The 57671-nt window shown below is 40.3% G+C and carries 60 protein-coding genes, 12 tRNA genes and 1 pseudogene (1 of these 73 running past the window's edge); 10 read left to right on the forward strand and 63 right to left on the reverse strand.

Translation table 11 applies throughout. From position 1 onward, the window contains the following. Positions 1–208: 208 nt before the first annotated feature. From FBF83_RS18825 to FBF83_RS18885, 13 genes are all read right to left on the reverse strand, one after another. Positions 209–285, reverse strand: a tRNA-Ile gene (locus tag FBF83_RS18825). 8 nt (positions 286–293) lie between these two features. Further along, positions 294–367, reverse strand: a tRNA-Gly gene (locus FBF83_RS18830). Positions 368–375: 8 nt separating this feature from the next. Beyond that, positions 376–452, reverse strand: a tRNA-Pro gene (locus FBF83_RS18835). Between the two features lie 21 nt (positions 453–473). Continuing rightward, a tRNA-Arg gene (locus FBF83_RS18840) sits at positions 474–550 on the reverse strand. Positions 551–560: 10 nt separating this feature from the next. Further along, positions 561–646 (reverse strand) — tRNA-Leu (locus tag FBF83_RS18845). Positions 647–681: 35 nt separating this feature from the next. Next, positions 682–766, reverse strand: a tRNA-Leu gene (locus tag FBF83_RS18850). A 7-nt stretch (positions 767–773) separates the two neighbouring features. After that, positions 774–849 (reverse strand) — tRNA-Lys (locus FBF83_RS18855). 4 nt (positions 850–853) lie between these two features. Beyond that, a tRNA-Gln gene (locus tag FBF83_RS18860) sits at positions 854–928 on the reverse strand. A gap of 37 nt (positions 929–965) precedes the next feature. Beyond that, positions 966–1041, reverse strand: a tRNA-Asp gene (locus FBF83_RS18865). A gap of 50 nt (positions 1042–1091) precedes the next feature. Continuing rightward, positions 1092–1166: transfer RNA gene (locus FBF83_RS18870), tRNA-Glu, on the reverse strand. A gap of 7 nt (positions 1167–1173) precedes the next feature. Continuing rightward, positions 1174–1264 (reverse strand) — tRNA-Ser (locus FBF83_RS18875). Between the two features lie 3 nt (positions 1265–1267). Further along, positions 1268–1342 (reverse strand) — tRNA-Asn (locus tag FBF83_RS18880). Between the two features lie 177 nt (positions 1343–1519). Next, positions 1520–1972, reverse strand: a complete 453-nt coding sequence (locus FBF83_RS18885; protein WP_136948696.1) for a SprT family protein — start codon at positions 1970–1972, stop codon at positions 1520–1522. A gap of 100 nt (positions 1973–2072) precedes the next feature. On the opposite strand from FBF83_RS18885, the gene cmpA reads away from it, so the two are divergent. Continuing rightward, on the forward strand, positions 2073–2186 hold the full coding sequence (cmpA, locus tag FBF83_RS18890; RefSeq protein WP_136948697.1) for a cortex morphogenetic protein CmpA: 114 nt from the start codon (positions 2073–2075) through the stop codon (positions 2184–2186). A 9-nt stretch (positions 2187–2195) separates the two neighbouring features. Here cmpA and FBF83_RS18895 read toward each other — a convergent pair whose 3' ends face one another. From FBF83_RS18895 to acpS, 15 genes are all read right to left on the reverse strand, one after another. Next, positions 2196–4370, reverse strand: coding sequence for a Tex family protein (locus FBF83_RS18895; protein WP_420875147.1), 2175 nt, complete (start codon positions 4368–4370; stop codon positions 2196–2198). Positions 4371–4704: 334 nt separating this feature from the next. Continuing rightward, positions 4705–5307, reverse strand: a complete 603-nt coding sequence (locus FBF83_RS18900; protein ID WP_136948699.1) for a SpoIIE family protein phosphatase — start codon at positions 5305–5307, stop codon at positions 4705–4707. A gap of 2 nt (positions 5308–5309) precedes the next feature. Continuing rightward, the gene (sigB, locus tag FBF83_RS18905) at positions 5310–6101 is read right to left on the reverse strand and encodes an RNA polymerase sigma factor SigB (protein ID WP_048312986.1); all 792 of its coding nucleotides are present in this window, start codon (positions 6099–6101) and stop codon (positions 5310–5312) included. Then, positions 6070–6525 carry an anti-sigma B factor RsbW gene (gene rsbW / locus FBF83_RS18910; protein WP_048313049.1) on the reverse strand — a complete coding sequence of 152 codons (456 nt, stop codon included), beginning with the start codon at positions 6523–6525 and terminating at the stop codon, positions 6070–6072. Before rsbW ends, sigB begins: the two co-directional genes overlap by 32 nt. Before the next feature lie 23 nt (positions 6526–6548). Next, the gene (locus FBF83_RS18915) at positions 6549–6878 is read right to left on the reverse strand and encodes an STAS domain-containing protein (RefSeq protein ID WP_048312987.1); all 330 of its coding nucleotides are present in this window, start codon (positions 6876–6878) and stop codon (positions 6549–6551) included. Positions 6879–6950: 72 nt separating this feature from the next. Then, entirely contained in the window at positions 6951–7961 is a 1011-nt protein-coding gene (locus FBF83_RS18920) for a PP2C family protein-serine/threonine phosphatase (RefSeq protein WP_136948700.1), read from the reverse strand. Between the two features lie 15 nt (positions 7962–7976). Further along, positions 7977–8378 carry an anti-sigma regulatory factor gene (locus FBF83_RS18925; RefSeq protein WP_136948701.1) on the reverse strand — a complete coding sequence of 134 codons (402 nt, stop codon included), beginning with the start codon at positions 8376–8378 and terminating at the stop codon, positions 7977–7979. Between the two features lie 3 nt (positions 8379–8381). Further along, positions 8382–8738, reverse strand: a complete 357-nt coding sequence (locus FBF83_RS18930; RefSeq protein WP_048312990.1) for an STAS domain-containing protein — start codon at positions 8736–8738, stop codon at positions 8382–8384. Between the two features lie 12 nt (positions 8739–8750). Then, the gene (locus FBF83_RS18935; protein ID WP_136948702.1) at positions 8751–9572 is read right to left on the reverse strand and encodes an STAS domain-containing protein; all 822 of its coding nucleotides are present in this window, start codon (positions 9570–9572) and stop codon (positions 8751–8753) included. A gap of 236 nt (positions 9573–9808) precedes the next feature. Beyond that, the gene (gene ndoA, locus FBF83_RS18940; RefSeq protein ID WP_048312992.1) at positions 9809–10159 is read right to left on the reverse strand and encodes a type II toxin-antitoxin system endoribonuclease NdoA; all 351 of its coding nucleotides are present in this window, start codon (positions 10157–10159) and stop codon (positions 9809–9811) included. A gap of 4 nt (positions 10160–10163) precedes the next feature. Next, positions 10164–10448: a CopG family ribbon-helix-helix protein gene (locus tag FBF83_RS18945; protein WP_048312993.1), complete on the reverse strand. Its 285-nt coding sequence runs from the start codon at positions 10446–10448 to the stop codon at positions 10164–10166. A gap of 128 nt (positions 10449–10576) precedes the next feature. Then, positions 10577–11743 carry an alanine racemase gene (alr, locus tag FBF83_RS18950; protein WP_136948703.1) on the reverse strand — a complete coding sequence of 389 codons (1167 nt, stop codon included), beginning with the start codon at positions 11741–11743 and terminating at the stop codon, positions 10577–10579. Positions 11744–11910: 167 nt separating this feature from the next. Beyond that, positions 11911–12915 (reverse strand): LolA family protein, encoded by a 1005-nt coding sequence (locus FBF83_RS18955; RefSeq protein ID WP_240688153.1) that lies wholly within the window; start codon positions 12913–12915, stop codon positions 11911–11913. 60 nt (positions 12916–12975) lie between these two features. After that, positions 12976–14508, reverse strand: coding sequence for an NAD(P)H-hydrate dehydratase (locus FBF83_RS18960; protein ID WP_136948704.1), 1533 nt, complete (start codon positions 14506–14508; stop codon positions 12976–12978). A gap of 57 nt (positions 14509–14565) precedes the next feature. Further along, entirely contained in the window at positions 14566–14925 is a 360-nt protein-coding gene (gene acpS / locus FBF83_RS18965) for a holo-ACP synthase (protein ID WP_136948705.1), read from the reverse strand. 165 nt (positions 14926–15090) lie between these two features. Between acpS and FBF83_RS18970 the strand changes: the two genes are divergently transcribed. Beyond that, positions 15091–15855 (forward strand): rhomboid family intramembrane serine protease, encoded by a 765-nt coding sequence (locus FBF83_RS18970; RefSeq protein ID WP_136948706.1) that lies wholly within the window; start codon positions 15091–15093, stop codon positions 15853–15855. A 69-nt stretch (positions 15856–15924) separates the two neighbouring features. Here FBF83_RS18970 and FBF83_RS18975 read toward each other — a convergent pair whose 3' ends face one another. The 5 genes from FBF83_RS18975 to FBF83_RS18995 form a co-directional block, all read right to left on the reverse strand. Next, positions 15925–16695 (reverse strand): STAS domain-containing protein, encoded by a 771-nt coding sequence (locus FBF83_RS18975; RefSeq protein WP_136948707.1) that lies wholly within the window; start codon positions 16693–16695, stop codon positions 15925–15927. Further along, complete coding sequence (locus FBF83_RS18980; protein WP_136948708.1) at positions 16688–17341, reverse strand: cobalamin B12-binding domain-containing protein; 654 nt, start codon at positions 17339–17341, stop codon at positions 16688–16690. Before FBF83_RS18980 ends, FBF83_RS18975 begins: the two co-directional genes overlap by 8 nt. 55 nt (positions 17342–17396) lie before the next feature. Beyond that, positions 17397–18839: a PH domain-containing protein gene (locus tag FBF83_RS18985; RefSeq protein WP_136948709.1), complete on the reverse strand. Its 1443-nt coding sequence runs from the start codon at positions 18837–18839 to the stop codon at positions 17397–17399. Next, a complete protein-coding gene (locus tag FBF83_RS18990) occupies positions 18829–19311 on the reverse strand; it encodes a PH domain-containing protein (protein WP_136948710.1) in 483 nt (160 codons plus the stop codon). The genes FBF83_RS18985 and FBF83_RS18990 overlap by 11 nt, the downstream gene beginning before the upstream one ends. 197 nt (positions 19312–19508) lie before the next feature. After that, positions 19509–20429, reverse strand: a complete 921-nt coding sequence (locus tag FBF83_RS18995; protein WP_136948711.1) for a hypothetical protein — start codon at positions 20427–20429, stop codon at positions 19509–19511. Between the two features lie 375 nt (positions 20430–20804). Between FBF83_RS18995 and FBF83_RS19000 the strand changes: the two genes are divergently transcribed. Then, positions 20805–21443, forward strand: a complete 639-nt coding sequence (locus FBF83_RS19000) for an O-methyltransferase (RefSeq protein ID WP_240688154.1) — start codon at positions 20805–20807, stop codon at positions 21441–21443. Positions 21444–21510: 67 nt separating this feature from the next. Here the strand turns inward: FBF83_RS19000 and FBF83_RS19005 are convergent, their stop codons facing one another. Then, positions 21511–22500, reverse strand: coding sequence for an NADPH:quinone oxidoreductase family protein (locus tag FBF83_RS19005; protein WP_136948712.1), 990 nt, complete (start codon positions 22498–22500; stop codon positions 21511–21513). Between the two features lie 130 nt (positions 22501–22630). On the opposite strand from FBF83_RS19005, the gene FBF83_RS19010 reads away from it, so the two are divergent. Further along, complete coding sequence (locus tag FBF83_RS19010; protein WP_136948713.1) at positions 22631–23218, forward strand: TetR/AcrR family transcriptional regulator; 588 nt, start codon at positions 22631–22633, stop codon at positions 23216–23218. A gap of 227 nt (positions 23219–23445) precedes the next feature. Here FBF83_RS19010 and uvsE read toward each other — a convergent pair whose 3' ends face one another. After that, positions 23446–24411 (reverse strand): UV DNA damage repair endonuclease UvsE, encoded by a 966-nt coding sequence (gene uvsE, locus FBF83_RS19015; RefSeq protein WP_136948714.1) that lies wholly within the window; start codon positions 24409–24411, stop codon positions 23446–23448. A 145-nt stretch (positions 24412–24556) separates the two neighbouring features. On the opposite strand from uvsE, the gene FBF83_RS19020 reads away from it, so the two are divergent. Together FBF83_RS19020 and FBF83_RS19025 are read left to right on the forward strand one after the other, a co-directional pair. Then, positions 24557–25414 (forward strand): DegV family protein, encoded by an 858-nt coding sequence (locus FBF83_RS19020; RefSeq protein ID WP_136948715.1) that lies wholly within the window; start codon positions 24557–24559, stop codon positions 25412–25414. A gap of 292 nt (positions 25415–25706) precedes the next feature. Further along, positions 25707–27662 (forward strand): NADPH-dependent 2,4-dienoyl-CoA reductase, encoded by a 1956-nt coding sequence (locus FBF83_RS19025; protein ID WP_338109135.1) that lies wholly within the window; start codon positions 25707–25709, stop codon positions 27660–27662. 82 nt (positions 27663–27744) lie between these two features. Here FBF83_RS19025 and FBF83_RS19030 read toward each other — a convergent pair whose 3' ends face one another. From FBF83_RS19030 to mscL, 5 genes are all read right to left on the reverse strand, one after another. After that, positions 27745–28494: a nucleotidyltransferase domain-containing protein gene (locus FBF83_RS19030; protein ID WP_136948716.1), complete on the reverse strand. Its 750-nt coding sequence runs from the start codon at positions 28492–28494 to the stop codon at positions 27745–27747. Between the two features lie 92 nt (positions 28495–28586). Further along, positions 28587–28916 carry a tRNA-binding protein gene (locus FBF83_RS19035; protein WP_136948717.1) on the reverse strand — a complete coding sequence of 110 codons (330 nt, stop codon included), beginning with the start codon at positions 28914–28916 and terminating at the stop codon, positions 28587–28589. A gap of 74 nt (positions 28917–28990) precedes the next feature. After that, positions 28991–29626, reverse strand: coding sequence for a nucleotidyltransferase domain-containing protein (locus FBF83_RS19040; RefSeq protein WP_136948718.1), 636 nt, complete (start codon positions 29624–29626; stop codon positions 28991–28993). Between the two features lie 85 nt (positions 29627–29711). Then, entirely contained in the window at positions 29712–30398 is a 687-nt protein-coding gene (locus FBF83_RS19045) for an alpha/beta hydrolase (RefSeq protein ID WP_136948719.1), read from the reverse strand. Between the two features lie 108 nt (positions 30399–30506). After that, positions 30507–31022: a large conductance mechanosensitive channel protein MscL gene (mscL, locus tag FBF83_RS19050; RefSeq protein ID WP_136948720.1), complete on the reverse strand. Its 516-nt coding sequence runs from the start codon at positions 31020–31022 to the stop codon at positions 30507–30509. A gap of 169 nt (positions 31023–31191) precedes the next feature. Here mscL and FBF83_RS19055 point away from each other — a divergent pair, with 169 nt between their 5' ends. Continuing rightward, a complete protein-coding gene (locus FBF83_RS19055) occupies positions 31192–32406 on the forward strand; it encodes a DUF819 domain-containing protein (RefSeq protein WP_136948721.1) in 1215 nt (404 codons plus the stop codon). A gap of 55 nt (positions 32407–32461) precedes the next feature. On the opposite strand, the gene FBF83_RS19060 is transcribed toward FBF83_RS19055, so the two are convergent. The 5 genes from FBF83_RS19060 to FBF83_RS21015 form a co-directional block, all read right to left on the reverse strand. Continuing rightward, positions 32462–33211: an SDR family oxidoreductase gene (locus FBF83_RS19060; RefSeq protein ID WP_136948722.1), complete on the reverse strand. Its 750-nt coding sequence runs from the start codon at positions 33209–33211 to the stop codon at positions 32462–32464. Positions 33212–33324: 113 nt separating this feature from the next. Beyond that, entirely contained in the window at positions 33325–33789 is a 465-nt protein-coding gene (locus FBF83_RS19065; protein WP_136948723.1) for a thioredoxin family protein, read from the reverse strand. Beyond that, a complete protein-coding gene (locus tag FBF83_RS19070) occupies positions 33786–34223 on the reverse strand; it encodes a disulfide oxidoreductase (protein ID WP_136948724.1) in 438 nt (145 codons plus the stop codon). The genes FBF83_RS19065 and FBF83_RS19070 overlap by 4 nt, the downstream gene beginning before the upstream one ends. A 423-nt stretch (positions 34224–34646) precedes the next feature. Then, positions 34647–35747, reverse strand: a complete 1101-nt coding sequence (locus FBF83_RS19075) for a M24 family metallopeptidase (protein WP_136948725.1) — start codon at positions 35745–35747, stop codon at positions 34647–34649. Positions 35748–36041: 294 nt separating this feature from the next. After that, entirely contained in the window at positions 36042–36209 is a 168-nt protein-coding gene (locus FBF83_RS21015) for a hypothetical protein (RefSeq protein ID WP_169525644.1), read from the reverse strand. A 171-nt stretch (positions 36210–36380) separates the two neighbouring features. Here FBF83_RS21015 and FBF83_RS19080 point away from each other — a divergent pair, with 171 nt between their 5' ends. Beyond that, positions 36381–37283 carry an aldo/keto reductase gene (locus FBF83_RS19080; RefSeq protein WP_136948726.1) on the forward strand — a complete coding sequence of 301 codons (903 nt, stop codon included), beginning with the start codon at positions 36381–36383 and terminating at the stop codon, positions 37281–37283. A 370-nt stretch (positions 37284–37653) separates the two neighbouring features. Here FBF83_RS19080 and FBF83_RS19085 read toward each other — a convergent pair whose 3' ends face one another. From FBF83_RS19085 to FBF83_RS19095, 3 genes are all read right to left on the reverse strand, one after another. Further along, entirely contained in the window at positions 37654–38058 is a 405-nt protein-coding gene (locus FBF83_RS19085; RefSeq protein WP_136948727.1) for a DoxX family protein, read from the reverse strand. A 59-nt stretch (positions 38059–38117) separates the two neighbouring features. Then, positions 38118–38687, reverse strand: coding sequence for a biotin transporter BioY (locus tag FBF83_RS19090; protein ID WP_136948728.1), 570 nt, complete (start codon positions 38685–38687; stop codon positions 38118–38120). A gap of 72 nt (positions 38688–38759) precedes the next feature. Continuing rightward, the gene (locus tag FBF83_RS19095) at positions 38760–39533 is read right to left on the reverse strand and encodes a divergent polysaccharide deacetylase family protein (RefSeq protein ID WP_136948729.1); all 774 of its coding nucleotides are present in this window, start codon (positions 39531–39533) and stop codon (positions 38760–38762) included. 217 nt (positions 39534–39750) lie between these two features. Here FBF83_RS19095 and FBF83_RS19100 point away from each other — a divergent pair, with 217 nt between their 5' ends. Continuing rightward, entirely contained in the window at positions 39751–40263 is a 513-nt protein-coding gene (locus FBF83_RS19100) for an acyl-CoA thioesterase (protein ID WP_136948730.1), read from the forward strand. A 546-nt stretch (positions 40264–40809) separates the two neighbouring features. Here the strand turns inward: FBF83_RS19100 and FBF83_RS19105 are convergent. The 12 genes and pseudogenes from FBF83_RS19105 to FBF83_RS19155 all read right to left on the reverse strand — a co-directional run bounded on the left by FBF83_RS19105 (position 40810) and on the right by FBF83_RS19155 (position 54505). Continuing rightward, a complete protein-coding gene (locus FBF83_RS19105; RefSeq protein WP_136948731.1) occupies positions 40810–41139 on the reverse strand; it encodes a DUF1516 family protein in 330 nt (109 codons plus the stop codon). A 428-nt stretch (positions 41140–41567) separates the two neighbouring features. Further along, positions 41568–42713, reverse strand: a complete 1146-nt coding sequence (locus FBF83_RS19110; protein WP_136948732.1) for a mannitol-1-phosphate 5-dehydrogenase — start codon at positions 42711–42713, stop codon at positions 41568–41570. Position 42714: 1 nt separating this feature from the next. Next, positions 42715–43152, reverse strand: coding sequence for a PTS sugar transporter subunit IIA (locus FBF83_RS19115; protein ID WP_136948733.1), 438 nt, complete (start codon positions 43150–43152; stop codon positions 42715–42717). Then, positions 43145–45274, reverse strand: coding sequence for a BglG family transcription antiterminator (locus FBF83_RS19120; protein WP_205665336.1), 2130 nt, complete (start codon positions 45272–45274; stop codon positions 43145–43147). The genes FBF83_RS19115 and FBF83_RS19120 overlap by 8 nt, the downstream gene beginning before the upstream one ends. Before the next feature lie 27 nt (positions 45275–45301). Beyond that, complete coding sequence (locus FBF83_RS21465) at positions 45302–45613, reverse strand: hypothetical protein (protein WP_420875148.1); 312 nt, start codon at positions 45611–45613, stop codon at positions 45302–45304. Between the two features lie 30 nt (positions 45614–45643). Next, a pseudogene (locus FBF83_RS19125) lies at positions 45644–47068 on the reverse strand (PTS mannitol transporter subunit IICB); the annotation flags it as partial. Between the two features lie 285 nt (positions 47069–47353). After that, complete coding sequence (locus FBF83_RS19130) at positions 47354–49474, reverse strand: heavy metal translocating P-type ATPase (protein ID WP_136948736.1); 2121 nt, start codon at positions 49472–49474, stop codon at positions 47354–47356. 103 nt (positions 49475–49577) lie between these two features. Further along, positions 49578–50297, reverse strand: coding sequence for a ZIP family metal transporter (locus tag FBF83_RS19135; RefSeq protein ID WP_136948737.1), 720 nt, complete (start codon positions 50295–50297; stop codon positions 49578–49580). 145 nt (positions 50298–50442) lie between these two features. Further along, complete coding sequence (gene copZ, locus FBF83_RS19140; RefSeq protein ID WP_136948738.1) at positions 50443–50649, reverse strand: copper chaperone CopZ; 207 nt, start codon at positions 50647–50649, stop codon at positions 50443–50445. Positions 50650–50673: 24 nt separating this feature from the next. Next, the gene (locus tag FBF83_RS19145) at positions 50674–53079 is read right to left on the reverse strand and encodes a heavy metal translocating P-type ATPase (RefSeq protein WP_136948739.1); all 2406 of its coding nucleotides are present in this window, start codon (positions 53077–53079) and stop codon (positions 50674–50676) included. A 13-nt stretch (positions 53080–53092) separates the two neighbouring features. Next, positions 53093–53413 (reverse strand): metal-sensing transcriptional repressor, encoded by a 321-nt coding sequence (locus FBF83_RS19150; protein WP_276528448.1) that lies wholly within the window; start codon positions 53411–53413, stop codon positions 53093–53095. Positions 53414–53560: 147 nt separating this feature from the next. After that, complete coding sequence (locus FBF83_RS19155; RefSeq protein WP_136948740.1) at positions 53561–54505, reverse strand: arginine deiminase family protein; 945 nt, start codon at positions 54503–54505, stop codon at positions 53561–53563. Between the two features lie 128 nt (positions 54506–54633). Between FBF83_RS19155 and FBF83_RS19160 the strand changes: the two genes are divergently transcribed. Continuing rightward, positions 54634–55941 (forward strand): amino acid permease, encoded by a 1308-nt coding sequence (locus tag FBF83_RS19160; protein ID WP_136948741.1) that lies wholly within the window; start codon positions 54634–54636, stop codon positions 55939–55941. Here FBF83_RS19160 and FBF83_RS19165 read toward each other — a convergent pair. The 3 genes from FBF83_RS19165 to FBF83_RS19175 form a co-directional block, all read right to left on the reverse strand. Beyond that, complete coding sequence (locus FBF83_RS19165) at positions 55938–56696, reverse strand: YqcI/YcgG family protein (RefSeq protein WP_136948742.1); 759 nt, start codon at positions 56694–56696, stop codon at positions 55938–55940. The genes FBF83_RS19160 and FBF83_RS19165 overlap by 4 nt on opposite strands. Before the next feature lie 63 nt (positions 56697–56759). Then, the gene (locus tag FBF83_RS19170; protein WP_136948743.1) at positions 56760–57389 is read right to left on the reverse strand and encodes a LysE family translocator; all 630 of its coding nucleotides are present in this window, start codon (positions 57387–57389) and stop codon (positions 56760–56762) included. A 117-nt stretch (positions 57390–57506) separates the two neighbouring features. Next, positions 57507–57671, reverse strand: the 3' end of a protein-coding gene (locus FBF83_RS19175; RefSeq protein ID WP_136948744.1) for a spore coat protein. 459 nt of this gene lie beyond the right edge of the window; only the last 165 of its 624 coding nucleotides appear in the window; its start codon lies beyond the right edge, outside the window — the gene reads right to left on this strand; the stop codon is at positions 57507–57509.

The following is a 57671-nucleotide window of genomic DNA, read 5'->3' on the forward strand; positions in this document are numbered from 1 at the left end:
CCAGCGTTCGTCCTGAGCCAGGATCAAACTCTCCGATAGAAAGCTTAATCTAGCTTTTAAAACAATGTTTTGTTTCCGTAGAAACAACTACTTACATGGCGTTTCGTTCAGTTTTCAAAGATCGATTTCTCTTTCGTTGCTGTTTTCAGCGACCAAATCATCATATCATGTAAGATTTATGCTTGTCAACAACTTTTTTTAGGAAAGATGGTGGGCCTGAGTGGACTCGAACCACCGACCTCACGCTTATCAGGCGTGCGCTCTAACCAGCTGAGCTACAGGCCCATCTTAATTGGAGCGGGTGATGGGGATCGAACCCACGACATCAGCTTGGAAGGCTGAGGTTTTACCACTAAACTACACCCGCGAAATCAATGGTCGGGAAGACAGGATTTGAACCTGCGACCCCTTGGTCCCAAACCAAGTGCTCTACCAAGCTGAGCTACTTCCCGACATTTATTTAAGTAAGAAAATGGTGCGCCCGAGAGAAGTCGAATCCCTAACCTTCTGATCCGTAGTCAGACGCTCTATCCAATTGAGCTACGGGCGCATATTATATTTGGTGCGGTTGAGAGGACTCGAACCTCCACGGGGTTTCCCCCACTAGCCCCTCAAGCTAGCGCGTCTGCCATTCCGCCACAACCGCACATCGTTACTTGATTTAAACTATTATAAAAGAATTGGTGCGGGTGAAGGGACTTGAACCCCCACGTCGTAAGACACTAGATCCTAAGTCTAGCGCGTCTGCCAATTCCGCCACACCCGCAAATAAGTGGTGAGCCATGAAGGACTCGAACCTTCGACCCTCTGATTAAAAGTCAGATGCTCTACCAACTGAGCTAATGGCTCAACATGGCTGGGCTAGCTGGATTCGAACCAGCGCATGACGGAATCAAAATCCGTTGCCTTACCGCTTGGCTATAGCCCAACAATTTATATAATCAGGATTGCTTTTTTAAAGTTAATGGCGGTCTCGACGGGAATCGAACCCGCGATCTCCTGCGTGACAGGCAGGCATGTTAACCGCTACACCACGAGACCTCTATAACTGATTACATATCATGTTGATGAAACAAGTATTAAAAATAAGTTGGTGACCCGTACGGGATTCGAACCCGTGATACCGCCGTGAAAGGGCGGTGTCTTAACCACTTGACCAACGGGCCATAAAAATGGCGGAGAAGGAGGGATTTGAACCCTCGCGCCGCTTGCGCGACCTACACCCTTAGCAGGGGCGCCCCTTCAGCCACTTGGGTACTTCTCCGTTTGGCTCCACAGGTAGGATTCGAACCTACGACCGATCGGTTAACAGCCGATAGCTCTACCACTGAGCTACTGTGGAATAATATGTGTTTTGTCGTCTCCGTTATCGGCGACATTTAATATAATATCGCATCCAGCAATCAAAGTCAACAGTTTTTAATAAATTTCTTAATCTGTTATGTAAGTGATTTGGACACGCTCTCCGAAGAGACTTTATTAATTTACCACATACCTTAAGGAGCGTCAATGACAAGTTTCAAGAAATTTTGCGTAACCTGCCTCTGCACCTGCCGCATACGTATTTCGATGTATCCATTCTTCTCTTTCTCTTATACCTTGTCTTACAGTTTCGACATTCATATAGGTGTTTCCATTTCTCTATTCGCTTTTGACCAGGGACTACCTGACAGTAGCGCGAGCCCCCAACTTGCTTTAGTAATTTTTTAAAGTCCTGATCCTGATGCTTATATCCTTTATGTTGAAGATGTAAATGATAGTGGCAGAGCTCATGCTTAATGATCCCAATAAGTTCTTCCATACCAAATTGATCAAAGTGCTTTTTATTAAACTCAAGATTATGAGAACGCAGTAAGTAACGTCCGCCTGTTGTTCTTAACCTTGAATTGAAAGTTGCAGTGTGATTAAAAGACAGCCCAAACCATTCTTGTGAGATTGATTCGACTAGTTTTTGCAAATCCTCATCCTTCACATTCTCACCTCTTAACTTATTGAACACATACAAGCAGCGTCTCATAAACTAATTTACAACATCATTAAGAAAGTGTCATCTACTAAAGGAGGAGATTCTGATGCCTGTCTGGTTTAAAAGACAGCTAAAGCAAGCATATCTCGATAAAGACCGTCGTCAAATCAAACTATTAAACCAATGCTGGTTTTTTTATAAAAGAAAACACCGCCCCTGAGGGCAGCGCTTATGAAGGATTGAGCATCGTAAGGGCGATTCGCTCTCTTTTTAAATCAACGCTATCTACCCAAACCGTTACAACTTGTCCTACATGGACGACCTCCATTGGGTTTTTCACAAATTTATTCGTTAGTTTCGATATGTGAACAAGCCCATCTTGTTTTACACCTATATCTACAAAGGCTCCAAAGTCCACCACATTACGTACTGTCCCTTCAAGCTCCATCCCCTGCTCAAGGTCTTCCATCTTAAGAACATCCGTTTTTAAAATAGGCTGGGACAGTTCATCCCGTGGATCTCTTCCTGGTTTACGAAGGGAAGCTACAATATCTTCAAGCGTCAATTCCCCAATATCAAGCTGTGCTGCAGTGTCTTTAATTCTGAGAGAGGCAAGTGACTCCACGAGTTTTTCAGAGCCAATATCCTCAGGCTTACAATTCAATTGTGCTAGAAGTGCTTTGGTCACATCATAACTTTCAGGGTGTATTTCTGTTTGATCAAGAGGTTGCTTTCCTCCCATAATCCTAAGAAATCCAATACATTGTTCATATGTTTTAGCGCCAAGTCTCGGCACCTTCTTCAACTGGACACGACTTGTAAACTTTCCTTCTTCATCTCGTTTTTTAACAATATTCGTTGCCACCGCTCGCGACAGACCAGCTACATATTGAAGAAGCGATACCGATGCCGTGTTTACATTAACTCCAACCTGGTTAACTGCCGTCTCAACTACAAAAGTAAGCTGATCATTTAACTTCTTCTGAGATACATCATGTTGATATTGTCCTACCCCAACTGATTTTGGATCAATCTTCACGAGTTCGGCGAGTGGATCCTGAATTCTTCTTGCAATTGAAACCGCAGAACGTTCTTCAACCTGTAGAGATGGAAATTCCTCTCTTGCTAGGTCTGATGCAGAATAAACGCTTGCTCCAGCTTCGTTTACGATTAAATAAGCTAATTCCAAATCCACTTCTTTAATAACGTTAGCAATAAATTGCTCAGTTTCACGAGAAGCCGTTCCATTCCCAATCGCAATCATTTCGATATCATAGTCATTAATCATCTTCTTTACGATTGCCGTCGATTTATCCACCTCTGATCTTGGAGGTGTAGGATAGATGACTGCAACGGTCAACATTTTCCCAGTATCATCTACCACAGCTAACTTACACCCTGTACGATAGGCAGGATCTACACCGAGTACTCGCTTACCTTTGAGTGGAGGCTGCAATAAAAGGTGCTTTAAATTCTCTGAAAAAATATGAATAGCCTGATCTTCAGCTTTTTCTGTTAACTCTTTACGTATTTCTCTTTCAACAGATGGCTGAATGAGACGCTTATAGCTGTCTACCAATGCTTCCTCTAGAAGATCAACACAAGTCTTGTGATGAATATGAATCGTTTTTCTCCTTAGATAATCATGGATTGAATCTATAGGCGGTGTAACGGAAGCACGTATAATTCCTTCTTTTTCACCTCTATTGATTGCTAGAATACGGTGAGGAACGATTTTCGAAATCCCTTCCTCGTACGCATAATACATTTCAAAGATTTGCTTCGGATCATCTTCCTCTGATTTCACAGCCGTTTGGAGAAGACCATATTGAAAGGTCTTTGAACGAATCCACTTTCTAGCTTCAGCATCATCTGAAATCCATTCTGCAATAACGTCTCTCGCTCCCTGAAGAGCGTCTTCAATGGATGTAACATCATTCTCTTCTGATAGAAAGTTAACTGCTTCTTCAGATGGTTCCTGATCTCCCACAGTCATAATCCATTTAGCTAGGGGTTCTAACCCCTTTTCTTTTGCAATCGTCGCTTTTGTCCGCTTTTTTTGCTTATAAGGACGATAAAGATCTTCTACCTCTTGGAGCTTTGTTGCTTTCACAAGTTGTGCCTTCAATTCATCTGTTAATTTATCTTGTTCTTGAATAAGGCGAATCACTTCTTCTTTACGGTTCTCAAGGTTTTGCAAGTAAGTCCATGCTTCCTGGATATCTCTAAGCTGCACTTCATCTAGACCACCAGTAAGTTCCTTACGATACCGCGCTATAAAAGGGACCGTATTACCACCATCTAAAAGAGTGATCACTTCTCGCACACTGCGCTCCGCAATATTCAAGTTTTGTGCTACTTTATGAAAATGTTCCGCCTGTTGTTTGTCTGCCGTAATTCCCAAAACCATTCCTCCTTAGGAGCATTTCAATAATAGTATAAGTTTACCGAATAAAAGGTCTCGTTAAAAGTCCTCCTTAATAAAATGGTTCTTTTTGTAAACATTGTTGCTATAAGAATGGATGTGATTTCCGCTTCAGCTAAGTTTGGTTCTTTACACAATCTTTTTCAAAAGCAACAATCTTTGAGAAAAGAACCATTATAATAGAGATAACATCCATTCTCGGCTCACAGAAACATATTGATACCACGTACAATGAGTCTAAATCACGCAATGAATTAAGTCCCGCCTATGATCAAAACAAAAAAGCTCTTCCCTATAGATGAGGAAGAGCTTTTTAAACGGTTTTCCCTACAAGCAGGGTAATGTCGTCATTTGTTGACGGAAGTGAATCTGTTAAATGTTGAAAGGACTCTTGTACTGAATCAAAACGAGCAACCATTGCATAGTTTTTTGAACTGATTTGGACGCCGTCAGAATATGTGACGAATGAAGATCCTGATGGATAATCAATTGTTTGTACCTTTACTTTCTGAAGCTTTCCAGATAAATATCCAGAGTATGAAATCGGGCGATTAATGCGTCCGTCGGGTAGATAGATGATTAAGTTAATATTGCCGATGCCGCTAAATTCCATCTGTCTAGTTTCCAGATCAAGCTTAAAAACAGACAGAACGCAACCTCGCTTCCCTCTCATCTCTTCGTTTGCACGTTTCATTAAAGATTCAACATCTTCATCTTGATGCTCTTTTACTACATTAATAGCTGCGAGAGATGAATCTTTAGCCATATCTCCACTTCCAAGACCATCAGCAACTGCACAAATAAAATATTCAGAGGTCTCCGCTACATAATAGCTATCTCCACACATCTGATTGCCAGCTTTTGGTTTCTGATAAGCTGCTACAGTGAGCTGTTTAAAATCATGATGGTGAATCATAGCTAGAAGGCCTCCGTAGGTTCTATCCGAATGGCTTGTCTAAGTTTCTCAAGTGCTCTACGCTGCAAACGGGATACGTGCATCTGTGAAATACCTAGTTTCTCTCCAGTTTCTTTCTGGCTCATGTTCTCGAAATAAGTACAATTGAGAATTTCCTGTTCTCGCTCCGTTAGAACAGCGAAGGCTTTCTTAAGAAGCATTTGCTGATCAACTAAATCAAAACCTTGCTCTTGATCACCAACAAGATCCAAGAGAGTTACTGTACTACCTTCCTGGTCAGCTTCAATTGAACTATCTACTGACAGCGCCTGGTAGCTCTTGCCCATTTCCATCGTCTCAAGGACTTCTTCTTCAGAAACGTTCAAGTACTCAGCAAGCTCATCAACCTTAGGAGAACGTTGCAATTCATTTGTTAGTTCTTCAACGGCCTTCTTAATACGTGGACCGAGCTCTTTAATTCTTCTTGGTACATGAACACTCCACGTTTTATCACGAATAAAACGTTTAATTTCACCAACAATTGTTGGAACAGCAAACGATTCAAAGCTTCTACCAAACTCTGGGTCATAGCGACGCAGGGCGGCTAGCAATCCGATCATCCCAACTTGTGCTAGATCATCATGTATGCTTTTCCCTTTGGAAAACTTACGTGCAAGTGATTGAACAAGATCCTGATACCTTTCAACTAGTTTCAGTTGAACGACTTCATCAGTAGGATCGTTCTGATATTGTTCAATCCACTCATATACTTCATTGTTGTTATTATTGCGGGGATGAGGAGATTGTGTCGGCATCTACTTCCACCCCATCTCTATGGAGAAACTTCGTCATCATAACAACTACTCCGTCCTCTCCACTGATTTCCACTTTATCCATCAGCGATTCAATCAGAAAGAGACCTAGTCCTCCCTCACTGAGTTGTTCCACAGACTTATCACTATCAACCGGCCCTAACTTCTCTGAAACCTTTGTGTAATCGAAGCTTTGACCACGGTCAAGTACCATCATTTCAAGACGGTCTTCATAGATTCCAAAACCAATTGTAATTTGTCCCTTTTCATCTTCCTTATAGGCATGATTAACTGCATTCGTACACGCTTCTGATAGGGCAATTTTAATGTCTTCAATTTCATCATACGAATAACCCATACGGTTTGCGATACCAGACACCGTTAATCTTGTAACACCAACAAACTCTGCCTGAGCAGGGATTTTCATTTCAACGAAATCTGAAATGTTAATCACTTGGATCCCCCCTTTACGTCTTCGATATCGATCACTTCATCAAGACCTGTGATTTCAAAGAGACGCTGAACGCGTGAAGTCATACCAGTCAATTTAATCGAGCTACCGTGCTCTTTAGATGATTTAAGTGCACCTACGAACACACCTAATCCAGTGCTGTCCATATAGTTAACATCACCAAGATGAACTAGCGTTTCGTGACCTTCTTTTCCGGTTAGCGGAAGCAAAGCTTCGCGTAGCTGTGGTGCTGTATAAGCATCTATTTCTCCAGCTATATGTAAATGATGTGTATTCTCATGATCTTCTTGTTTGATCTGTAAATTCATAACATTACCCCCTGTAGGTTGTTCAAATAATAAATAATATCATTATTTCCTTATTCCACTAGCTGAGAAAAGTTAAACCTCTCGTCGCAAAATTACCAGTGTGAAGTCATCACGAAGTTCAAACTCTTGTAACCGCTCAAGCTCTCTATACACTTCATCTACGATTTCCTGAGCTGAAAGGTGAATATATTTACGAATCATTGCAACAATCTCATCTCGCTCAATAAAACCATCACTAGAACGACACTCCGTTACACCATCAGATAGCATAATAACCATATCATTCCCATGTAAGACACGCTGATATTCCTGATATGATGTTTTTTTAGAAACACCAAGAACTAGTCCTTTTGTAAATAACTCTTCAAATTCATCTTTCTCTGCATCGTAAAAAAAGCCCGGCTCATGACCGGCGCCAGCATAATAAAATGAATGGACCCTTGGATCGTACAATCCGTAGAACATTGTAATAAACATATTAGGATCTACATTTTGCTCTACCACTCGATTAAGGTTCTCAAGAACCGCTCCTGGTTGCATACGCTGTTCAGGTGCACTATCCATTGTGTATTTAATCATGCTCATACATAAAGCTGCAGGGATACCTTTTCCGATTACATCAGCAATTGCTACACTCATGCAATTATTTTCATCCTGAACAAAATGGTAGTAATCCCCGCTCATCTTCTGAGCAGGCTTACTAATGGCACCAATATCAAGACCATTGACATCAGGCTTATCACCCGCCAACAACGTTTGCTGCATATTAGCAGCAATTTCAATTTCTGATTCAAGCTGTTGTTGACGGCTTCGAAGACTCTGATGCTCCCTATATGCAAATCCATAACCAATCATCATCTCTAACAAAAAATCATAAGAGTTTTTAAGTGGCTGAGGAATATCAGGAAATAGTTCTTCAAGTACACTCACATGAAGGCTAACAGCTTCTTCAGGGGAAATTTTTTGTTCAATCATTTTCCTGCTAAACTGCTGTCCTTTGTAAAGCGTTTGCTCTGACTGCTCTTGTAAATAGTTCTCTAAAATAGATTTGTATTTTTGATATTGAAGATCTCGGTCATCCATAGTGGCCTATCCTCCTTAACGGAGCCATTTAATAGAAGTTATAATTGTTCCTTCATTTTCTTTCGAATCAATCGTAAACTCGTCCATTAAGCGTTTAACACCTGGAAGACCTGCTCCAAGACCACCCGAGGTGGTAAAACCATCTTCCATTACTTTCCTTATGTCTTTGATTCCAGGACCTGAGTCAGACGCTTCGATTTTAAGTCCTAATTTACCACCGTTTTCCACACGTTCAATGGCAACTTCGCCATTTCCAGCATAAAGGTATATGTTACGTGCGAGTTCGGAGATTGCAGTTGTAATTCGCGCCTGGTCGACTGTGCCAAACCCGAGTTCTTTAGCAATATTTCTACCCGACTGCCTCGCCTTAACTATATCCCATTCATTTCGAACTTCCACACAGGATTGGATATTCATAGCTTATCCCCCCAATTCCTGTTGTAATTTCTCTAACCCCTGTTCTAAATCTAATGCAGTTGGGACATTCTTCATCATGATGCCGAGATCAATCAACGTTATTGCTACAGCAGGTTGAATTCCTGTAAGCACCACTTTTGCCCCCATTAAATTCGACATGCGTACAACATCACCTAGTACTTTGGCGATAAATGAATCAATCATATCGACAGATGTCAGATCAATTACAACGCCTTTTGCTCCTGTCTCATGAATCTTTTCGAGCAAATCCTCCTGAAATTGAAGTGCTGTTTTGTCATCAAGGTCTACCTGAATTGTAATTAACAAATATTGATTTAGTTTCAATATAGGAATCCGCATGGTCTTCCCCCCTTACTCAAGCTCAATCATTTTTCGTTTAGTCATTTCTAATGCCGTTTTCATACCTTTAAATAACGTACTCTTGGTTGGGAATTGTCCGAGGTCAATTCCAAGATTGACGATCGTTTGAGCAATCTCAGGTCTAATACCAACTAGAATACATTGTGCTCCAACAAGGCGGACAGCTTCAGCTGCCTGGATAATATGGTGTGCAACCATTGTATCCACTACAGGAACACCAGTAATATCAATAAGAACTACTTGAGATCTATGTTTAATAACACCAGTCAACAGATTTTCCATTATAAGTTTCGCACGTTCTGTATCAATGGTTCCAATGAGTGGCATTACACTGATATTCTCAAAAACCGGAATAAGAGGTGCCGATAATTCTTGAAGAGCAACTTTCTGAATCGATACTGTATTCTCCCAATTCTTAGCACTCTCATTGATTAGCTGATTAACAATTGGATCAATCCAGCGATCAATTTCATCGTACATGGCGAACACTTTTTCATTTGACTGATTGGCATCTAGAAGGACTGCCAGAATTATACGGCGGAAATTTTGCAACCCTTGCGTAATATAGCTAAGTCTCCACCCTATCTTCATTAAATGTTCAGCAAACTCTGTCATGCGATCTGTTGGCTTATGAACATTTTGTTCAATATGCGTATAAATAATTTCAAACAATTCTTGGTTTGTTTCCTCGTAAGCTTTATCAGTTATTGACTGTAGCCGGTGTTCATCCCGTACTTTTTCCATCTCGTCCATCCATCTGGTGTAAATACGTTCACGGCTTTCATTCAATAATTGTATGACTAACTTGTCCATCTTGCTCCTCCCTACAATCTTACTGCGTTCATTTATCTTCTCATTGCAAAGTAATCCTCGCAATCATTATGCTTTCCCAAATTTAGCACATCACATCATTTTAATCTTAACACACTTTTCGACACAACTAGAATATTCCCTGCCATACCTCATACGAAAAGCATCAAAAAATTCTTTGAGTATACAAAAAAACTGCTCATAGGAGCAGCTTCGCTTGGTTACTATTCTATGCGTTTTCAAAAATCAATAAGTCCTAGGCTGATCTGCAAGGCTTCTTGCACCCGTTGCATCATACCCTCATCAAGGTGAGTGATCTTATCAGTTAGACGCTGTTTATCAATGGTACGTATTTGTTCTAGCAATATAACCGAATCCCGTTCAAACCCATACCGCTTGGCATCAATTTCCACATGTGTGGGAAGCTTCGCTTTTTGAATTTGCGCAGTAATTGCGGCAACAATGACAGTAGGACTAAAACGATTCCCAATGTCGTTCTGAATAATCAAGACAGGCCTTACGCCACCCTGTTCAGAACCTACAACAGGAGAAAGGTCAGCAAAATACACATCACCTCGTTTGACAATCAAGCCATTACACCCCGCTTACTAAGCGGTCCACGGTGTGCTCTGCTTCCTCCTCAACAAGAAAGGCTTCTGCTGCAAGGTTCAAGTTAATCTTAGCCATCTCCATGTACCCCTGGCGCATGGCATCACGAATTTGTCGCTTTTTGCGTTCGCGAATATACATTGTCGTGGCCTGTGATATGAACTCGTTACGATCGAGCTGTTCCTGTTGAATGATACCATCCACCTCATTTAAAATATGTTGTGGGAGAGTTACAACAATCGATTTTTTGTTTGCCTCTGACACAAACATACACCTCCGAAGCACTGCTACTCATATTGTATTCCACCATTAATCTTACCATTGCAGACGACGCATTGCAAAACAACTTTCCACAAGACTATTTCATCATATTCTTGCAAAATCCTTCTTTTATTTTACTATTTTTTTAAAATTGTATTCATTACGCCTTTTTTTTCTCCATTTTCACGAAAAATTCTCGGAACGCGCGGCCCGATCATACAAGGAATTTCATAGTTTATCGTCTCAAGTCGCTCAGCAATGTCATCTATTGTAATTTCTTCTGTGCCTTGTTGACCTATAAGTGTCACATGCGTTCCAATAGCAGTCGCTGCTGGGAGTCGAACCATAAACTGATCCATACAAATACGACCGACAATGGGTGCTTGTTCACCATTTACTAGGACATACCCATCACGCAACTTGCGGATCCAACCATCTGCATAGCCTATTGGAACTGTTCCAATCCATTCGCCTTCAGTCGTATGGTAAGTCGATCCATAGCTTATCGGCTCGCCTTCTTTCATTTGCTTCACATTAACAAGTTGACTATGAAGACTGAAAGCAGGATTGAGATTAAAAGGTTGAACCGATTTCATTTCCTGTGAAGGACTGAGACCATACATGGAAATACCAACACGTATCATATTCCCAATACGTTCAGGTATTCTGACGGCTCCTGCACTATTGCCTAGATGGATCAGGGTAGGATGGATGCCTTCCGCTTTTAAATAGGAGGCCATTTTTTCAAACCTATTACGTTGCGTTTCAATAAATGGATTATCTGGTTCATCCGCTGTTGCAAAGTGTGTATACAGTCCTTCCACTCTAAAAGAAGGTTTCTTTCTTAAACACTCTACTATCAGTTTAGCTTCCTTTTCTTCCTTTATACCTAGTCGTCCCATTCCGGTGTCGATTTTCAAATGAATAGTAAGAGACAAACCATTCAAATTAGCTTCTGCCTGCTCAATCCATTCTAATTGAAACACAGTCAGCGTGATGTCCTGTTCTGCTGCCAATCTGGCATGAACCGGCGGGACCCAACCAAGTACTAGAATTGGTGCAGTTACCCCTTCCTTACGGAGCATAAGCGCCTCATCGAGAATCGCTACTGCTAGATAAGTTGCACCTGACTGTAATGCCGTCTCAGCTGTCGCAACTGCACCATGCCCATAACCATTCGCTTTTACGACTGCCATTATCGAAACATCTGATGGAACATAGTTTTTATAAGCAACGATATTTTGTTTAATGGCATCAAGATTAATCTCTGCCCATGTCTCTCGATAAAAAGGTTGATTCTCCATACTTTATTTCCTCCTGAAAACAAATCACTCTGCTTTCTATTTTAGGAGTTTTTAAGAAAATCGCAAGCGTAACTATTTAAAGTACGCCAATAACGTTAGCCTCTATTTCATGAGCCAATTAACTTCTAAAGAAGGTTCAGCCGTCACAGCTGAACCTTCTTGGAGTGTTATTTAATTTCTGTGGTACCATACACAGACCTTGCAACAGAGACCAATTCCTCTATTGATAGATCATCTGAAGCAAGGAAGAAGTCAACCCCGTTATGGTTCCAGGTAACTGTCGACTCTGTCATAATTCCCATTGTGAAACCAAGGTCGACCGGTTCTCCTTCACCCACTGATACAGGTGCACTTGTCTCTAGTGCAGCTTCACTCTTTTCTTCAATTAATGTGAAAGATTTTTCACCAGTGAAAGTTAATATCACTTTATCCTTCGCTACTTCTTTCTCGTCTGTAAGCCCCGTCCCTTGAGGCTCATACATTGGGTAAACGACTTCAAAAGGCTCATTGGTAGCGGCAATGACTGGCACTTCAAGCTGAGCTGCTGTCATGTTTCGCTCCATATCGAAAGCACCTTTGTCGAATGAAGCATTAAATTTCATATTGGAGAATTCAATGTTCACTAACGGCTTCATATCCTGATTCATAATTGTTACTTTCTCTGGAGCAAGATCCTTCTTATTTAGCTTAATTGATTGCTTAGATAAGTTTTTGTTTTGATAGTTTGTTTTTGTAGTGAAGACATAGTCATTATCTTTTGCTTCAAATCCAGCGCTTGAATCATTTAAAATATCAGAAACGAGCGTATTGTAGAGGTAAGCTTGGCTACCGTTCTCAGGCCAATTGCTTTGGAATCTGAAACTTTTATTAAGAGCTGGCGTAAGCACAAACACACCTTCATCATTTCTTAAAATGATTTGGCTTTGCTCTTTCGTTGCATTTTTCAATTCTACTCGATAATAAGATGGCTTCTGATACCAAATCTCTACATCGTAACGTTGAGGCTCTTCCCCTGTTTCAAGTGTCATCTTAGCATTCACTTTATAGCTGTCCATTTCATTTAACTTTTTATCCAAAGCATCCACTACGTCCTGCTGACTTTTCTGTCCACAACCAGCAAGGGCAACAAGCATCAGTATTCCGATAAGTAAAACAGAACCGAACCTTTTCACTATATCCAACTCCTTTGCCTCATTTAAAACGACAAAGGAGGTTCCTGTACGGTGAAAAACCTATCCGTGGTTTTGCTCAAGAAATGAATGCAGAACAGCTGGTATAGTTGCAATAACGTCGGTTGCCAATACGTCCAGGGTTGAATGGGCTGTTTGAACCAGGGTATCAGCCGCTTTACCGTGAACAAAAACGGCGTTGCTTATCCCTTCTTGAATGGATTGACTATGCATTACAAAAGCGAGTATCATTCCAGTCAGCACATCACCAGATCCACCTTTTGCTAAAGCTGGATTACCTGTTGTGTTGACGAACTGACTTCCATCAGGTGTGGTCACAACTGTATAAGGACCTTTTAAAACAAGATATACACCATACTCACGTGCAAACGACCGAGAGATTTCGAATCGTCGACTTTGAATATCTTGAATAGAAAATCCAGTCAGCCTTGCCATTTCTCCTGGATGTGGAGTTAAAATAGTCGGTGACTTTCTTGCTTTCAATTCATCCTTCAGTTCACTCAAATGATAGAGCGCATCAGCGTCCAGAACGAGAGGTACTTTCGTTGCTAGCGTAGCCTTGACGACCTTGCTGCACCCCACTTCTCTTCCAAGACCAGGCCCAATCGCGATACCGTCGAATTCAGAAAGGTCACCTGACACATCTCCAGAGAAATGACCATTATCTGAAGACCACCCTTGAAACATCGCCTCTAACATAGTACTTGTTACTAGTGAAAGGATATTATCTGGCACAGCGACCTGTATTAAACCCGCTCCACTTCGATAGGCAGCTTTTGTTGACATTACAGGTGCTCCAGCCATTCCCCTTGATCCGCCAATCACCAGACCTTTTCCATGGCTTCCTTTATGGGAGGATGACGTTCGATCGATAAGTGTACGCATAACATCTGGTTCAAGCCAGAGTTTTTTGTGTAAAGCTTTTGAAAAAGCGTTTCGGGGCAGCCCAATATCAATCACTTCTAGTTCTCCATAATAATCAGCATCAGGGTAAAGGAAGGCTCCTAACTTCGGGCACTGAAGTGTAAAAGTTCTGTCAGCATTAATAGGCTGGTTATCACCTTCGAACCCTCCATTAGCATGTAAGCCACTTGGCACGTCGACAGAAATAACCGTAGCAGACGACTGGTTTACTTTCTGTACAACTTCATCATATGGTGAACGAATTACTCCTGATATGCCAAGACCTAACAGACAATCGACTATAACGGTATACTTCGCAAGATTTTGTTGAAATGCTTCTCCATCTTTATATGCATTCCACTCATAAGACAAGCTAGTATAAATGCCAAAATGAGTACCCGCATCTCCCTTCACATTTGATTGTTGAGGGATCACCCATACATCAACATTGTACCCACTCTCTTTTAAGTATCTTGCAAGAACAAAGCCGTCTCCTCCGTTATTCCCTGAACCAATTAACACAGCAATCCGTTCATTCTTGTGAATTCTGCCCTTCATCGCTTCAAAAAGTGCTTTTCCTGCGTTTTCCATAAGCAGTACGCCACTTAAACCAATCTCCTCCATGGTAAACCGGTCCGCTTCATACATTTCTTCTCCGGATACGATTCTCACAACAGGTCCCTCCTGACCGTGGTAAAATATATGAGGCAAATCAGCAAGTTATGCAGACTAGCTTGACGAGCTCTCGATAATGATTTGCGATACTGCATGTTGCCTCGTATGTGAAATTGTAATATGTATGCGTTCACCTTCGCTTAGTGTTTCAATATAAGGTGCACCTTCTGGGGACTTTTTGATTGTGATATCCTGAAAGCTCAGTTTCCCAATACCTGTCCCCCTCGCTTTCGCATAAGCTTCTTTAGCAGCAAACCGACCAGCAAGAAATTCCACACTTCTATGTCCACTAAGTTTGCTATACTCCTCTTGCTCACTACTTGTCAGAATTCGCTCTGGAAAAGAAGGGTTCCTCTCAACAGCTTTCTGAATCCGATCTAGTTCAATCAAGTCAATTCCAATTCCTATAATCATGAAAAACCTCCTTAGTACTAACTCATTAGGATTTAGCATAAAGTTATCAATAGTGCTCAAGTTGAAAGCTATGCTAAACTAGTAAGAAATATATGAGACAGTTATTTGTCTTTAAGTACCGATTTCCTTCGTACATTTAAATTTTCTAGTAAAGGTGGTAAACATATGTTTGTGCGAAATGAAGATTTTCGCTCATTTATCCGCTATTATCCTATCATTTCCATACTTATTGGTATACATATCCTCCTCTTTATTATGGTAAACCTTTTTGGGATGTTTTCCATTTTCAATTTAGGAGTAGGATCCAATCGTGCAATTGAAGCAGGGCAGTACTGGAGACTTGTCACACCGATCTTTCTACACGGCGGTTTTGCTCACGTGTTGTTTAACTCTTTCTCACTCTACCTTTTTGGTCCTGCTCTAGAGCAAATGCTCGGTAAAATAAAGTTCTTAATTGGCTACTTCGGTGCTGGCATCATTGCAAACATCGCTACTTTTTACCTGCAGGATAGCACGTTCAGTCATGTTGGTGCGTCAGGTGCGATCTTTGGCTTATTTGGAATCTATTTCTATATGGCCTTCTACCGAAAAGAGCTAATCGATCAGGCAAACTCCCAGCTGATTTTAATGATTCTTGGGATTGGTCTTGTCATGACGTTCATTAGCCCTAACATTAACATTCTCGGTCATTTATTCGGCTTCCTTGCCGGTGCAGCACTAGCACCTATTCTTCTCATAGGAGCCACGCCTTTTATTAACCGTGGTATGATTCGCGTTCGGCGGGCACCAGATACTAGTGGAGATATCCGCTTTAAACCTAACAGATGGCAGAAACGTAGAATTCGTTCAGGTTCTGGCACAGGAGGCAAGATCATCTGGGGAATTTTCATTGTTCTCGTAGCCCTTGGTTTTCTCGCTCGTTATTTCTAATAAACAAAATCGCATCTCAATAAGAAATACGAAAAAACCGGTGATTTGAATACACAATCACCGGTTTCTTTATTCCAATGGGGAAATCATATAATACTGAATAGCGTCTTTTAAACTACCCTTTATATCGAAGTTCTGGTTTAATTCAAAGTCAAGGTCTAACAAGTTAAACGCATGTGATGGCTTTAAACCACATAACACTGGTGTGACACCAATCACACTGACCATATTACAAAATGAGCGCAAAGCTTGAGGCCCGCTCTCTTCTACTTCTCCAATACCACTAAAATCAATAATAACGTGATCATAACCCCCATTGCGAAGTGAATAAAGCAGTTCATTCTCATTTACTTCAAATAACACCTGTTCGAGCGTTCCGAATAAAGGTATAACCCCGATAGTTGAAGTGATTGGCAGGAAAGGACTAGATAATTTCTTGATTCTTGTGAGCGCTACTTCTAGCTCTTCCTTTTTATCAAGCAAATCAAAATTGGTTTCTGATAACCTTTCTCTCTGCTTTTGAATCGACCCAGCAAGCTTTGCAATTCTTTGGTCCTGCTTAACACAAACAATCTGTGCTACTCCTTCTTTTGACCATTTTGCATACACAATATATAGCGAATGAGGAGAATGTATCGTGTTCAACACCAACTCAATCTCTACTTCCTTTTCTAGAGGTGTCAGGTACTTCTTAGCCTTCGTCCTGCTGTCCTGGTCGACAAGCTGTAGAAAAGAAGTGGAAGAAGAAAACGATTCGGTGGCTAGTTGTGACTTCTCAATAATTTCTAGATTGTCGTCAACGATAAACGCGGGGAGTGGATGTTTCCTAATATCAAACATGATTGTGCTCTCCACCCTTCCGATCTTCTAACCATAAACGTATCTGCTCGAGATCTGGAACTAATAACGTATGCTTAGAGCAATACTTTGATAAGTCATACTGTGCAGCAAGTCTACCACCAACTAACACTTCAGGAGTCTTTTCTAACCCTTCAAGCTCTGTCACATAGTGGTTAAGTCGCTCAACATGAGACATAATTGAAACAGAGATTCCTACGACGGACGCATTCCATTTCTCAACCGTATCAATGACATGCTCAAGCGGTAAATTTGCTCCGAATAATTTTGTTTGCCAACCGTACTCTTGAAAAAGTAACGAAATCATTTTCAATCCTAAATAATGTTGCTCTTGTTCAATACAAAGAAATACCGCACGTGGACCGTCTGTTGTAGTACTCGAAATCTTTTTAGAATAGGCATATCGAGAAAGCACATAATCACAGGTTGTCGTAGCAAGATGCTCATCTGCTACAGAAATTTCATTTTCTTCCCATAGCTTTCCTACTCGCTGCATGGCTTTCGTTAATACTTCATAAGTTAGATGGCTATTTTCCATCAGACTCTTTAGCTCTTCAATTCTTTCCCACGCTCTATCCTGATCACCTTCAAGAAAGTCATCTGTTAATTGTTTTATATCAATTGTCATTCTTTCACCTCTCCTTCTTCTGAGACTAATACCGTAAACTCTCTTTAGGATCTATCTATTCGTCATGTTCCATTTCAATAGAATGGTCACTCGATTCATTAGAATACCAATCCAGAAGTAAATGTCCATCAAACTGCTCAATATCTCTTACTCGAAATTGTTTACCAGCAAAGCTTGAGAGAATCGATAGTTGAAATGTTGTAAGTAAACGTCGTTTTTGAAAATAAGTAGTTTGCATCTCCATAGCCTGAATTCTCCTTCGCGCTACGTAAACTTGCGTTCTGCCAATTTGTCTGAACTGCAAGAGCGCAATCCCTTTCTTTACACTCCACCCAGCATCGCGATAATGCAAATAACCAATTAGGCTAGCAAGTGGAATTAATAGAATTGACAAGTAGCCATATGGAAAGAAATAGCTAAGCGCAACTACAGGTATAAGCATAGGAAGAGTAAATCGAATCATATACCTTCGTCTCGCACGAATCGAAAGAGATTTCACCTCGTTATGAATAGGAATCTCTGGTAGCACCTCTTCAAGAAAAGACCTAATATGTTTACGCTTCATTAGAGGGTACATAACGGTTGAGAATTGTTCATCTTTACCACCGCCTCCGCCACTCTCTACGTAAATTGCAGCATAACCAAAAGGCTGGCGTAGAAGACCTTCTACAACTCTAATTGCTTGAATTCTTTGGACAGGTATTGTTAATTGTCGCTTTTCTAGAACACCTCGATGAATAATCAAATCACTGTCTTGACGAGAAAAAACGAAACCTCCGTATTTTAATACCGTTCCTACCACTGAGAATAGCCATGACAAGATAAGAATAAAAGCCACACTGAACAGAATGAGTGGAATTGTTGCATCCAAAACAGTTTCTGTTGCTCTAGTATAGAATTCATCAGGTATAAGGTTATCTAGTTGTGAACCAATCGCTGCTACAAAAGAGAGAACGACGCCTATTCCACCTGAGGTTGATGCTGCTATAAGAAGCTGACGCCACGTTAATTTATACTTTAAAACAGGAGTTACTTCTTCAATATTTTCTTCTATTGTACTTTTCTTGTTATACAACTCTTCTTTTAATCGTTCTGCATCAAGACGACTTAACGCCGGCATAACGACCTCAGGTTCGCCGCCTCCACCAGCCGTCTCAATTTGAACTTTAACTAGTCCAAAGAGACGTTGAATAACACCTTGAGAGAAATCGATGGATTGGATCCTTTCTCTAGGAATAAATCGCTTTTTGCGAAAAATAAAACCTTGATGAATTCTTAATTCATTATTTTGTACTTGATATGTATAGAAAAGCCAGCTCATAACACCATTTAAAAGCGTGAAAACAAGTAGTCCTCCAATTGCGATAAAATGCCACCAGGAATAGCCACCCCGTCCAACAAAAACGAAAAAGATGAGTGGAAGCGCAGCCTCCCTGATAGAGCTAATGAAAGATAGAAGCATTGCTACAGGATGAAGACGCTTGCGATCAAACATCATCTTCTGCCATCCTCGCAAGAATTGAAATTCGATCCCTTAGTTCGTCTGCTATTTCATTAGAAAGAGCTGGTATCTCGTGTGTTGTCGCTGCGGTTGAAATGGTAACAGACGATAGCTGATTTGCACGTAACAACGGTCCTTGCCTCGTATCCACATGCTGAACTCGAACCATTGGTATCAAGGTTCGTGTGACCGTAATCACACCATGCTTTAACTCTACTTCATGCTCGCTTACTTCATAACGCCACTTTCTCCACCTAAGTTTAGGAAGAACCCAGACTTGTAGAATTGTAAATACAATCACTAGAAGACAGCTTACTACTAAAACCCAATAAGGTATTGCGTGAACGTATAAGTGTATTGTAAATAAACCAGCAAGAATTAACATACTTACAAAAGATACAATCCCACCTGTAATTCGCCAAACTTTTAACCCTTTTGGATCAATTTTCTTCGAAGGTTCTGGTCGCATTCTTTTCCTCTCTTTCACACTTCTAATGAAATAACTCATGTTCTTTCAATTAGTATAGCATTGTTGCAGATCACCTTCTATCTTCACACTTTATTAAAAACTCAAGTGCTTTCATCCTCTATTTCCCTCAATCTTTTCGTTTCACTAACAACAAAAAAACCTGAGCATATTCTGCTCAAGTTCATTATTTTCTTTTATCAAAAGTGATTCGAAGCATAGGGCCGTTCTGCTTCTCTCATACTAATTATTTCTTTTTCCTCATGATCCCAAATCGCCAAAACTTTAGATTCTGTATTATAGAACGTTAAGTTTTGTTCCGTACATTTTAATAACTCGCTACTTGGGATAGGGAATTTTTCCTGCTGACCGGTTTTGGGGCAAATGTATACGAGCTGATCACTTTTCCCCGTTCTACCGTTTATACCATGGACAATTAATAAACCATTCCATGAGTGAATAGTACGCGGAGAGAAATCAAGCTTAAACGAACTTTTTATTTGAAAATCATCATCAAGAAGAAGAATCTGATCTTGTTGAGCAGAAGAGATCGATAGCGCTGCCACATATAAACCTTCATCTGCTATCATCATGTTAACAGGTGAATATCCTTCTTCAAGGGGAGTGACCTTTTTACCTGTATCTCCGAAAGTGGTTAAAAGGGCTTCGTCTCCTTCAACGTGGTATGACGATACAATCAGCTGGTTTCCTTTACGCTTAAGATCACAGAAGATCCCTTTTACATGCCACTGATGCGTCATACGCGGATCGTCCTTTGCGAACTCGTAAATCCAGCCATTCCATTCTTCACCTTCACACGCAATACAAACTGAATCAGGATACTCATAGAAGCTTGGTTTTCCGTTTACCTGAAAGGTTCTCAATTGAGCAAGGCTGTGAACAAAAACATAAACTTCAACATGGTTCGATGACAGCTGTTTAGTGAACCAATAATTCTGATTCGAATCTCTGACTACATTAGAAAAACCTTCATCACTTGCAATTGGTAGTTTAGGTACATTTACCTGCTTAGTGGTATAAGCAGCGATAGAAGTGTCATAATCATCAGACTTTAGTGCTTTGTTCCCTTGCTCAAGCGGCATTGTAAACTCCCCTTTCATATTCAGCTGCCTTCTTCCGTTCAAGCAAGTAGGAAAAAGGATGGACTTTTATAACCGATCCTTGCTGTTAGTACTAGTTTAACAAACAATTGACCAAGGGGGTATTGGGAAATAACAATATCTTTCGTAGGATTAATGGCGTCTTTTGTTTCCTACTTTCCCAAGTCTCCCTACCCAAACAAGGACTTTAGTCCTGAATACACTCACATTAAATAGAACTAATTTACATTTTTGTGCTTCGATTGTTAATTCGGCGTTCTTTTCACTATATTTATTCCTCCTTTCCCTATTCAACATTGCTTAAGTCTTGACAGTCCATATCCACTGCATAACAATGAAAACGAATGGACAATTAATAGGAAGGATGAGATCTGCTTGGCTAGTAATCACGATGAGTATATTCGCAATCTTTTTGGTAATGAAGACACAGCATTACAAACCGTTAATGAAAGCATTCGAAAAAACGGAATGCCTGCCATTTCAGTTCAGCCAGAAGTTGGACGCTTCCTTTCCCTACTTGTAAGTATTAAAAAACCAAGAAATGTTATGGAAATAGGGGCACTAGGTGGCTATAGTGGGATTATGCTTGCAGGTGCACTAGAGAATGAAGGATCTCTAACTTCGCTCGAGTTAGAACAATCTTACGCTACTGTAGCTCAAGATAACTTAACAAAAGCAGGTCTTGGAGATAAGGTGAAATACGTAATTGGACCAGCACTTCAGAACATGGAATCTCTGCTTAGTGCAGGACAGCAATATGATTTCTTCTTTATTGATGCAGATAAAGTAAACTACTCTAATTATCTAGATATGGCTTTGAAGCTTGCATCACCAGGTGCTGTGATCGTAGCAGACAATACCCTTCAGGGAGATCGTGTTTTCGATGAGGACGTGAAGGACGAAAATGTAGAAGCAATCCGAACGTTTAACAATAGAATGGCAAACGATGATCGCATCGAAGCCATTATGCTCCCACTTTGCGACGGTCTTACGATTGGGAGAGTAAAAGCCTGAGCATTCAGCAACATACAACTTCAACCCAAAAAAAACAAAGAAGAGAGAGCATTGCTCCCTCTTCTTTCTAGTATTTCACGATTGTTCTACCACGGATTTTTCCACTTAATATTGAGTTTAATACTTCAGGAAGTTCCTCAAGTGTCACTTCATTATGGATCGCCTCAAGGTGTTCTGTAGGCTTATATTCATTCGCAGCCTTTTCCCAAATTACTTTTCTTTTTTCCATAGGACAAGAGACGGAGTCAATGCCCAGCAGATTAACGCCTCTTAGGATAAATGGAAAGACAGTAGTCGGAACTTTCGGACCACCGGTCAGCCCGCTAACAGCCACAGCTCCTCCGTACATTGTGTTACTTAATACTGCTGCAAGAGTAGAACCACCGACAGGATCTATTGCACCTGCCCATTTTTGCTTACCGATTGGTTTAAATCCTTCAGGAGCCACCTCATCTCGACTTAGAATAGTCGTTGCCCCCAGTTCCTTAAGGTACCCATGTTCAGATTCTTTGCCTGTACTTCCAACAACCTCGTATCCTTTTTTAGCAAGCATCGCTATGGCCATACTTCCAACTCCACCTGTAGCACCGGTCACGAGGACTGGACCTTTATCAGGTGAGAGACCACCTTGCTCAAGTTGATAGATCGAAAGTGCAGCTGTAAATCCTGCTGTTCCATAGATCATGGCTTCTTTCAAAGAAAGACCCTCTGGAAGTGGCACAATCCATTCTGATTTCACTCTTGCGTATTCACTAAATCCACCAAAATGAGAAACTCCAAGTTCATAGCTCGTGACAATAACTTGATCTCCCTCTTTCCAATCTGGGTGCTCGGATTCGGTCACAACACCAGCTAGGTCAATACCCGGAACATGTGGGTATTCCTTTACGATATTACCTTTAGGGTGTGTGGCTAATCCATCCTTATAATTCACACTAGAATACTGAACTTTTATCAGAACGTCACCAGCAGGAAGTTCCTCTTTTGTTAATCCTTTTACTGAAGTTTTTGTATCATCGTCAATTTTATCTACTACTAAAGCTTTAAATGGTTCCATTACAAAAATCCTCCTTTAAACGTTAGTTCGATACTACAATAGCAGAAATTATTCTGACCGGTCAATTAATCTGAATTCTTTTCTCTCAATTATAGGTTGTGTATAATAAATTTGTAAGGAGTTGTGATCGATGAGTCAAAAGACAGAGTTACGACGAAAACAAATTATTAAGGCGGCCTACCAAGCGGTTGCAGATAAAGGGTATGAGACTGTAACACTTCAGGATATTGCTAATTATGCTGATGTTAGTAAAGGGGTTCCAAATTATTACTTTCAGAACAAAGAAGATGTCCTAGCACACCTTCTTGAAGAAATAACTGAGCGAATTTACCAAAAAGAAAAAACTGCTGTCGTGAACGAGACATCTTTTCAAGATATGCTTCAGGCTTATATTGAGGCTGTTTTTATTAACCCTCGGGAGAACAAGAAATTCTTTAAAGTGTATCTCGATTTTCTCGCTCAGGCCACAAGAAACGAACGATATCGTGAAATTAATGCACTCTTCTATCAAAACTGTTCTTCCATTAGCAAAATGATTTTAGTTCGTGGCGAAAGCGAAGGTCATTTCCATAATAGAAACCACGATGATGACGGAAAAACAATTAGATCAATGATTGATGGCTATATGATTCAATGGTTGATGACAGGTGATGATAAGAAGCATGAAACGTATAAAGAAAGCTGTTTAAAAGCCATTACAAATTATTTAACAAGCTAAAATCTACCCATTCTCTCGAAACTGTCTAACCTTCTTTTCGTATAAAGAGTGCCTCTTCGGACACGCTAACATCAAGTAAAGGAGGGGATCTTTTTGGCAAAAGAGAAGAAACGCGGTATGAAGAAAGAACTTGCCCAAGCTGTTGAGCAAGCCAATCAAACAAACCCTACAACAAAACAAAGAAGCAAAAAAATCACAGAATAAAACCGGGCGAGTTTGCCCGGTTTTTATTTTAATTTAAATGTAGACCCATCGATAATTTCAACGTCATTCCTCTTCTTGATCTCATCCATTAGTCGAAACAGGGCAGCATCTTTTTGCTTCGCTTCAATCATGCAGTCAATCTGTGGGGTGCTACCTTTCACTTCATTTAGAAATTGAAAAAACAGATCAACATCTATGTAATCAGCATGACTACGAAATTCCTTATCGCTTTTTGGTGATGAGATGTGCATCTTTACAGGTAAAGGAGATCCATTCCAAGTATCTACTACTCTTGCCCAGTGATTTGCCCACTCCTCTGTTTCATGACATGCAAGATGGTGATGATAATCGAAAACCATTGGCACATTCAACTTCTCGCACAAATAGAGCGTATCAAGTAGCGTAAAGGTTGTATCATCATTTTCAAGGATAATGGTTTGCTGTATTTTTTGTGGGGTATACATCCAATTATGAATGAAACGCTCAAGCGATTTTTCCTTATCTTTGTACCCTCCACCAACGTGTAATACGCAGCGATGCATTGGGTCTATACCCATTCCTTCTAAAAGTCTTACATGTAGAGCAAGCGTAGCTGTTGAGGCTTTGAGAATTTCTTTTTTTGGAGAATTCAATAACACAAAATGATCAGGATGAAAGTCCACACGCATCTCTTCTTGCTTCGCAAAGTCACCTAGCTCTTTTAACTCACTCGTTAGGGGTTTAAGGTAATTCCAATCGTTCAATTCCTCATGATTTGCAAGCGGAATCAACCTTGAACTAAAACGAAAAAAATGTATGTCATTGCCTTTGTTATGCTTAAGAAGGCGGAGACAATTTTGCAAATTTGATTTAGCGATTCTCTCAAGCTTACGAATCGCTGCATCTCTATTTTCTAGCTTCTGAAATTGGGCAAATGTCATCGTTTGAGAAGGCGAGCTGTTTACAAGCTCCATACTCATTGCAACATAGCCAAGTCGAATAATTGTCATTCACATCTCACCTCACAGAAATTCTTCTATTAGACTGTCCAATGAAGGTTCATTCAATGAGTGATATAACATCTATTTCGTGTTAAGACATGGTACAATAGAAATAATACCTGGATGCGGGTAATTTGAATAAAGGGGTAATTGTATGGCAACTCAAATTATTACGGACAGCAGTATTGACTTCCCTGAAGAACTGCTAAATGAATTAAACGTTAAGGTGGTTCCACTTAATCTTCTCTTTGGTGACAAAGAATACAAAGCTGGAGTTGATCTTGATTCACCAACGTTTTATCAAAAATTACAAGAATCAAAAGAGCTCCCTAAGTCCTCTGCCCCATCACCACAGGACTTTCTTACAAAATATGAAGAAACCAGCCCGGAAGATAAAATTCTTGTTATAGCCCTATCTGAATCATTAAGTAGCACTTATGATAACGCTGTTTTAGCAAAGAAAATGTTCCATGAGGAACATCCTGATCGGATTGTAGAAGTGATTAACGCAAAAACAGCCTCATCAGGTCTTGGTATTATTGTGTGTCATGCTGCTGAAATGGCTCGTGACGGTGAGAGTTTTGAGTCAATTGTTAAACAAGCTCATGAGTATACAGAAGATACGCTAACCATGTTTCTACTCGATACATTAGAGAACGTTATTAAAGGCGGAAGACTTGACCGTGTTCGAGGAACAATTGCCTCAGCACTTAATATCAAGCTACTAATGAGAGCAAGCAATGAAGACGGATCACTCGAAGTACTTGATAAAGTCCGAGGTAACAAACGTGCAGTGCGTGAATTCATCAAGAAAATTGGAGAGTATGGTCATAACCTTGAAGACAAGGTCATTGCCGTAGCACACAGCAATTGCGAAGACAAAGCCAAAGCGCTAGTCGCACAAATTCAAGAACGATACAAATTTAAGGATGTTATCTTATCTACAATGGGACCACTTATTGGAACATATGCAGGTGAAGGCGCATTACTTGTAGCATTTAAAAAGAAATAAATAAATTTAGAAGGCTCTTTTCTTGAAGAATGTTGTTTTTGAAAGAGGTTTTGTATAAAAAACCACACATTGAAGTTGATTGTAGCGGAAGGTGCTCGACTCCTGCGGGACTAGCGCGCCGAGGAAAGCGAGCATCCTGGAGCGGAAATCAACCGCTTTATAACAACAATGTCTACGAAAACAGCCAATTAAAAAGACGTGCGTAAGCGCGTTTTTTTTATGGAATAAAAGAAAAAAACAGGAAATGAATGACCATTCATCGAATTGTGTTCAAAACAGAGAAGTGTGGTGAATGAAAATGGAATGGAAAAAGTTATTTGAACCAATTCAACTACGGAATTTAACATTGCCAAACAGAATTATGATGGGTTCCATGCACCTTGGTATGGAAGGAAGTAAAGAACAGGAAGAAGCACTGATTTCTTTTTATACTGAACGGTCAGGAGCTTATGGCCCAGGTATTATTGTGACTGGTGGTATATCAGTTTCTCCCGAAGGAGATGGTGGTCACCACTTTCTTGGGTTTTACCGCGACGAAGATCTAGAAGTAATGGAACGATTAACGAAGCGTGTTCATATGGCGAACGGACGAATTGCTGCTCAGCTTTTTCATGCTGGACGCTATGCCTATTCAGAGATGAATCGTGTTCCTTCAGTAGCACCCTCACCAATTAAGTCGCCCATACACCGAGAAACACCAGTAGAACTAAATGAGCTTGATATTCTTAATCTACTTGAATCTTATGCCGAAGCTGGGAGAAAAGCAAAAGAAGTAGGATTTGATGCAGTAGAAATTATGGGGTCTGAAGGGTATCTCATCAACCAGTTTCTCTCTCCCTCTACGAATAAGCGGACTGACAAATGGGGCGGAGATTTTGAGAGAAGATCCAGGTTTGCTATTGAAGTCCTAAAGTCAGTACGTAAAGCAGTTGGAGATGATTATCCTATCATTTTTAGAATGTCAGGGCTCGATCTTGTACCAAATTCCTCAACACCTGAAGAAACGGTTGAACTCGCGAAACGACTAGAAGCGAACGAAGCAGATCTTCTAAACATTGGCATTGGCTGGCATGAATCGACTGTCCCTACTATTTCTATGATGGTACCTAGAGCAGGCTTTATACAACCTTCCTTACAAATTAAAGACGCAGTAAACATTCCTGTCGTTGGAAGCAATCGTATTAATGACCCTGTACTCGCAGAAGAGCTGCTACACAAATTGGATATGGTTTCGATGGCAAGACCTTTTCTCGCTGATCCTCAGTTACTGAAAAAAGCAAAAGAAGAGACACTTGATCAAATCAACACCTGTATTGCATGTAATCAAGCATGTCTTGATCATGCATTTGAAGGTAAAGCAGTGTCATGCCTCGTGAATCCACGAGCTGGTCGAGAACATAAATGGCATATCAAACAAACCGAAAACCCCAAAAAGGTTGTTGTCATCGGTGGTGGTGTCGCAGGAATGGAGGCAGCACGGGCACATGCTGAATTAGGACATCAGGTAGCTCTCTACGAAGCTGGACCTTCAATTGGTGGACAGTTCAATCTCGCACGCAAAATACCGATTAAGAAAGAATTCGATGAGACAATCCGCTTCTATACAACAGAATTACAACGATTAGGTGTTCAAGTTGCTCTCAACCATAAACCCACTGTTGAAGACATTCTTTCACACTCACCTGATACGGTAGTTCTAGCAACTGGGGTTATCCCAAGGGAGCCTGTTATTCCTGGAATTGAACATGCAGTTCGCTACCCTGATGTTCTTTCCAGTAAAGTTACAGCTGGCAAAAAAGTTGTCATCATAGGCGCTGGTGGAATTGGGTGCGACGTCTCTCACTTTCTTATAGAAAAAGGAATAAACGATATCCTCTTACTTAGACGAAACGGAAAAATGGGTGAGGGGCTTGGCAAAACAACAAAATGGGCTATGCTTCAGGAATTAAAACAAAATGGTGTACGCTTCCGCACTAACCTTGTGTATGAAGAAATTACGGAAAAGGGAATCCGAATTACAGATACTAAGACTGGGGAAGAGGAAGTGCTTGAAGCAGATACGGTTATTCTAGCTGCAGGGCAAGAATCTAACGTTCCGAAAGAATATCGAGCCCTTGAACAGAAGGGAATTCAAATTGCGGTTATTGGCGGCGCCCGACTTGCCGGAGAACTTGATGCAAAAAGAGCGATTTATGAAGGAGCGAAAATAGCCTTCGAGCCAGAGACTATTCCTGTTAACCACTTATAATGTTAAAGAAAGAAGAGGTGCCATACCATGGCACCTCTTCTAACTACAATTAAATAACGACGCATTGTAGGATCTAGTCACATTAGATCATTCTTTTAAGAAAGCCCTGTGTGTATCCCGTATCTTCGATTTGTTCCATAATCCACTTTTCCTCTTCTTTCAACCAACTTCTAATAAGCTCAGCTGCCGTTTCATAATGATCAACGGTTAGATGACGGAAAATCATTTCTACCTTTTCAATCTGTTCCTCACATAAGGTTGAATCGAGCGTTTTTAAACCGAGTTGCGCTCTATCTGGATGGTAGTGATGCAAAAGTACTCTTGCGAAATGGACCATGACGTTGTTTAGCATTTGAACGGACCATACTTTATTCCCTCTTCTTTTCGCTTTCTCATATTGAAATAAAAAGAAGGCTGTGTCATCGACATCATTAATAAACTCTTGATGAGATAATGTTAAATGCTGATTATATTTGGACATACGATTATCTGGATCATATAAAATTGTAAAGTAGTCCTTTTCGATAATTGTCTCATCCGTTACTGTAAAAAGATCCAGATGGAGCATATCATCGTACACCGCGATAATTTGCGGTGCAATGATAAAAATTTCATCATAGAATAAAAGATTTGCATAAGTTTCCACATGTGCTTTTCTATTTTTCAGAAAGGCTTCTTTGTCATCCTCTTCTACCAAGCAATAGAGATCGACATCCGAATTGGCATCATGCTCATTTCGACCCATTGACCCTTTTAGAAAAACAGCTTTCACGCACGGATCTTTCATTAACGCTAAAGTAATAACGTCTACCGCTTCCTCTTGTTTCATCATCTAACACCTCTCCTACAGAAATAGATATTACACCATCATATCCCATCTTTTACATTCTCTACAACAAAAAAAGGATGCATGGTAGCATCCCTTTACCCCAGCTTATCTCCATTGTTCACCCTTTGATCCGGTTGAATCAAAACCACACCATTCTCGCCATATACGCCAAGCACCAAAATCTCTGACATAAAGTCCGCTATTTGCCGAGGAGGGAAATTAACTACAGCCAGTACTTGTTTCCCTATTAACTCTTCTCTACTATAAATATCCTTTATTTGGGCGCTGGATTTTTTGACACCGATCTCTTGCCCGAGATCTACTTTTAATTGATAGGCCGGCTTTTTGGCTTTTTTAAAGTCCAACGCTTCTACAATTTCACCGACCCGAATATCTAACTTCATGAAGTCTTCAAATGTAGCCATTCTATTCACCCTACCTTTATTCCAATACCTATTACTTTATTACTCATTCGCTTTCTATATGTAGATCCCTTCAACTACAATCGTTTATTTAGAAAAACGTCCATTACGCTTCGAATTTCTTCCTCACTTACAGTTCTATCCCTATATAAATAAGAAGAATAATATTCAACAAGTAAACGATTGTTTTCCTCGAATTGAATCGAATACAATTCTGATAAAGTTAAAGGGTATTGGGATGTTAAGAGATACCGTTCAATCCGTAGCAAATACATGACATCATTAAGGATTTCGTATTGATTAACCGGAGGCAAAGTACGTTTTAATCTCTGCTCAGTCGATACGAGAAGCTTCATAACGCCTTCTTTTATTTTCTGTCGAGAAGGTAAGACAAATGGCGTCTCGCCAAAAACGTTAAGCTGTTCAAAGCATGGGGCTACATATTCTCTCGTTCCATCAGCATCATTCATGAAATCTTTAAGATTTACTTCTCTCAAATCAAGCGTGACACCCGTTAATTCAGGAATGGATGACGGTTTTATTTTCTTATCATTGTAGAAACACCAGACATCTAGATCAGAAAATGGACCGCCTTCCCCTCTGGCAAAGCTTCCTGTCAAGACAATCCCTCGTAAAGTAGAGGTCTTTAATCGATCAACTAGGCGTTTTGCATATTGTTCAATCATTAATGGGGTCATGAGTGGGTTTAACATAGGTTTCTTCTCCTTTGTAACGAGACCCTAAGAGGAGCTATCATATATGATTCCGGTCCGTATATACAATTTGATATCGGATACATCAATTCGTAAGAAAATGAAATACCTTATCTATAACGTCATCCTGGTCTTCACCGTGACAAATCAGATGCTTCGATTTCTCCATTATACACACCTGCTTCTGATCTGAATCAATGAGATGATATATTGTGTGGGCAGTCTTATATGGAACCATTCCATCTAGCTTCCCTTGAAGAATAATTGTAGGAACGGATACACGTTTAAAGGATGGTTTAAGTCGTTGAACAAGCTTACGAAATTCAATCGATGCAAGCACAGGCGTTGTTTTCAGTTTCTTGCTATACCTATTAAACAATTCGTTTTGAAGAAGTCTGCCCTTTCTCAAGTCCGTTATCATAACACTAATGTCTTTGATCATTTGAACTGGGTGAATATAGTGAATCGCTGCACTCAACAACACAAGCTTATCCACTTGATATTTTGTAGCTAAATAACCAGCAAGTACACCACCCATTGAAAAACCAATTAAATAAACGGTATCGCATTTTTCCATTAACTCTTTTAAGCTTGTTTCTGCAGTAGCAATCCATTGATTATAAGAAACGCCTTGCAATGTTTCTTCTTCTCCATGTCCCGGTAGCGTTGGTACAGATAAGATCCAATTGGTCTGGTTTTTAAAATACTCTGCTAATGGTTCGACTTCATATGGAGCACCCGTAAAACCATGAATGAGCATACATCCGACCATATTTCCCCTCGCCTTTCGTTTAGTGGTTTTAGTTCTATAATACCACTCCACAAAAGAAGTTAATCATTAGGAATGTATAGACGTTTGCTCAAAAAAGAGGGAGCTCTTCTATCTTCTTATAGAGTTTCTAGATGAGGAAGCTTTATTAAAATAAAGTGCTAGCTTCTCTTTTTCCTGTTCCTTTTGAAGGGAAGTTGCGCAATTTGGACAAATAACAGCTCGGGATGGGATTGGCGTACAACAATATGGACATTCTTTACGAGTCATAGCATTAATCGGATCCTGTCCGGGCTTCCTCCAGCGATTCAATTGACGAACGACTAGAAACACGCAAAAGAAAACAATGATAAACCGAATAGAGGTTGTCAGAAATAAACCGTAATTAATCGTAGCTGCGCCAGCTTCTTTCGCATCTGACAAGGATGGATAGTAATGACCATTTAAGCTAATGAACATATCCGAGAAGTTAATTCTTGCTAAGACTAGTCCTACCGGCGGAAGGATAATATCAGATACGAGTGAATTTATGAAATTACTAAACGCCGCGCCTAACACAATACCAATTCCCATATCAGCTGCGTTCCCTCTTATTGCAAAGTGACGAAATTCATTTAATATACCGATGGGAACTCACCCCTTTATGCTTACTCTCCACAATATGTATGCACCAATTATACAAGCTATGATTTTTAATCATTTTAATTTTCCTATAATTCTTATTGAAAGCAATAGACAGATAAGAGGTGGTATAATTTATGTTTGTGACTAGAGTTAACATCAAGGAGTGATCAACATGATATTTGCACTTTCCTGGTCAAAGGCTTCTCCATTAATAGAAGATCCTATGGCTGTATTTGTTTACCTAACGGTAGTAGTAGGACTTATCTTTATGTTGGGGGAATCAAAGAACCATGTTCTTAAGAAACTATTCCACTATGCACCGCCGTTAATCTGGACATACTTTATCCCTATGCTTTCTACGACCTTTGCAATCATTCCGCAAGAGTCGTCCCTATATGGATTTGTTGCCACATACATTCTTCCAGTCGGACTGCTGCTACTCTTGTTATCAGCTAACGTTCCTGCAACGTTACGACTTGGACCTAAAGCTTTATTAATGTTCCTCGCTGGTACACTCGGGGTCATTATTGGCGGTCCCATTGCGCTTGCCATCTTCCAGCCATGGTTACCTGAGGACGCATGGAAAGGCGTAGCAGCATTAGCAGGGAGTTGGATTGGCGGTTCAGCGAACATGGCCGCTATGATTGAAGCTGTAGGAACACCTAAAGAGATTCTGTCTCCAATTATTGTAGTAGATACTGTCGTGGGTTACAGTTGGATGGGAATCATGATTTTCCTAGCTGGGTTTCAGGATAAATTCAACAAATGGAACAAAGCGGATGATTCGATCATTCAAAGTGTAAATAAAGAAATGAACGACATTCAACGCAAAAACGAGCGACCTATTCAGGTACCACAACTACTTGGTCTGCTTGGATTAGCTTTTGGTGTATCTTATATTGTTCTTAAAATTGCAGAGAAACTTCCTCAGTCAGCTGTTCTCTCAACGACAACTTGGACAGTTATGATTATTTCTGCCATCGGAATTCTTTTCTCATTCACACCAGTGATGAAACTAGAAGGCTATGGTGCTAGTAAAGTAGGTTACACTGCCATTTACCTTTTACTCGCAACCATTGGTGCAAGAGCCGACCTTACGTACGTCATTGATTCCCCACAATATGTTCTAATGGGAATTGTCTGGCTCAGCATTCACATTCTCGTAATCTTTATCGCAGCAAGATTACTACGAGCACCTTTATTCTTTGTTGCCGTAGGCTCTCAAGGTAATATTGGTGGCACAAGCTCCGCTCCTATCGTTGCGTCCGTATTCCAACCTTCTCTAGCTCCAGTGGGACTTTTGATGGGAATAGTAGGTAACGTTGTTGGTAGCTACGCAGCCGTGCTCTGTGCACAACTCGCTAAGATGGTTGCAACCATGCTTTAACTTATACCATTAAAAAATCCGTGCTCTCTTTAAGAGCACGGATTTTTGGTGTTTGTTAACCTTGTGATGTTGGACGAACTAGTACTTCATTAATAGAAACACTATCTGGTTGACCAACTGCATAGTAAATAGCATCTGCAATCGCCTCAGGATCAAGTGGATCAAGACCCTTTGGACCACGGTTGTTTAATTTCTCTTGCACATCTTCATCTGTAATGGTGTTTGTTAATTCTGTCGCAACAGCTCCTGGAGAGATAATTGTTGCGCGAATGTTTGTAGAAGGGGACATCTCTTTACGAAGTCCTTCTGTAATAGCACGTACTGCAAACTTCGTACCACAATAAACTGCTCCTGCTGGCATAATTTCATGACCTGCTACAGAAGATACGTTGATAATATGACCTGATTTTCTTTCTTCCATATGTGGAAGAACGCCTGCAATACCATAAAGGACACCTTTAATATTAACGTCTACCATCTTGTCCCATTCATCAATCTTGAGCTTATTTAAGAATGAAAGTGGCATTAGACCAGCATTATTGATAATAACATCAATTTGGCCATACTCTTCAATTGTTTTATCAGCTAGAGCCTGCATTTGCTCTCTAGAAGTGACATCGGTCTTTTGAATAATCGCTTCGCCACCGTTGTTTGTTATTTCTTTTTTCAACTCTTCCAGGCGATCTTCACGACGTGCTGCAAGTACAACCTTCGCTCCATCACCTGCGAGCTTTTTAGCTGTAGATTCGCCAATTCCACTACTTGCTCCAGTAATAATAACGACTTTTCCAGTAATATGACTCATGAATATCCACCTTTCGTTTTATCTTCACCTCTCTAGTTCCCGAGAGTTCAGTAACTAAACATTTGAATGTTCTCTTTCCATTGAAAAAAGCACCCTTATCAGGTGCTTCTATCTTACTTATTCTTTTCAATCCATTGTTTGAAGGTCTCTTCAGACTGAGATCCAACAATACGATCGACTTCTTTGCCATCTTTAAATCGTACTAGCGTTGGAGTCGATTCGATGGCATAATCGTTCCAGCCATTTTCAAATTCAAGAAGGTTGAACTTCTTAAGGTCAATCCCTATATCTTCTGCAAGTGGGACAAGGACTGGTGACGTATTTTTACAGTGAATACAAGTAGGACTATAAAAATATACAAATGCATCTTCTTCATCAGATAGCATCTCGTCAAGTTCATCAGGCAAAATCTGATTCTGATAGAGTGGATCTTCTAACTGATCAACTGTTGCAGGATCGAGCGAATCCTTCCCGTAAGGATTACCCTCAGCTTTCTCACTATTACTTATATTCGTGACAACTGCTAGTGCTCCAAATATTACAATGACAATTCCAAGAAAAATAATGGCTTTCTTCATATGTTATTCTCCTTTTTCGTTTGTTTATAAAGGACGATCATTAGAATAGAAATACTCGTAAAAGCTAGTAAAGCAAGAAAAGGAATTGTAATAAATCCAAGTAAATTAATGTATTCCCCTGTACAAGGTACTCTTCCACAAGCAGGTGCTGAATCAGCAAAAAATGCTGCTTTTTGAATGAGGTAATGATAGATTGAAATACTACCTCCAATAATGGAAAGTGGCAGAACATATACCCACTGTCTGGAATCTTTTTTCACCATCGCAATACCTAATAGTAGAACGAGTGGGTACATGAGAATTCGCTGGTACCAGCATAATTCACACGGTTCATATTTAAGTACTTCTGAGAAATATAAGCTTCCTGCAAGCGCAAAAACGGAAACCGCCCAGGCACTAAAGAGCAGATACTCTATTTTTTTCTCTTTATCCATTCGTTAACTTCACTTCTTTCACTCTGAAAATGATAACCCCATTATACACACCAAAAACCCTGATAAATAGATTAATCGTGACAATCCCACTACTTTTTTAAGGCTCTTTTCTAATACGATAACGTTAAAGTCTTGTAAGAACGTATATAATGGTACCAGTTTGAGGCTCTTTTCTAAAAGATTGCTGATTTTTAAAGATTTTTCTATAGAGAACCTCACTTTGTTGATTGGAGCGGAAGGTGCTCGACTCCTGCGGGATTAGCGGGACAGGTGAGTCCCCACAGGAGCGTAAGCGACGAGGAGGCTCACCGCCCGCCCCGCGGAAAGCGAGCATCCTGGAGTGGAAATCAACCGCTCTAAAGCAATAGTGTCTACGATAACAGCTTTTTGAAAAGCCGACTCTTGTAGGGAGCCGGCTCACTATTACCTTATAATTTGTAACTCTTTCGGATACTTTGTTAGCGTCTCGTAACCATTATCCGTAACAAGTACATCATCCTCAATACGAACTCCGCCGACTTCAGGAAGATAGATACCCGGTTCAATCGTATAAGTCATTCCCTTTTGAAGAAGGCTATCATTTTTCTCACTCATCGACGGGTACTCATGTACTTCAATACCAATGCCATGACCGATTCGATGAGGGAAGAAATCTCCATAACCAGCCTCACTTATGACATTGCGGGCAGCAAGATCAATATCACCAAGACGTGTGCCAGGCTTAGAGATCGAAAGTGACTCGTTCTGCGCTCGTAACACTGTTTCATAAATTTCTTTTTGTTTCTCATTAATATTACCGAAAGCAACAGTTCTTGTGATGTCTGAACAATAGCCATTCAAAACGACACCAAGATCAAATAACACTAAATCGCCTGTTTTCAGTTTACGCTGCCCTGGGTTCCCATGAGGTTGGCCCGACTTTTCACCAAATAAAACCATTGTGGAAAACGACATTTCTCGGATTCCTTTTTTCTTCAATTCAAATTCAATTGTCGCCAGAACTTCCATCTCAGTAATGCCTTCTTGAAGAGCTTCTACCCCAGTTTGAACGCCAAAGTCAGCGAGCGACGCTGCTTCTCTTAAAATCTCAATTTCCTTCTCATCTTTTATGAGGCGCAGTTCATTAAGCCCAAGTTCTGCTGAATGAAACCCAATCTCTGAGAAGTGGTTCTGAAGCTTTTCAACTCGTTCATAAGCTAGTGTAGATTTTTCAATTGAAGCAGATTTAGGATTTTGTATACCACGTGCTTTCAATGCTTCATGTATAAAATCAAACGGTTCTTCTGAATCACTATATCCAATAATGTCGTACTGCCAACCTGCATCGCGTGCTTGAGACTCTTCCATGCCTGGACAAACAAGAAACGGCTCATGATTTGGAACGACAAAAAGACCAAGTAACCTTTCATGTGGTTCACAATGGAAGTTTGTTAAGTAGAATACATTTGATGGTGAATGGAGGAAAGCAAAATCCTGATTCTGCTCAGTAAGCCACTCTGTAAATTTAGTTAAACGTTCGTTCATATTAGCACATCCTTTTTCCATTACTTCGCTATAAACTACCATTTATGTAGTTGTATTCCCCACTAGCTTATCATAAATAACGATAACGCAAGGCGAACAAGTCCCCTCACCTTTATTTGTTTCAGACCAAACCAAAAAAATAGCTGCCTACGATGGCAGCTATTAATTTCAAACAATTGGAGAAGGGGGAACTTCTTTCGCTTTGTTTGAGCTATGCAATTTGAACGTGTCGGGGAACACAATTCATGTTTATTTCTTTTATGCTGATAATGATAATCTTTATCAATTAAAAAGTCAATACGATTTTCTGAAAATGAATTGGGATGCTTTTTCTGGGCGATTTACTTCTTTCTTACGGATATATCCACTTTTAATAGCTTCAGCTCTAAGTACAACTGCAAACGCACCGAATGAAAGAACCAAGATCAAAAAGAACATTGAGATTTGTACGAATTCAATCATTTTACACCCCTAATTTCATTAGTTTTGCTCATTATAGCACGGCTTAATGATAATGAGAAGCATTATCATTAAGGCTGAGGCTTCATTATAAGCAAAGACCTTTTGGTTGTGCAAGCGGTTTTATTACACTATTATGAAAGGTGTACTTATACGCAATCAGGAGGTAACAATATGCAACGTGTTGATATTACTAATGATTTATCATTTTCCCGCATCATTCATGGATTATGGCGTCTTGCGGATTGGAATCAGTCTAGCGAAGAAACACTCTCTTTAATTGAACATAACCTTGAGCGCGGTATAACAACGTTTGACCATGCCGACTTATATGGAAGTTACGCGTGTGAAGAGCTTTTTGGTAAAGCCCTTGCGCTTAAGCCTTCCCTTCGAGATGAAATGGAAATTGTAACGAAATGCGGTATCGTGATTGAATCACCTAATCGTCCAACACATCAATCTCATCATTACAACACGAGCAAAGAACATATTATTGCTTCAGCTGAACAATCTCTTAAGTCGCTTGGCATTGATTACATAGATGTTCTATTGATTCATCGTCCAGATCCATTTATGGACCCTGAACAAGTTGGAGAAGCTTTTTCTACTTTAAAACAGGATGGTAAAGTTCGTCATTTCGGTGTCTCAAACTTTAAGCATCATCAATTTAACATGCTACAGTCATATGTTGACCAGCCGTTAATCACGAATCAAATTGAACTATCTGCTTATAACCTGGAAAACTTCGAGGACGGTACACTAGACCTTTGTCAGGAAAAGCGAATGAAGCCAATGGCATGGTCTCCTCTTGCGGGTGGTAAAGTTTTCACTGCCAATGATGAGAAAGCAGTCCGTCTTCGCCAGACAGTTGAGAAAGTGGCATCTGAAATTGGCGCAGAAGGCATGGATCAAGTTCTTTACGCATGGCTTTTAAACCACCCAGCAAACATAATGCCAATTGTAGGTTCAGGAAAACCTGAACGAATTGACAGTGCGGTTGATGCGCTAAATTACTCATTAACACGCGATCAGTGGTTTGAGATTCTTACAAGCTCAATGGGATATGACATTCCTTAAACACATTTGTCTATTAAGATCAAAAGCTTCTTCCCTCAAGGGAGGAAGCTTTTTTAATAGGCTGTTTTCGTAAACATTGTTTCAATAATGCTGTTGATTTCCGCTCCAGGATGCTCGCTTTCCGCGGGGCGGGACGCTTGAGCCTCCTCAGCGCACAAAAACATTGCGCCTGTTGGGTCTCACCTGTCCCGCTAGTCCCGCAGGAGTCGAGCACCTTACGCTCCAATCAGCTAAGTTTGGTTCTTTATACAAAAACTCTTTCAAAAGCAACAATCTTTGAGAAAAGAGCCTTTTATTATGAACATCATAAGTCAGCACTCATTAAACAAACGTTTATTTAATTCATTCTTGTCACTAAAAAATCAGCACATTAACCGTGCTGATCTATTTCTTTATTTTTATTTAGTAGCACCCCAGAAATAGCAAGTTTTCTACTCCCTGTAAACGCAAGAATGAAAGATAGGCCAAGAAGAGAAAGCGGGAATTCGTAGCCACCGATTAAACCCATTCGAAACTTTACAAGTACGATGGCTCCCATCATCGTAAGTCCAAGGAGAATAGCAGACGGAACGACGAAAATGCCTAGAATAAGAAATGCTCCTCCCAAAGCTTCAATGATCGCTGTAGCGTAAGCAAGCCAAGCAGGCTGACCAATTTTTTCGAACATCGCAATCGTGTTCTCCATTCCGCCAAGCTTCTGTATACCATGAGCTAACATAATGATTCCAAGAGTAATTCTTCCTCCTAGTAAGCCCCATTCTATTTTTGATTCCACTACTAGCACCCCATTTTATTGTTTCTTAGCTAACGTGCGAGAAGCGTAATTAGATCACTTTACACCCGAGCAGATGGACGATTACTTTGTAATAACCTTGCTTGAACAAGTCGTTTACGTACCGTTATTCCTAACCAGCTAGCAAGAAATGCCTTGATTAAACCCACAATAATAAAAGGATAAACCCCAAAAACAAATGCATCACTCCAAGATAATTCTGCAACAAATTTTAACTGAATTGTTCCAAGACATAAGATCAAGACCATAGCAACGGTATTCGCTATGAGAGCGTTCGTAAACGAAAAAGATGTTTTTTCTAGAATTAGTCCAGTTATATAAGCTGCTACAATAAAAGCAAAGATATATCCTCCTGTTGGGCCAAACAGGACGCCTAGTCCTCCCTTTGCTTGTGCAAATACAGGTAGCCCAATTGCTCCAAGTGCAGCATAACAAATCATGGTTATAGCACCGTAACGGCTACCAAGAATAGTAGCCGTTAACCCTACAGCTAGTGTCTGACCGCTTATAGGAACAAGAGGTAGTGGAATTTCAATTTGGGCAAGGATTGATGTTATGGCTGCAAAGATTCCACATACTATCGTCATTCGAAGCTTATTCGTGTTTCTCATTCTTCTCCCCCCTTTAATGTTAACCAATATAATTAATAGGTTAACATTAAAGTAAAAGACATGAAAGTTTTTTTATGGCATGCTTTCATCAATCATCTCAAATCCAGGAATCATCTCGGATAACCTCACAATAACAGCATCATCCTTATAGATCGGGATATACTCGGTTAGAACAGCTACCATCTTCTCGCCAGCGATACCTACGTGTCCAATGGCTATATGAGCATCATTATCTTTCAAGCGTTCAGCGAGCTCCTGCGCCTTTCTACTCATATGTCGAATTGTATAAACGTCATCAAAGAACAGTTCATTTTCAAGATACGGAACTCCGATTTCTTCTGATAACTCTGGGATCACGGTTTTATCGGTTGTTCTACTATCAAGGTAATAAAGACCTCTTTCACGACAAATCTCTAGTACAATTCTCATAACCCGCTCATCAGCTGTTGCTTTTGAACCCATATGATGATTCATTCCAACTGCATGTGGCACAGCATCAATAGCAGCATTAATACGCTTTCTAATCTCTCCATTAGATAAATTTGTTGTTATAGCCCCTGGTCCAAGCCAGCTTTTCTTGCCTTTAATTGGCTCCATTGGAACATGGACAATCACTTCATGCCCAAGACTGTGAGCAAGATTAGCATCACGCTCAGTGGTTTCGAGAAATGGCATAATCGCAACCGTCAAAGTAACGGGAAGCTTTAGCATTTCATCCGTACCACCCATGTTATTCCCAAAGTCATCAATCACAATTGCAAGCTCTCTATCACCTTTGGTACTTTCAGCTGACACTTGATTGGGAAGTAAGGTAATGAATAATAGGACACATAAGAACATTCTCATCGACTCACACTCCTTTCATTTCTTAACATCCCCAATCATTAGAAGCTTAATGAGTTTGTGGTAATTTAGGCTTTTTCTATACAACTAGATGAGATTTAATGGAGAAGGGTAAATAAATTCTTTTTCCATACTCATTCTGAGAAAGGTTTTTCAATACTAATTCAAGGGCATAGTAAAGATAGACTACAAGAAATGCATACTTAAAGGAGAGACAACCATGGAAAACAAATATATTCGCGAATCACGTGTTGTCAAAACAAGCCACGTATTCCCTGAAGCAACGAACAATCACAAAACTCTTTTCGGCGGCCAGCTCATGAGGGACATCGATGACATCGCATCAATAGCAGCCATGCGTCATTGCCGGAGTGAAGTCGTAACGGCCTCAACTGATTCAGTTGATTTCCTCTATCCAATTACTCCAGACGACTCTGTTTGTCTTGAAGCATATGTTACGTTTACCGGTAAATCTTCGATGGAAGTGTTTGTAAAAGTAATCGCAGAGCATCTTTTATCTGGCGAACGAAAGATTGGAGCTACAGCTTTCCTTACATTCGTTTCCCTTGATGAAAATAAAAACCCACTTAGCGTTCCAAAAGTAATACCTGAAACAGAAGAAGAAAAGAACCTTCACGAAACTGCACCAGCCCGTGCCCAAAAACGCCGTGAACACCGTCAAGCAAGTAAAGAACTAGCCGGCCTCCTAACCACCCAAAAACCCTGGGAATAACAAAAGCGGAAGTGCCCCGTTAGGCCCGAAAAGCGCTGGAGCCTTATGAAAAGAACACGCTCTTTGTGTTCATTTCATAAGGTGAAGCGATCGAGGGACTGGGGCACTGCAGCTAGACGATACAAAAGCGGAAGTGCCCGTTTAGCTTCGACAAGCGTTGGAGCCTTTTAAAAAGAACACGCTCTTTGTGTTCATTTTAAATGGTGAAACGATCGAGAAGCTGGGCACTGCAGCTAGATGATACAAAAGCGGAAGTGCCCCGTTAGGCCCGAAAAGCGTTGGAGCCTTATGAAAAGAACACGCTCTTTGTGTTCATTTTAAATGGTGAAACGATCGAGAAGCTGGGCACTGCAGCTAGATGATACAAAAGCGGAAGTGCCCCGTTAGGCCCGAAAAGCGTTGGAACCATACAAAAAGAACACGCCTTTTGTATTCATTTTGTATGGTGAAACGGTCGAGAGGCTGGGCACTGCAGCTAGATGATACAAAAGCGACGGCCATAATCGGCCGTCGCTTTTGTTCGTTTTTTTCATATCCTGTTACTTACTAGATTATGTCGTATCCGATTGAAAGAATAATTAGAAGAAGTACAATAACCGCGATCCAGTAAACTTTTGTTGATTCTGAACGCTTTCTTCTCCCTACAACGACTTCCATAAATCCAATTAGGACAATTGCTAGGATACCCTTGAATACATAGAGCAGTGGGAAACCGATCATCACTAACATACTAACCCCAGTAATAATCATAATCAGGTAGAATAAACGCTGAATCATCGGCGTGATTTTTTGATTAGGGGCAAAATAACTGATAACTAATAGTAGAACAAGAATCGCCCATGACCCCGCATGAGACTGTAGTAAAATATTGTACATTAATGTTCCCCTTCCAATTCTTTATGGTTATGACAATTGCCATACCTTAATAGTAGATAGGAAGTAGAACGGACACAAGTCCTAATATGAAATAGTCTCAAAAAATTTATGCTAATGTGAACCTATAATGACTAATTTAGTGAAAATAAAAGGCTCTTTTCGTAGACATTGTTGCTTTTACTGTATAGCGTTTGATTTCCGCTGCAGGATGCTCGCTTTCCGCGGGGCGGGCGGTGAGCCTCCTCGTCGCTTACGCTCCTTTGGGGTCTCACCTGTCCCGCTAGTCCCGCAGGAGTCGAGCATCCTTCCGCTCCAATCAGCGAAGTGTGTGTTTTTATTCAATAATTATTTCAAAAGCAACAATCTTTTAGAAAAGAGCCAAGTAAAAAGAGAAGCTCCAGCTTGAGCTTCTCTTTCAGCAGATCAACCTACTTCATTTCCTCGAAATGTTTCATAATGATTTGGAATAGCTTATCTCCCTCTTGAATTTCTGTAAACGAAGTAATGGCATTTGTAATTCCATCTTCTTTAATCTTATTTTGGATTGTTGCAGCTTCTTCATCATCTTGTGGATCGAATAGCAATGCTGCTGCAATTCCTTTTGCGAGATATGTTGGTTCTTTGTTTAACTCAGCAAGTTGTCTAGCTGGACCTACAAGTCGATCATCTGGTCCTAGTTTACGAATTGGAGCACGCCCTACACGAGTAACCTCATCTACAAGATGCGGATTCAGAAAGCGGCTAAGAATCTTTGTAATATAAGCATCGTGCTTGTCAGACTCAAAACCGTGCTTATGATGTAATAACTCACCAGTTTCTTCTAGTGCCTTTTTCACATCAGAATGAATAGCTTCACTCTCAAGTGCATCCTTTATCGTCTTAATTCCTGCTTGATAACCAAGGTAGGCTGTTATTGCGTGACCAGTGTTTACAGTGAATAGCTTTCTCTCGATGTATGGCGCAAGATCATTCACATACGTTAGTCCAGCAATATCAGGAACCTTACCTGCCATCATAGTTTCATCAACTACCCATTCGTAGAAAGGTTCTACTGCTACCATTAATGGGTCTTCATGTGATTGATTAGGTACAATTCGATCTACGGCAGCATCAGGAAAACCAGCATACTGATTAAGGGATTCACGCTCAACGGAATCCATTTTCTCTGCTACTGCATTCTTAAGTAAAGTGCTTCCGCCAATCATATTTTCACATGCAATAACATTAACTGGGTCTTTTCCTGCTGACATTCTTTTCCCGATACCCTCTTTAATAACTGAAGAAATAAGCTGAAGAACGGTTGGACCAACCGCAGTCGTAATCAAATCAGCTTCGTAAATAGCATCTACAACCGCTTCAGGATTCTTCTGGCTATTGATTCCCCTTACACCTTCTACTGTGATTTGGTCGCTTTCCTGACCAAGAATTTCGACAGTATATCGATTACGCTTATTAAGTTCATTAATGACTGTTTCATTGATATCAACGAAACATACTTCATATCCTGCTTGAGAAAGAAGCTTACCAATGAATCCCCTTCCTATATTTCCAGCTCCAAAATGAACAGCAAGCATATTAATTCACCTCATCAAACATTGAAATTAACGTTTCTTTCGAATCTGCTTGAATAAGTTGCTCTACATTTTCTTCTTCAGAACACACAATGGCAATTTGAGAAAGGATTTCTAAATGTTCATTATCCTTTCCGGCAATTCCAATGATAATTTTTGCGATATTTCCATCTCCAAAGTCTACTCCGTCACGAAGCTGAACGATAGAAAGCCCAGAATTCTTTACTGCTTTTTTCGCATCTTCTGTGCCATGAGGAATAGCTACTGAATTACCCATATACGTTGTTGTGATTTCTTCACGTTCAAGCATTTGATCAACATAGCTCGCTTCCACATACCCATTGTCTACAAGAATTTGACCAGCCATTCGAATTGCTTCTGCTTTTGAACTAGCCTTTTCATTTAATACCACATTCTCAGTTGATAGAATTTCTTTAGCCATTATAATCGTCTCCTTTGATTTCTAATTGTTTTTCCACATGATTTTTGATTTTGTTAGCGAGATATAATTCAATTGTCTCCTGATCGCTCTCAGAAAAAAGCGCTATAGTTTGTTCAGATTCAATAATCAATGTACTAATGAAGCTCATAATCTCAATGGCTTCACTTGATGACTCTTCAGCAGCAAGTTGAAGAAGGATTGTATCCATTTCTATGGAAGAACCATCCATCGCCTTCCTATTGATTGGTTTCATTAATCGAACAATTGTAAACACAGGGTTGATTACTCCAACTGCTCTTGTATGAAAAAGAGCAAGTGAAGTACCTGGTATCCCAACGCCACTTCTTTCTTCTCGCTCTAAAAGTGCCGTAACGATATGAGACGAATCTAAAAGGACTTCATCCCTCTCCAGCCGTTCACACTCTTGTTCTAGTAGGCTTTCAACATTTAAATTAGTAGATTCAAAAATGCGAAATTGCTTCAAGATTGCGGAAGCTGCCTTGCTGTATAATTCTGCTTTTCGGAACCAACTAATCGATTGATCCTTTGTAACACTAGAAAACGTTACTTTTTGTTCTTCTGCCATTACTTTTCTTTTTTTAGTTAAGAAATTTCTCTGAATGGCTGAACGAATACGGTGAGTTTCTTCTTCAGTTAAGAAAGGATCGACTTTGATATATTGCCCTTCATAGTCAGGCAATGGGATCGTTGAGACAATCAAGTCATAGTTTTCTTTATCCTCGTCTTCGAAATCAAACAAAGATGCACTCTTAATCAAATGAATCTCTGGCAGCTCTTGTTGAAGACGTGCCGCAAGCATTTTCGACGTTCCGATTCCACTAGAACAGACAGCAAGAATAGAGACATCTCTTTTCTCGTAACTCCCCTCAAGTGCAGACCCGAAGTGCAAAACAAGAAAACCAACCTCTTCCTCTGGTATAGGGACATTTGAAAAAATTTCTTTAATTGCACCATCTAACAAATCAAAGAGATCTGAATAGTCCTCTTTGATTTTATCCAATAATGGATTATGGATAGTCATATTTTGTCTTATCCGATGAGTTGCTGGACCAAGATGCGTAACAAGTCCTTGCAGAAGAGAGTCATTTGATTCTAGCCCAGCATGCATCCGTTCTTCTACGTAACGAATCAACTCTTTAGCCTTAACAACAATCGGGTAATTTGTTTCTTCAAGAAAATAATCACTTGTGTTTCTTAATTTAGCCCCACGCAAATGCATGGTGATATAGCCAATTTCTGCTTCAGGAATGTGTATTCTGAAGAATGATTCGAGTTTTGCACCAATCAACCTTCCAAAATTAAATTCCTTCGTACTTTTTAACGTAATTAAATAATCATTATCGATCTCAATCTTTTCACCCTTTTGGATTCGTTCAACTGCGAGGGTTAAGTGAACGATTAAACCAATATACGCACTATCTGCAATCATATAGGGTAACTCATCGTTTACTTCATCTACTATTTTCTCTACCTTTAGTAGTTTATCTCTGTCTACAAGACCAAGTAAGCGCTCAGACGCAGATTCCAAAAGAGTACCTTGAGATTTCTTCTGAATGGATTGCTTTATTAACGTGAAGAAATCTGAATCGTTAAACTCAGTAGCTAGCAAGGTACTCATAGCGTGTCTTTTCAAAGCTTCAGTTCCCTCTACCTGCACGCCATACCCCCGCCTTCGTATTAGTGAAAGCTGCATTTTCTCAAGCCATTCTTCAACTTTGTTCAAATCATTACTAACCGTAGCAACGGTTACTCTTAAATCATTGGCAAGGCCGACTAACTTTATGGGTTCGGCTGATTCTAAAAGCTTGCATAGAATCAGCGTTTCCCGCTCCTGTTGTGTGTACTCAGTGATATCAAGGTCAAAAATGTATGTGATGAGCTCACTACGCTTCAACTCTTCACCATCAATCTGTACACCAACTCCAGCTTTCTTAATAAGTTTAAGGTCATATTCAGTAAGAATACCCTCTACACCGGCTAAATCGCGATGGACCGTTCGTTCACTCACTTCTAGTTCTTCAGCGATTCCTTTTACAGTAAAGAATTCATTACTATCTAGTAGCAACTGTAGAATTCTTCTTTCCCTTGCTGAAATAAACACTCGGTTCACCTCGAATTTTGGCTTTACCTATTTTTTAAGTCTTTCAACAAGCTCTTCGTATTTCGGGCTATTCATGAAGTTCGCAACTGAAATGTGTTCTGTATTAGGACGTTTGGCTTTTGCTCGATCTGTTAAGTCCTGGTGAGTCACAATTAAATCAGCGTCATCAGGTAAGTTACTAATTGCAGTGTTCGTCACTTCAATATCCTGAAGACCCGCTTTCTTGAACTTATTGCGAAGAACTGATGCCCCCATTGCACTTGATCCCATTCCAGCATCGCATGCAAAAACTACTTTATTAATTTCTTTATTCTCCACTTGTTCTGGTTCTACCTCCACTGGTGCTTTACCTGCGGAAGATAATTCAGCAACAAGTTCATCGTACTTCGGACTGTTCATGAAGTTTTTAACCGAAATATGATTCGTTTTAGGAAGTTTGACTTTCGCTCGATCAGTTAGATCCTGGTGTGTAATAACAAGATCTGCATCCTCTGGAAGGTTGCTAATTGACGTATTTATAACTTCAATGTCCGTTAATCCTGCTTTTTTAAACTTATTACGAAGGACGGAAGCTCCCATTGCACTTGATCCCATCCCAGCATCACATGCAAAGACTACTTTGGCGATATTGCTATAAGAAGGTGCTTCTGCTTCTTTCGGTTCTTCCGAATTTGTTCTAAGGTTAGACGAAACGCTACTTTTCTTACCCTTCATTGCTTCCATTTTTTCAGTCGCTTCTGAAATGTCCTCTCCACTATCTTTTGATCGTTTTAAGATAAACGATGCGACAAGGAAAGAAACAACTGTGGCTACCACAACGCCCGCTAGAACTCCAAGATAACCTCCACGCGGTGTCATGATCATTAGAGCAAAGATACTACCTGGCGAAGGTGGTGCAATAAGGCCAGCACCGAAAATAGTTAATGTAAACACACCGCTCATTCCACCAAGAATAACAGCAAGTAGAAGAGCTGGTTTCATCAAGATGTACGGGAAGTAAATCTCATGAATACCACCAAAGAAATGAATGATGGCTGCACCGGGTGCCGTCTGTTTCGCTGTACCTCTTCCAACAAACCAGTAGGCAAGAAGAATACCAAGACCTGGTCCAGGATTTGATTCTAGTAAGAAAAGAATTGATTTGCCAGTATTAGCTGCCTGCTCAATACCAAGCGGGCTTAAAATCCCATGGTTAATCGCATTATTTAAGAATAGAACTTTAGCTGGTTCAATTAGAATACTTGCAAGAGGTAGAAGGCCTGCATCAACAATAACCTGTACTCCTGCTGCAAGTGCTTTATTCAGACCAAGTACGACAGGTCCAATTCCTATTGATGCTAGTATTGTTAAGAGACCGCCGATAATTCCAGCTGAAAAGTTATTAACGAGCATTTCAAAACCAGACTTAATTTTTCCATGAATGGCTTGATCAAATTTCTTAATTGCGTAACCACCAAGAGGACCCATGACCATTGCTCCGAGGAACATTGGAATATCTGCTCCAACGATGACACCCATTGTAGCTGTAGCACCAACTACTCCTCCTCGACCACCATGAATAATTTTACCCCCGGTATAGCCGATTAATAGCGGAAGTAAATAGGTAATCATTGGACCTACCAACTCAGCTAGGTTTTCATTTGGCGTCCATCCAGTTGGTATAAATAGTGCAGTAATGATACCCCAAGCAATAAACGCACCAATATTCGGCATGATCATACTGCTTAAGTAACTTCCGAACCGCTGAACTTTTACTTTTAATCCAGATTTTTCTGTTGAATTCTGTTCACTCATTGTATATCCTCCCCTTCTTACGTATCATAAAAAGCGTTTTCATTTTGTCAGAAGACTTGTTGACATTTTCTTATATCGTTGACGCTTTCCTAAAATCCTGATTGCTGATACGTGTTAATTCTCTCTTATTAATAACAATCATAATAGCGCTAGGAGGCTAATACAATAAAATCCAAATACAAATTCGTCAGTTGACTTGTTGACATGATTAAAGAAGAAGGGCTTAACCAATACTGAAGAGTGCCAAAGCAAAAGAAAAACCTCTGGGCTCACCCAGAGGTTTTGTTACGAATGCTGTGGTTCAGTTTGTGTTTTAACTTTTGGATTTGTTTCTTTCTTTTTATCCCATAGGATTGTGAGACTGATTACCGTAACAAGTATCGTAGCTCCCATGTCTGAGAGTATGGCGATCCATAATGTTAATAATCCAGGGATTGTAAGGAGAAGAGCGATGAGTTTTAAGCCAAGCGCAAGAACAATATTCAAGCGTATCGTTCGGTTCACGCGCTTCGCGATCGTTATGGCTTCAGGTAACTTTCCAAGATGATCCTGCATGAGTACAATGTCTGCCGTTTCAATCGCACTATCTGTACCCTTTCCCATCGCTATTCCGAGGTCAGCCGAAGCAAGTGCTGGTGCATCATTAATTCCGTCACCAATCATAGCGACTTTACCTTCTCGTGTAAGTTGCTTCACTTTTTCAACCTTTTCTTCAGGCAAAAGACCTGCGAAGTATGAACGTACGCCAACACGTCCAGCAACTTTCTCAGCGGTTTGTTCATGATCTCCTGTTAGCATAACTGTATGTTTAATTCCCGAAGCATGGAGATCATTTATAACAGAGGCACTCTCTTCTCTAACTTCATCTGAGATACCGAATACCCCTAGTATGTTCTTGGCATCTGCTACAATCACAAGCGTTAATCCGTCCTGTTTCATTGCTTCAATGATTGTTTGGATGTTAGATGGTATGGATACATGTGCAACACTTTTTTCATTACCAACCCAGTACTTTTCACCATCGATTTCAGCTATCACTCCCTGACCCGAAACAGTTTCTACACCACTCGCTTCTTTTTCAGGGAACGAAAAGTCATTTACTTTATCCATGATTGCTTTTGCCAGTGGATGAGATGAATGCCTCTCAACAGCCGCTGAAATAGCTAGAAACTTTTCGCGATCAAACATTTCATACTTCTCGACGTATGGTTTACCCTTTGTTAGCGTACCTGTCTTATCAAATGCAAGCGTATCGATTTTACCAAGTTGCTCAAGATAAACGGATCCTTTAACTAGAATTCCGTTCCTTGCATTTCGTGTGATACCCGAAATGTTTGCAATCGGTGAAGAAAGAATTAACGCACATGGACATCCTACAATCAGAACTGCAAGCCCCTGATAAAACCAATTTTCCCACGCGCCATCTAAGAATACTGGTGGCACAAGCATAACGAGTGCTGAGATTAGCATAATAACAGGCGTGTAGTATCGTGAAAATCGATTAATGAATAGTTCGGTTGGCGTTTTCGTTTCTTGTGCTTCTTCTACGAGATGCAATATTTTCGAAAGCGAAGAATCTTCATACGCTTTTGTAATTCGAACACGTAGAATCCCTTCGTTATTAATACTGCCTCCAAAAACGGATTCACCTGTCCCTTTTTCTACAGGCATGGCTTCACCAGTTATAGCTGATTCATTCACAGAACTATTCCCAGATTCAACTACTCCATCTGATGGAATTTTTGCACCTGATTTCACAAGAACAAGATCATCGACCTTTAATTCGTTGATGGATACGATTTTTTCCGTTCCATTTTGAAGTAAAAGGGCTTCTTTAGGGGCAATTTTAAGAAGGGACTCCATCGACTTTCTCGCTTTCTCCATCCCAAGACCTTCAAGGTATTCATTCAGGCCAAATAAGATCGCAACAAGCGTTCCTTCCTTCCACTCACCAATCGATACAGCACCGATTAATGCGATGGTCATTAATGTTTCTATATTGAATGTAAGTTTCGTTAAGTTTCTAAGTCCTTTAATAAACGTTTGATACCCGCTCAAAATAATAGCAGCAAGATAGAACGGAACGGCCGGAACTGTACTCATCCCGTCCAACAGAAGTGCTAGGATGAAAATACCCGTAGAAATGCCAAGGTATAATTTTATTTTCGAATGATCATGATTATGATCATGAGCGTGACCAGGCTCGTCTTCTTCCTTAATAAGCGAGGCATGATCTGATGCAAGAATTTTTTCTACCTGATCAAGGTTCACTCTCTCATCTAGTTTCAGCTTTCCAGAGTTATATTGGATGCGAGCAGTCTCACCATAATCTAATTTATTAATTTGTTGTTCCATTCCCGCAGCGCAGTTTGGGCATGACAACCCCTTGAGACGATATTCTTCCATTGATGTAAGCCCCCTTTCTTAAAAGGTTTCGTTCATTATATTCAATACATGAGCATGTGTTCATATTACTTAAGTTCAATTTTACTGAACCTCATATACAATGTCAAAGGAATTTATGAGAAAGCTGAAGATAAAGATTCAGTATAAGTATTCCCAGAGCAACAAAGAAAAACAACTCTCTTTTTAATACTCTACCTCTTACTTTACCGATCATTTCATGAAAAGCAACGTAACATAGCGAGCCAATTGCAACCCCCATGAAGATACCATTCCAATCCCTTGATGGAACAGAATACATACCAATTCCCGCCGATAACGATAGTACTAGTGAAACAATGCAAGCAGCTATCACAACAACGATTCCGTTTATTGCACTAATTCTAGTTAGAATATAAAGCGCGATTCCCTCTGGTAAATGATGAATAAAAAGAGCTAGTAATAGTGCCATCCCAAACGCTTCATTACTTCCGCTCAAACCAAGTGCAATACCTACAGGAACATTGTGAGAGAGTATAGCGAAAATGAATGCTATAAGTGAAAGATAGCTTTTATGACTAAACGTTGCATGAAGGGCATTCTCCATGCAAATGAATAGGATTAAAGAAAGGGAAAAGCCAATGAGAAGTGACCAGAAATTAAATAATTGAATACTTTCCGGCACTAGTTCAAATCCAATAAGACCGATTAGCAAGCCACCACAAAACAAATAGAGTGCTTCTAAACGATGTTGATAATATGTATAAGCGCACTTTCCTACCATGGCACCTAGTAGTAACCCACCAAAACCAATGAGGAAAAGCTTAATTAAGATAGAAATTAGCATATGGTATTTCCACCCCTTTTTTGGTGAGGGGGGTCAGACACGTGTTTGACCCCCCTCGTCCCATCAGCGCATTATATTACCAAAAGTGCGATGTTATGAGTCAAAAAAAGCGAGAGACAGGAACCCCCTATCTCTCGCTTACCTTTTATTTGATATCGTAACCCTGTTCTTCTACAGCTTCATTCATAGTCGATACTGATACGCTTGAAGCGTCGTAGGAAACATGTGCAGTACCTTCTTCAAGATTCACTTCAACATCTGATACACCTTCAAGCTCTTGCAATGCCGTTTTCACTGCAGATTTACAGTGATTACAAGTCATACCTTCAATTTTTAAAGTTGTTTGTTCCATCATTATTCTCCTTTCGAAAGGTTATTATAGGTTCATCCGCTTTAGTCGTAGTGAATTAGTCACAACAGAAACAGAGCTAAACGCCATGGCTGCACCAGCCACCCACGGTGCTAGTAGACCGATTGCTGCAATCGGAATACCGATTGAATTATAGAACAGGGCCCAGAATAAGTTTTGACGAATATTACGCATCGTTTTACGACTTAAATAAATCGCTTTTGGAATATTTTCAAGATCTCCTCCAACAAGCGTAACATCCGCTGTTTCAATCGCAACATCTGTTCCAGTGCCAATTGCCATTCCAATATCAGCTGTAGCCAGCGCAGGTGCATCATTAATGCCATCGCCTACCATGGCGACCCGCTTTCCTTGTTCCTGCAATTCCTTCACTTTATTTGCCTTTTCCTCTGGAAGAACTTCCGCAAACACACCACTCAGCTCGACCTGGCTTCCAATTGCTTCAGCCGTTCTTTTGTTATCACCTGTAATCATGTATACGTCAATTCCAAGCGACTTCAATTCGCTAATAGCATTTTTGGACGTTTCTTTAACGGTATCTGCTACAGCAATGATTCCTTGTACTTCGCCATCAAAAGCAATGAACATAGCAGTCTTACCATCAACTTCATATTCAGCCATTTGAGCTTCATAAGGTAAAAAGGCAATCTGCTCCCGCTCCAATAGTTTTCTTGTACCAACGAAAACCTGCTTACCTTCAACATTTGCTACAATACCGTGCCCTGGTATTGCTTCGAATTGTTCAGCTTCTTTCACCTCTACTTCTCGCTCTACTCCATATTGAACGATGGAACGTGCAAGAGGATGTTCAGAAGCTTTTTCTGCAGCAATCAATTTTTCTAATACATGTTTCTCATTAAGATGAAATACGTTAAAATCCGTAACTTCAGGCTTGCCTTTTGTAATCGTACCCGTTTTATCAAGAAGAATTGCATCAATTTGTTGGGTACTTTCTAAGAACTCCCCGCCTTTAAACAGAATACCTTGTTCAGCACCTTTACCTGTACCAACCATTATTGACGTAGGCGTTGCAAGACCAAGTGCACATGGGCAGGCAATCACTAAGACAGCGATCGCTGCCTCTAATGCTTGAGGAAGAGAATAAGGATCAACAATGAAATACCAGACTAGAAAAGTTACTACCGCTATGCCAACAACTATCGGTACAAAAATACCTGAAATCACATCTGCCAATCTTTGAATGGGGGCTTTAGATCCTTGCGCCTCTTCAACGATTTTAATGATTCCAGCAAGAGCTGTATCTTTCCCAACCTTCTCCGCCTTCATTGTTAATGTTCCATTCTCATTCAATGTAGAACCAATAACCCTTGCACCCGCGCTCTTTTCAATCGGAATGGATTCTCCTGTGATCATCGACTCATCGACTGATGAATCCCCTTTTTCAACAATACCATCAACAGGAATTTTCTCGCCGGGGCGTACAACAATCACATCACCGACTTGAACCTGGTCAACTGGAACTTTTACCTCGTTACCATCCCTAATGACACTCGCTTCTTTCGCCTGTAAATTTAGAAGCTTGGTGATCGCCTGAGTAGTTCTTCCTTTCGCAAGGTCCTCAAACAATTTCCCTACTAGAATAAGAGTAATGAGAATAGCACTTGTTTCAAAATATAAGGACGGGTTATAGGAAGGTGTAAGGTAACTCCTAATTCCTTCAATAACACTGTAGAAATACGCCGCTGATGTTCCAAGTGCGACAAGCACATCCATATTCGCACTTTTATTCGCCAATGCTCGATAGGCGCCCGAGTAAAATGAAGCTCCAATATAAAATTGAACTGGTGTAGCTAAGAGAAACTGAAACCATGGCATCATCAATAATTCGGGTACCGGAAGAGCTGTCTCGAAAGGAAGATGCGCAAGCATTGTGTATAGCAATGGCAATGAAAGAAGTGCTGAAATGAATAAACGCAGCTTTTTCTTCTTAATTTCTTCCTCCTTGTGAGACTTTTGCTCCTCTCGATCCTTCTTTACTACTGCCTCATATCCTAGTTTCTTAACCTTTAGTAAAATCTCGTCAACCGTAATTGCACCAGACTTGTATTCCACTACACCAGACTCAGTTGTCAAATTAATAAATGCAGAGTCAACACCCTTGGTCCGGTTTAAGCCTTTTTCAATCCTCGTTGAACAAGCGGCACATGTCATACCATGGATATCAAGCTCTACTCTCTCTTTGCGAACACCATACCCCAGCTTTTCAATTTTGTTCACAATGTCTTCTGTTTTAACCTTCTCTTCATCATACGTAACGCTCGCCTTTTCCATTGCCAGGTTGACGTTAGCATCTACCCCATCCATCTTATTTAAGACTTTCTCAATTCTGGATGAACAAGAAGCACATGTCATACCTGTAACATCAAGAGATAGTTGTTTCTTTGACTCCAAAGATCTCACCTTCTTATTTAGAGAATTGTTGAATGACTTTCATGAGCTCCTCAATATGATGATCTCCGTCACCATCTTTAATTGAACTTGAAACGCATGTTTTTGTATGTCTTTCTAGTAGTGTATAACCAACCTTTTTTAAGGCCGCTTGAATAGCAGATAGTTGAATCAGAATATCGACACAATACCGGTCATCGCCAACCATCTTTTGAATTCCTCGTATTTGACCTTCAATTCGTTTTAATCGGTTTTGAAGTTGCTGTTTCTCTTCTTCTGTTCTTGGCTCAGAGGGACGTTTATCTGGTTGTAATGACATGTTCATTTCATCTTCCATACCAATCATCTCCTTCTCATTGAGTCACTTTCAATATACCCCCATAAGGTATATGAGTCAACTAAAGGAGTCAGACAAAATAAAAACAGTCCATATATCCCATAAGGATTATTAGGACTGTTTTTCGCATATTAAGGTCATATCTTGCTATTGATTTCGTTCCAATGGTAGGGTCATGCAGCGAATCCCTCCACCTCCGTTTTCTAATTCATCTACATCCACTTCGATCAACTTTTTATGCTTTAACTTCGAATGCTCCTTAAAAATACTTTTGTTTGCTTTCGTACTAATTAGAAGCGTCTCTGGATCAAGGTTCAGGAAATTAATATCCGCAACGGTGTGCTTAATTTCAGACGTCCACTCGACTTCAAAACCATGTCGCTTCAAGAAATCACCTGCCATTTGATAACGAAATGTTTTTTCAGTTCGCACTTGAACAGGAAGATAGCTCATATAGCTTTTTCCAAGGAACAAGTTCTCTCCTGCGACATTACAATTCATATCAAGGTGCATGGTATCTGGACGACGAGGCAAATCAATAATACCGATTTCAGAAAAACCTGCTTCAAATAGATCCCCCTGTAACGCTTCAATACTTTCAATACTTGTCCGAATGCCTGTATTAATAAAAACCGCGTTTTTATTTAACACCATAACATCACCGTACTCTAAGGCTTTCAAATTATTATTAGCACGGATACGGAAGGTTTCTTCATTAAACCACTGTTGAAATAATCTATGGGACTGAAAGTATTCTGGTCGTCTCATCGATGTCCCGGCAGCACCAGGTAGAATTGTCTGTCCAAACACGCATGCAAGGTCACGAACAAACACCCGATTAAGTAACTGCTCATTCAACTTCAAATCCTCCTGAGATAAATGAACCGAGTAATCAATTACCGTAACGCCCGCTTCCTCCATTGCTCTGACCATCTCTTCGTGGTTACGACGAGCCTTCTTTTGCTTAACAGCTTTTTCCCACTGTACGTCTGTTGCTGTTTGTTGATCAGGAACGTCTAGAATAGACGGGGAACAAACCACAACTGTCTTTAATTCATCAGATTCATTCCAACAGTTCGGATGGATATTCATTAGTTCAAACTCCTTTTTAATCAATCTCTCCTTACTGTTTCCTGTGCGTGATAAAAAGATTCTACTAACAAGTAAAGCACATAAACAATGGCCAATCTTCCCAAACTAAACCAAAAGGAGAGATGGCTATGACTTGCAAACCTGCTAAAGACAATAAATTATCCTGGTGGCAAATGTCCTTCATAGGTGTTGGATGCGTTATCGGGACTGGCTATTTTCTTGGTTCTAGTATCGCAATCCAAAAAGCTGGTTTCGCAGTGCTTATTGCCTATTTAGCTGCAGCGATTGGCACATGGCTTGTATATGAAGCTTTAGCTAATTTAACAGCTCATCATCCTGAAAAAGGATCTTTTCGTACATACGCTAAACAAGCCTTCGGACCGTGGGCAGGTTTTAGCAATGGCTGGGTTTACTGGTCATCTGAGATGCTGATAATGGGAAGTCAGTTAACGGCGCTCGCCATATTTGTACAGTTCTGGTTTCCAAAGCTCCCAATATGGATCTCAGCTGCCTTTTTTGCCGCCCTTGGACTTTTGATTATTTTAATAGGCGTTAAGCTGGTTGAGCGAATGGAAAATCTGTTTGGAATGATGAAAGTTGCTGCTATCATCATGTTCATCATCATAGCAGGAGCTGCATTATTTGGATGGATTGATCCATCCAAAGCTTCAACTTCCACAACATCTTCTGTAACCTTATTTCCCAATGGTGGTATTGGACTTTGGGTTGCTCTTCTTTATGCGTTCTATGCTTTTGGGGGCGTCGAAGTAATGGGGCTTATGGCACAAGAATTAAAAGATCCGAAGGACGCGCCGAAGTCAGGGAAAATCATGCTGTTAATACTAACCGTTCTTTACCTTTTATCGTTCCTGCTTGTTCTAAAGCTTGTGCAGGCTTCTAAAATTGATCCAAATGAAAGCCCTTTTTTAACTGCTTTAACTCAATATGACATTCCATGGATTCCACATGTGTTCAATTCAATTTTAATTATCGCTGGATTTTCCACGATGGTTGCCTCTCTTTACGCTGTTACAACGATGTTAGTAACGCTAGCAGAAGAAGGAGATGCGCCACATATCTTCGCCAAAAAAAGCAGAAAGGTTCCCCTCCCTGCTTTTATCATGACTTCATTCGTTGTTATATTATCAATCGGTATTGCACTATTGCTTCCTGAAAAAATATTTGAATACACAACAACAGCGGCTGGACTCATGCTTCTATATAACTGGATCTTCATCCTTTTATCTTATCGTAAACTGATGGCAAGTACTTCGCTAGATCACATTAAAATCATGACAGCATTCATCCTAATTTTATGCGCTGTCAGTGGAACTCTTTTTGACGACGTTAGTAGACCTGGTTTTTTTGCGAGTATTGGCTTGATCATCCTTATTGCTTGTGCGACTTATATTAAGCTTAAGAGAAACCCCGCTTAGGATTGGATTTTCTTAAATTTATTCATCATAGCTGTAAATGGACACTTCGAAAGGGACGAGTCGTCATCATGTAAAAAGTATTGCTCCCATTCATAATTATCTTGTTGTCCGTACCACTTGAGTGCTGGATGCGTGTCAACACCGTCGTAAGCATTGAGACGCTTACGGATAGCACGCTTCAGCTTCTGTCCAAACGTTGTAGAGGCATTTATCTCATCGAAAACCCACCTTGGTTGAAAAGCAATAAGAAAACAGGGAAACTGTCGGCTTTTACGAATTACGTGAGCAGGGGTCGCACAAAACGCAAAATAAGGTTCCCCATCAAAACAGAATTCCCATTCATGATGATGTGGTTCTTTCGGTATATGCTCAGGCCACTCTTCTTCATCTAATTTGTGAACTTGATTTAATATCGTCCAGAACTGATCCTGATACTCCTCTATTGTTGCTTCTTCTTGGACCAACTCCCTAGAATCGAAAAAGACTACAAGAGAGGCATACTTTCCTGTATTACGTGATACTTTACCATATTGTTTGAGCAAATCGGCTAACTGCTTATATGAGCCTTCATCTTTTGGACTACCGGCGAATCCAAATCGTAAAGTATTGCTCAAAAATCCCTGTATACCTGGTATACAAGGGTATGGATTCTCCCCATCTCCCATCATGTTTACAAAGTCCTTATACGCAGACTTTTGCCATTCATCAAGACATTCTCCGTGTTGTTCAAACCAATTTTTTGTATATAAATCCATGAATGGTCCCTCCTTAAAGCTACACGCGTTATCCTATTAGGAGGGACAACAATAGGTGTCTGTCTATCCGATTAACAAACGAATTGCCTCACTACCAAAATACATCCCAAACCCGATTAAGATAATACCAGACAGGATCGAAACACCTCTCAGTACCCTTGGATTCATCCATTTCCTAGCACCCGTCGCAACGCCAGCCATCGTGATATCCCACACGGTAATTCCAATAAAAATCCCTAAACTATAGACAAATAGCTGAGAGGTACCGTAATCACTCGTCGTTTTCGCTAGAATTGAACCATAAATGCCGAGCCAAAAAAGAATATTAAGTGGATTTGAGATGGCCATAAAGAAGCCCGTCCGAAACGATTTACGATTTGTCTCTTTCCGTTCACTCTTCCGTTCTTCTACCAATGATCCAGCATTTTTAATACTTTCAATGCCGGTGTACGTTAGCACAAAACAACCGAACAACCATAAAAAACTTCTCATAAATGCCGTGTCGACAACGTGTGAAATGCCAAAGTAAATCATCAGCATAAAAATCCCATCAGCTACCATAGCTCCAAACCCGACCAACCAGGCATTTATAAAGCCAAATCGAATTCCTCTGTCTAGCTGCGCGGCATTAATTGGTCCCATCGGTGCTGACAAGGACAATCCCAATAATATGTAACTAAAAAAGATGCTCATATCCGTCCACCTTTCTGCTTCATTCGTAACATTGTATTCGGACATGCATCGAAGTATTAATAACCTTAAACTTCAACTAAAAAAGCTGAACGTTGGCAAACGTCCAGCTTGGTTGCTTTATTGAAGAGGTCGCACAGGAATATAGCTTTGAAGCATGACACCCATATCTTGCTCACTTAATTGAGGAACCTGGTAATAGCCATGCTTGTTCTGATAAAGAAAGATCTCATAACTTTGTTCAATGAAATTCGGTACACTATCTGCCACCACACGACGTAGAAC

It is taken from the genome of Guptibacillus hwajinpoensis (assembly GCF_005144865.1).
Classification (GTDB): Bacteria; Bacillota; Bacilli; order Bacillales; family Guptibacillaceae; genus Guptibacillus; species Guptibacillus hwajinpoensis_A.

Coding starts and splice junctions, on each gene's coding strand:
- alr (WP_136948703.1), bottom strand. CDS start 11,743: ATGGAGAATCAACCTTTTTATCGAGAGACATGGGCAGAGATTAATCTT.
- FBF83_RS19150 (WP_276528448.1), bottom strand. CDS start 53,413: ATGGAAGATGAAATGAACATGTCATTACAACCAGATAAACGTCCCTCT.
- FBF83_RS18980 (WP_136948708.1), bottom strand. CDS start 17,341: ATGACAATTGATATAAAACAATTAACAGATGACTTTCTTGAAGGTGAT.
- FBF83_RS19135 (WP_136948737.1), bottom strand. CDS start 50,297: ATGCTAATTTCTATCTTAATTAAGCTTTTCCTCATTGGTTTTGGTGGG.
- FBF83_RS19160 (WP_136948741.1), top strand. CDS start 54,634: ATGACTTGCAAACCTGCTAAAGACAATAAATTATCCTGGTGGCAAATG.
- sigB (WP_048312986.1), bottom strand. CDS start 6,101: ATGCCGACACAATCTCCTCATCCCCGCAATAATAACAACAATGAAGTA.
- FBF83_RS19065 (WP_136948723.1), bottom strand. CDS start 33,789: ATGAAGAAAGCCATTATTTTTCTTGGAATTGTCATTGTAATATTTGGA.
- FBF83_RS18945 (WP_048312993.1), bottom strand. CDS start 10,448: ATGTTTGTGTCAGAGGCAAACAAAAAATCGATTGTTGTAACTCTCCCA.
- cmpA (WP_136948697.1), top strand. CDS start 2,073: ATGCCTGTCTGGTTTAAAAGACAGCTAAAGCAAGCATATCTCGATAAA.
- FBF83_RS18915 (WP_048312987.1), bottom strand. CDS start 6,878: ATGAATTTACAGATCAAACAAGAAGATCATGAGAATACACATCATTTA.
- FBF83_RS19095 (WP_136948729.1), bottom strand. CDS start 39,533: ATGAGAATGTTCTTATGTGTCCTATTATTCATTACCTTACTTCCCAAT.
- FBF83_RS19100 (WP_136948730.1), top strand. CDS start 39,751: ATGGAAAACAAATATATTCGCGAATCACGTGTTGTCAAAACAAGCCAC.
- acpS (WP_136948705.1), bottom strand. CDS start 14,925: ATGATTATAGGAATTGGAATTGACTTGATTGAACTAGATCGGATTCAG.
- FBF83_RS19075 (WP_136948725.1), bottom strand. CDS start 35,747: ATGAACGAACGTTTAACTAAATTTACAGAGTGGCTTACTGAGCAGAAT.
- FBF83_RS19055 (WP_136948721.1), top strand. CDS start 31,192: ATGATATTTGCACTTTCCTGGTCAAAGGCTTCTCCATTAATAGAAGAT.
- FBF83_RS19025 (WP_338109135.1), top strand. CDS start 25,707: ATGAAAATGGAATGGAAAAAGTTATTTGAACCAATTCAACTACGGAAT.
- copZ (WP_136948738.1), bottom strand. CDS start 50,649: ATGGAACAAACAACTTTAAAAATTGAAGGTATGACTTGTAATCACTGT.
- FBF83_RS19040 (WP_136948718.1), bottom strand. CDS start 29,626: ATGTTAAACCCACTCATGACCCCATTAATGATTGAACAATATGCAAAA.
- FBF83_RS18985 (WP_136948709.1), bottom strand. CDS start 18,839: ATGATGTTTGATCGCAAGCGTCTTCATCCTGTAGCAATGCTTCTATCT.
- FBF83_RS18935 (WP_136948702.1), bottom strand. CDS start 9,572: ATGGACAAGTTAGTCATACAATTATTGAATGAAAGCCGTGAACGTATT.
- FBF83_RS19130 (WP_136948736.1), bottom strand. CDS start 49,474: ATGGAAGAATATCGTCTCAAGGGGTTGTCATGCCCAAACTGCGCTGCG.
- FBF83_RS19105 (WP_136948731.1), bottom strand. CDS start 41,139: ATGTACAATATTTTACTACAGTCTCATGCGGGGTCATGGGCGATTCTT.
- FBF83_RS19165 (WP_136948742.1), bottom strand. CDS start 56,696: ATGGATTTATATACAAAAAATTGGTTTGAACAACACGGAGAATGTCTT.
- FBF83_RS19155 (WP_136948740.1), bottom strand. CDS start 54,505: ATGAATATCCATCCGAACTGTTGGAATGAATCTGATGAATTAAAGACA.
- FBF83_RS19080 (WP_136948726.1), top strand. CDS start 36,381: ATGCAACGTGTTGATATTACTAATGATTTATCATTTTCCCGCATCATT.
- FBF83_RS19110 (WP_136948732.1), bottom strand. CDS start 42,713: ATGCTTGCTGTTCATTTTGGAGCTGGAAATATAGGAAGGGGATTCATT.
- FBF83_RS18995 (WP_136948711.1), bottom strand. CDS start 20,429: ATGAAAGGGGAGTTTACAATGCCGCTTGAGCAAGGGAACAAAGCACTA.
- FBF83_RS19070 (WP_136948724.1), bottom strand. CDS start 34,223: ATGGATAAAGAGAAAAAAATAGAGTATCTGCTCTTTAGTGCCTGGGCG.
- FBF83_RS18900 (WP_136948699.1), bottom strand. CDS start 5,307: ATGATTCACCATCATGATTTTAAACAGCTCACTGTAGCAGCTTATCAG.
- FBF83_RS19115 (WP_136948733.1), bottom strand. CDS start 43,152: ATGGCTAAAGAAATTCTATCAACTGAGAATGTGGTATTAAATGAAAAG.
- FBF83_RS21015 (WP_169525644.1), bottom strand. CDS start 36,209: ATGATTGAATTCGTACAAATCTCAATGTTCTTTTTGATCTTGGTTCTT.
- FBF83_RS19005 (WP_136948712.1), bottom strand. CDS start 22,500: ATGGAACCATTTAAAGCTTTAGTAGTAGATAAAATTGACGATGATACA.
- FBF83_RS18930 (WP_048312990.1), bottom strand. CDS start 8,738: ATGCGGATTCCTATATTGAAACTAAATCAATATTTGTTAATTACAATT.
- rsbW (WP_048313049.1), bottom strand. CDS start 6,525: ATGAAAATCCCTGCTCAGGCAGAGTTTGTTGGTGTTACAAGATTAACG.
- FBF83_RS19170 (WP_136948743.1), bottom strand. CDS start 57,389: ATGAGCATCTTTTTTAGTTACATATTATTGGGATTGTCCTTGTCAGCA.
- FBF83_RS19020 (WP_136948715.1), top strand. CDS start 24,557: ATGGCAACTCAAATTATTACGGACAGCAGTATTGACTTCCCTGAAGAA.
- FBF83_RS18975 (WP_136948707.1), bottom strand. CDS start 16,695: ATGTTTGATATTAGGAAACATCCACTCCCCGCGTTTATCGTTGACGAC.
- FBF83_RS18920 (WP_136948700.1), bottom strand. CDS start 7,961: ATGGATGACCGAGATCTTCAATATCAAAAATACAAATCTATTTTAGAG.
- FBF83_RS19010 (WP_136948713.1), top strand. CDS start 22,631: ATGAGTCAAAAGACAGAGTTACGACGAAAACAAATTATTAAGGCGGCC.
- FBF83_RS19030 (WP_136948716.1), bottom strand. CDS start 28,494: ATGATGAAACAAGAGGAAGCGGTAGACGTTATTACTTTAGCGTTAATG.
- FBF83_RS18990 (WP_136948710.1), bottom strand. CDS start 19,311: ATGCGACCAGAACCTTCGAAGAAAATTGATCCAAAAGGGTTAAAAGTT.
- FBF83_RS19060 (WP_136948722.1), bottom strand. CDS start 33,211: ATGAGTCATATTACTGGAAAAGTCGTTATTATTACTGGAGCAAGTAGT.
- FBF83_RS18925 (WP_136948701.1), bottom strand. CDS start 8,378: ATGAATATCCAATCCTGTGTGGAAGTTCGAAATGAATGGGATATAGTT.
- FBF83_RS19035 (WP_136948717.1), bottom strand. CDS start 28,916: ATGGCTACATTTGAAGACTTCATGAAGTTAGATATTCGGGTCGGTGAA.
- FBF83_RS19045 (WP_136948719.1), bottom strand. CDS start 30,398: ATGGTCGGATGTATGCTCATTCATGGTTTTACGGGTGCTCCATATGAA.
- FBF83_RS18970 (WP_136948706.1), top strand. CDS start 15,091: ATGTTTGTGCGAAATGAAGATTTTCGCTCATTTATCCGCTATTATCCT.
- FBF83_RS19090 (WP_136948728.1), bottom strand. CDS start 38,687: ATGAGAAACACGAATAAGCTTCGAATGACGATAGTATGTGGAATCTTT.
- uvsE (WP_136948714.1), bottom strand. CDS start 24,411: ATGACAATTATTCGACTTGGCTATGTTGCAATGAGTATGGAGCTTGTA.